Below are 57,671 nucleotides of genomic sequence, written 5' to 3'. Positions count from 1 at the left end.
AGGCTAACAAGCGGTGTCCCCGCTCTAAAATATTTAATGCACCAACAATGTCTGTATTGTTAGCGGCTTCATTTAAGTTCTCTGAGCAATGGTGTCAACAACCCAAACTTTCAGGCTTTCGCTTGGTGTGAACCGACAAATGAGCCGGAATCAAAAACCGCTGGAGACTTACGAATAACCAACTTCTTTCTGATGTCGAACTGCAAGAATAATCGTTTTAATACCATCGTAACGGTACAGCGCGACATAACCGCTCTGGCCAAAATCAATGAGCCACTCTCTAAATTCAATAGGCATATCATCCAGCGGACGGCCAATCTCAGGTTGGTAAGCCAAAATATGGGCGTTCTTACGAATGCTTTTGACGGCCTCGCGAGCCACTATCGGATCGTTATCTCGCAAAAAATCATGTAAACGTTGAACGTCTGCTAAGGCGGCCGGAGACCAGATCACGTGTGACACGTTGGCAGCTCGGCATCATCACCCGATTCAAGTATGGACAACCATTCATCGGTTTCCGTTTGCGTCAAATGCAAGCCATTACGCTGATAATCTTCCCAGGCACGAAGTGCGTCTTGCTTAAAAGCTTCTCGTTTTTCTTCTCGTTCAACATAATCCTGGATCGCCTGACGCATGATCCAATGTGCTGAACGATGACGAACATCTGCCAAATGCTGCACGCGTTTTTTCATATCATCATTCAGTTTTACGGATGTTGCCATTTTTAACCTACCTAAGTATTAAAAGGTAATACCCTCTAATACTATCGCATAAATGTCGTGTTATCCAATGATGCTTACTGAATACCAAATCAGTGTCTTACCGCATAATTAACTATCGGGTTCTACCCAGATTTTACGGACACATCTAAAACCAGGCGTAATATGCCGATAAGGAGTGTTCATGACCAAGGCAAAAAGCTTTTACACATTCGGAAATCTTGCGCTAAACTACTTAAATCGGTTGTTGTGCTTGAGGAAGCAAAAATGAATACGCTCGAAGCGATTTTTATCGGTGCCGCACCATTTGTCTTGGTAGTCGCGGTTGCACTAACACTTTTCGTTTTTCCGGGAAGTCGGAAAAGCAAGGATTAAGACACGCGTTCTTGATGCAGTCGGTTAAGTCGTTTTACTCAGTGCTGCGACTAAACAGCAAACACACTCGATACCACTTCTACTCATTATCAGCAGAACTATTTATCTCAGCTTACGTTATTGTCATCAACAATCGGGCCACTTAACCACTGCTTATCTTTAGAGTTGAGTTTGAAACTGCCAGCCGGGCTTTTTGATAATAACTCGTCAAGGCTGTACTTGTTGACATGTCCCGGCTTATCGTCTTTCGTTTTTTGTTCACTATTTGGGGTCTGACGGTTCATTCGACACTCCTTCTGTTTAAAGAATTGGCTCGGCTAGCTCTTGCGCCTGACTGGTATATTCATTGAGCCCAAGCAAAAGCTCCGACTCTTTGTGTGAAGGCTTTAATTTTTCTGCCGTTGTCTCATTCATTCCCTGCGCCCCTTTTCTAGGCAACGGATTATCGAGCGTTATTTTTTTTAATTACCTCATTAATAGCGAATAGTCATCAGCGATGCTGATATTGACTAGTATGATGCGTCTTTAAATTTTTAGCAAAAATCCTGATTAAGGCGTTATGATTAGAGTTAAATCTTCAGAAAATCTTCTCATCGAGAGACTATTTTTAAAAGGGTTACGTGCTATGACAACTGGACAATTATGGCTACTGTTGATGCTAATTGTTGGATTAATAATCTTTTTTGGTATCGGTATCTGGGGTATCAATCGACTCGGTGCGTCAGAGAATAACTCCCAGACGTGATTCATACGTTAACGCACTTACGGGTAAGCTTCTGACCAAAGGTACGAAAGAAAAGCCCATCAGGCCAGATAGGGGCTCTCAGTCTTCGGAGGGCTTCGTAGACAGTGATGCCCGAAGCCTTTAACCCTCTCAGAGGCAATTATTTTGGCCGGTTGTGTGGTTGGAGTTACTTTCTTACAGATCAATGGCGTTCTATGGACAAATCCTGACGGTATTTGAGCGTAGAAAAACTTTTTTCGAAGAAGTTTGTAACAAAATGTTACTTTCGGAGAGTCAGTCTAAGTAATCATTTAAAAAAGCAATAATTTTAAATAACCCTTATAAAATTAGGGGGAGGTGTTAAAAGTGAGCGCTTACCATCGGTTTTTATAAAAAATATTTTGTTATATACGCTGCACGATACCGTTTTTGAAAGCCGGTACTAGGTCGGCTAATTTAGCCAGACCTACGGACTTCAAAAAGCTCAAAAAAGCGATAAGCTCGTTTCAAATGCAGTTAAAAAAACGGTTGCTATGAGACAAAAACGCTTGAAATTGAGTGAGATAACATTTGACGTACGAAAATTTAATTTAGAAGCGGTCGCGCGCGTTGAGCGCTTTATTGACGAAATAGTTGAGCGTGACTTATTAGAGCGCATTTGTAAGTCACTGCATTGCGTTCGAGTCGCGAGGCTAGGTACAAAATATATTGCGCTCGATGACGTCTTGTTACTTCGCGAGCTCAGCCTGCGTTTTCATGACTTAAAACTGAAATTTGCAGTCATCAACTTTGATGACGAGCACGAATTTAATAAAGTGCTGATTGACAGTACGGTAACGCAACACCTCAGCGTTACAAGTTCATTCGAACTTTATGCTCATCAGAAGTTTGGAGTTAAGCAATTTAAAGTAGCGGCCTTACTCCGTCTTAATCGCTTGTCTTATGTATTTGGAGTAAGTACTGACGCGATAACGACAGCAATTAAAAAGATGCGATTCCAAGGCGGAAAACTGACGGTATCGAAAAATCAGGCGAGGCCGCCGCGAGCAAGTTTAAAAAACGCACTTGAGGCAAACGAAATCTTTGGCAGTGAGTTGTTTGATGATGAGTAATGTCGACGATAGCCTGCTTGAGGAGATGATTGCGCACTTTCACTACCCTGCCGACAGTATCGGCGAGCACGCCGCAAAACTAAGCCTCTTCTGTCGCTATTTTATCGACGTCAATTTAAGTTTAAGCGCATACCAGATGAATCGTTATCGCGTATTTATTGGCCGACTCGATGCAGAGAAACGAACGAGCGCTGTTATGCAAAACATCCGACGCAAAGACTTGCACTCGCAGCTGCAGGAGCATCCGTTTTTCTCGACGATGTCGTTATTGCCTGATGCGTCGGAGCAATACGCTGAGTCACAACGCTCAGAGCTTCTTTATATCTTACTCGCGCATTTATGCAGTGCGCGCGGCTTTAACGACTACGCGGCATGTTTGCAGTTTTATAATGCGTTTTTAAAAGTCGACTCGTCTGAATGCTGTCGTGTTGATGAGTTAAAAGCGCGAGGTATCACGGCACAATTTGCACTCGATAGTACATTGTCCGAACTGCGCCGCGACCTACGTCAAGTTGCGTTGAAAAATGACAATAAAACGTTAGACAAGGTCGCGCGCTATTTTCAGCCGCCACAGCAGCGGCGGATCGATTTAGCCGCGCTTTGTAAGAATAGCATCATCGATACGACGAACAAGCATACCTTCGCAGAGGTCCGCATGGATGAGGCTGATATTGCGTTAATGCAAACGACAAACCAAGCGGGTGAGGAAGTCGGGCGCTTTACTCAAGTGACGCCGCATCTTGAGCGCACGCAATCACAACGAAAGCGGTCTTATCAGACTCAACAGTCGGCTATTAGCAATGCGCTGAGAAAGCATGAATTAGCACTTCCTTTCTCGTTTTCGAGTGCAACCGTGGGCGAGCTGCGCACAGCGCTAGAATACATCAGTCAAAGCTTTATTTGTGGCGAACTAGAAGACGTGAACTTGCGAGAAGCAAGTATTCTTTTGCGCCTCATGCTCAAAATGTTGACGTTATCCGATGTCGATACGTTTTATTTGCAAAACGTCAGTGCGGGAAGCTCGAGTAAAAAACATGCTGATACGCGTGAAATGAAGGTGCTGCGTTACGATCTCGACGGAGCGCGAAAACATGTATTCGCGCAGCTGATATTGCCTGCCAAACTCATTGATACGAGCCCCCCCGCGGATGATTATCTATACGAAGAGAGCTGTAAAAATTTAAAGGTAAAGCTGCCAAACCCTCTTGGTAGCTTATTAAATATCGTGTTGCGAAATAAAAGCAACTCACCCGAGCGTAATGACGCTGAGCTTAGTAACGTACTGTTTGTCGATGAAAAAAGCTATCGCGGTTTCATTAATCATGTACTTAACGAGACCGGACTGAAAAAAAGAGGCGTCACCCGACGCGCATTTGAAACAACATTTTTTCAGTTTGCACGAGAGCAAGCCCCCGAAACGTTTCTTAACTTCTTAAAAAATCAGAGTACGGTGCAAAGTCACTATATCAACGTGACGAACGAGGAGCTCGAGGTAACGCTGTTAAGCGCTTGGGATAATTTTGTCGACAACGTAGGTATACGTATTGATAGCAAGGATACACACGAAAATAAATCTGACTCAGGTTTGTCTGACTTTGCCGATAACGAACGACAAGGCTCCGATCGCTCGATAAAAGATGACGCGTTAACACTTTTATACGAGCAGTTAATTAACACACTGTCACAGCAAATTGATGATAGAGCGACTGTTGACGCATTCAATAATGTCGCGCTTTATTGCTATATGCGAATCGCGACAACTGTGGCGCTAAGACCGGTATCAAAGCCGTTTCCGGCACGCCATCACTTTGACAAAACGAGCGGATTATTAAGCGTTCGAGATAAACGCGTTCATCATAAAGATGAGCGGCGCCTTATTGTGCTCAACGATGTATTGTGTCAGTTACTTTGTGCAACCAGCACATTATGCGACACGCTGTCTGCTCGCCTGGCGATAGAGCGGCCGACGGCTTTAGTAATGTTATTGTCGGTTGACAAGTCAGGCACATGTCGCTGGGAGCATTTATCAAAAACGCGCGTTGATGCACAAATTAAAACGCTTATTGATGATGAGCTATCGGCGCAGGCGTTTCGCCATGTTGCGGCTAATGCGTTTCTTAATTCATCGCTCGATGACTTCTCTCAAACATCGCTGAACGGCTTTATGAATCACTCGCGCGTCGGTGCCGGTTTGTTGTCGAATTACAGTCTATTTGATATCCGCCATATCGCCGCACAGCAAAGGGCGCGTATGCAACCGGCCGGTGAACAAATAGCAGCAAACGATGCATGCGTTCTCGATATGATAAATTGGTTGGGAAGTGCACTATGAGCGATTTTACTCAAACAGATATCGCCCGTGCGCTAATCAGCGCTCATAAGCTTGTGCGCAATGAAGTCGACGTTGTTTTTGCGGTATTAAATAAGCATTGTCGCGACGCGCTTAATGCAGATAAACAGGTTGCAGAAAACTATCTACAACGCCGTGCGCTGAGTGTTTATCAACATGCCACTACCAACGAGTTGCTTGAAGCGCTGTGGCTGAGTATGCGTGCGCTTTATCTCTTTAAAAGCGAACATCAGGCGTTAATTCAGCCCGTTGAATTTCGACCCTTAAAGCAACAAGAAACGCTCATTAATGAGCATAACCCTGTCTTTTTGCTCCAATCGTTACTCGAGCGAAAGCTTGACGACGCAATCGCCTCATTATCGTTTTTTCAATTTAGCGACACGCAGCGCTATTTGTTACACGCCTTATCCATTGCCAAGCGTTCGCATATCACCGATAGCAAAACGTTATTGTCGGTGCTTGAGGCTAAGCAGAGAGATTTATTGTGTTTCAGCGATTTACACAGAGCATCGGTACTGATAGAAACGTCGCGTCGCCAGCGCGTGTGGTTAGACGCGGAAGCTTTGTTGCACCTGCGCCGAGCTCAGGCGATCCAGGCTTCAAAAAAGCAACTTTTAAACAAGGCATTTGAGCAGTGGTGGCAAAAGATAAGAGCGACAGAGCCGGCGATGGCGTCTACCGCGCTGTCGTTTAATGATGCGCTATTGGCACTTAACTTTCAGACAACGCCGATCGCTGAAATATCGCTATCAACTGTTACCACAGTATTGTCTGATGAGTCGCTGATTTTGGCGCTATCAGGTCAAATTAATGAGGAGGAAAGCGAGGCTCAAACGCATCATGTCAGTCGTAAACGACAACGCAAGACAGCGATTGCAGCGTTGACGGGTGACACATACGATAAAAAAACATTTGGTGTTGATTCCGGGCTGAGACTAGCATTTTCGCCTGAGCACCGCGCCGGGAATGTCGATAGGCAGTTGATTGATGCACTGCGTCGCATTTTATCCACGTACGAAGAGCAAGTGTACATACCTGGCAGAAGCGGCAAAGCGCTGAAGAGGGCGCGCTCTGCGATAGAGCAACTGCTTTTCAACACATTGGGTGAAGATGCGGAGCAAGCTCCATCGGTATTAGCGCAATTATTAGCACTTTTTTGCGCTGACTTGTTTCTCTTTGGCAGCGCGAGCAAAAAGCGACTAAAAGCAAGCTCGATACGAAGCTATCTGTCGACACTCAGCGTGTTTTTGGTTGAAACGTTGAGCGATGAGGAATTAGTTGTTGATGCCCAGTCTAATGTTGATGCGCTCTATGAGCTTACGCATCGTTTAGCTGATGCCATTTCTGATCTTGAAGCTACTGATAAGCAGAGCACGGTGCTGCGATTTTTGCAGTATGCTCATGAAATATCAGAGCTTCGATTGTATGACTTTGATGAGCTTGAGCTTGCTGGTGTAACGGTAGAGAGTGTCAGAGCGCACTTCATTCCAGCGCAACTATTCGATTCGACGTGTCATGCGTTTCATGCGATGCGCTCAAGCGCGCGTGAACAAACAGCTTTAATGATGCAACTTTGCTATTACGCTGGATTAAGACGCAACGAAGCGTTACTACTTGCCGTTGATGATATCAATGTCGAGAGCGATGTGCTTTATGTGACAAAGTTTGCTGGTCGAAAAACGGCCAATGCGCCACGTAAAATTTCTCTGGCGTTATTACCGCAGTCGTTTTATCTGTCGCTTTTGAATTACGTTGAGATGCGCTCTAAAACCCATGATCGACTGTTTGATGCGCAAACCGTGCAAGTGCATGAGCGCGAGTTTATGGCGCTTTTGCGTGAGCAAACTCAAATCCCCGATCTGGTTGTTCATTCGCTACGTCACTGCGCGGCTAATAATTTATTGCTTGTTTTAGCGCAAGGTGCGTTTCCGTCCATCCAGGCTGCCATTGGTCGATATTTTTTGACACAACAGAATTCAGGTGAAAGTCTAACCAAAGAGCCGCACGAACTTTTCTCATCTAAGCAGTTAGAGCGTATTCACCAGGCTTTGTCAGCGGAAGGGAGAGCGCTTAATAGTTACTTTCCGATCCTTGACTTTTTAGCGATGATGTTAGGGCACGCGACGCCAGCAACCTCAGCAGCAAGCTACCTCCACTTTTTTGACCTGGTGACATTTGAATTAAGCTCTATGCGCGCCTCACCGCTTAACAAAAGCGTATTGCATAATCTGTTGCCGCAGACGAACGCGCGCTTCGAGACGAGCAAGCGCGTGTTTACGAGTAACCACGCAGAAAAAGCGCTATTCAAAACAGCGGCTTTTGGCTTAGCGGATGCGAGAAAACTCAAGACGCAGGTGCAACCGTCAGCTCAGCCTGTTGATACGGTTATCACGTTCAGTGATTTCATTGATGCGCTTTATGATTACCAGTATCGCCCCTTAAGTCATTTATCCATAAGTAAGCACGTACAACGCTATTTCGAAGGGTTAACTGAGCTTCCCAATGTACAGTTTTTACAGCAATTATCGCCGAGAGCTTTCCCGACCTGGATCCGTTTTCAAGAGCGAATGACAGCGCAGCGTTGGCTGTCGGTTGAGCAAAATGCAATCAGCACGTTGAAAAGGTGTTTAAAAAAAGAGACGGTCAGCAATAAGCGCGATGCTGAGCAGATACTTCGTGCATTTAGAATCTTGGGCTTAGGGGATTGCATCATGGAGCTGAATTGTGATGATGGCTCGTGGAGATCACTTATTGAAAGAGTTGATTATCAAGTCAGGATCAAAGAAACAGAGCAAAAGAAGGAGGCGTCACGAGTTGAAATGCGGATAAAACCGTACCGTTTACGCTGGCCGCTATGGGATAAACTACCGAACCTCTTATGCTCTTTAGAGCTCTATGCGGCGTTTCGACAAGTTGATGAAGAGACGGAGAAATGAAGTTAACGATACACAACGATAACTTAGTGCAATCAATAGAGCTTATGATGAAGCTCTCTGAAAAAACGAGTAACAATATTGATGTCGACCACTCGGCCGTCATGGAAGTCGACCTTTTGCAGAATTGTCTTGTTATCGCTACGCCTCCCGGATTGAAAAAAGGTTTCTCTGAAGTTAAGCGCACCATTCTTTACAAAGAGGAAGCAAAGAGCGCATTACTTAAAATCGATTTGGCAGCCATACAGCGCTTTAGCGCACAGCTAAAGAAGTTACCGTATCTAGAGCTCGAGGTTGACTTAGAAAATGAGCAGCTGGTGCTCTCTGGTGCAACTCATTTGTCAGAAACGCTCATGCAACGGGGGCTTTTTGAAGATGAAACCATGCATAGTGAGCAGGTCGTTTATCGTATGAGCGCTCAGGAGATTGAGCGTAACGTGCGGATGGAAGCAGTCGGGGTGAGAGATGATTATCAGTTCTCTTATCAGATTGATCACAAAGACATTATGTTGTTCGAGCGAACGTTAAAATTAACGCGCAATTCTACCGGCGGAAATTCTGTCGTCGCTAATATATCTTTGTTTCCGCGAGGGATAGCGTTGCTCGTCAAAGGAAAAGAGTTTCAAGTGCTCGCACGCGCATTTGCTGCTGAGTCGCACGACAATGTCAATAAAGAGCCACTCCGGCTCACGGTGACGCGGGATAAACTTGGGCTTCTGAATCATGCGCTGTTGATTGTTGCTCGTCAGAGAAATAGTGGTATCCGCTTCTCTCGCTCGCAGATTGTCGTCTATTCAGACTCAATGGAGTTTAGGATTGATTTGGGGGAGGCAGATAGGAAATTAACACCGCTGAGGCTTTTAAAGCAAGACGGTAAGATCGTGGTAATGGCGAACAAGTTAATTCATGCCTTAAAAGAAATTGATGTTGCTTCTCAAAAGTACCCACTGAATTTGAGGTTAACTGGAGAGCCGGTACTGGAAGTATCGTTAGCAAACAAATCTCGCTATGCAGCTCACCGGGTCGCATTGAAAGTTGATGATGCTGCCGCATTTACTCATAAAACGATAGAGGTCAGTCGCGCGTTGATGTTTCGAGCAACCGAATTATTTGCCGACGAGGATCTGTTAATGACCTTCGAGAAAGAACGAGAGGCGATCACGATAGAGTTTTCATCGAAGCAATCAAAAAGCACTGTGTTGTTAGATGCTCGACTGATCAGCCCTTCTTAATAAGCTTAACTAATAAACAATCTATGTGCTCAATGGTTCAATAAGGCTTTGTTCGAAATTTGACCTTCCCTCAAAACGCTGTATATTTGTACAGTATTGACTGATATATGAAGGAAGCCTGGCCATGATTCACTTGCGCACACGCCATGACAATATTCTCGAATATGATATTTGCTGCTTTGGCACGCGATTTCGAGAGTCATCACGACTGATCGCAACGCCTGCGAATCAGAAAAAGCTGGAAAAGCACGTAAAACAGATGAATGCGGAGTTGGCCTTGGGGGTTTTTGATTATGCAGAGCATTTCCCTGAGTCAAAGAAGTTAGAAAAATATGCCCGGCTGAGACGCGCAAAACAACCCGATCAGGTGGCGCCATTATTTTCTGATTACGCGCAGCAGTGGTTCGAGCGAAAGCGTCACGAGTGGAAAGTCAGTTACTGTGAAAGCTTGGAGTCGACGTTATCCCGCTACCTTTTACCGGAATTCGGTAACACCATTGTCAGTGACATTACGTTAGCTCAGGTACAGCGGTTTAGAAGTAAGTTGTGTGAGCGTATTAATAATGAAGGTGGCCGATGTTTGTCTAATAAACGAATAAATATCATTCTTGTCCCACTGATCAGTTTACTCTACTTGGCATCTGAAGAATGGGACTTCGAGTATCCGCTAAAAAAACTTAAGCCGCTGAGAGAGGAGCCAAGCGATCCGCGGCCAATGACCCAACAACAAGTAAAGTCGTTTCTGAGCGCAGTCCCCCAAAATTGGCACGACTATTTTTTGGTTCGTTTTCATACAGGAATGCGAAGCTGTGAAATCCATGGGTTGCAGCTGGAAAATATCGACTTTGAGCATCATTTGATTCACATTCGGTTCAATTATGTGCGGGGCCGGTTAACTGACGTAAAAACACCAAAGTCCCGCCGAGATATTGTAATGACACCAACGGTTGCCGCGGCACTTAAACGAACAATGAATAGTAGAGCCCCACAAGGAAATTTTGTTTTTAATTCCAAAGGAGGCAAACCAGTAACAATGTATGAAGTGTCCAATAAGGTATGGTACCCGACACTTGAAAAAATAGGCATTGCTCCACGGACGCCCTATGTTACTAGGCATACAGCCGCGGTGTTGCACTTGGCGGCTCATGAAAATCCGCTATTCGTTTCCCGACTGTTAGGACACAGTTCAACTCGCATGCTTTATGATGTCTATGCGCCTTACGTGGTGGATGCGGTACGGAATGATGGGAGTGCCTTTGAGCGGTTAATGCAATGAATATTAAGAGAGTTGTGAAACACAATATGTAACAGAGTTGCGGCTGGTAACTCTATCGTCTCTGGAGGACAAGCTTTAGCGTCTTATTGTAAAAGACTACCGTAGCTTTTTTGTTAGTTAACTTATAAAATGCTGCGATTATTGAAGTGTTTAAAAAACGCATAAAGGGGAAATACTTTGGTCTCGTTGAAATCTTTCTTGTCTGGTTCGGCATTATACTGTGCGGTACTGCTATTGGTTGCTTCAACTTTTGGAGTAATGAATTCGGCTAGCGCGCAGTCTATGCCAAGTCAGAGCCAAATAGAGCAATTTAAAAAGCTCCCCCGGGCCCAGCAAGAAGCTTTGGCACGTCAGTATGGTGTTGACCCTGGCCTGTTGAATGGTTCGACTAATAGTTCATCGAGTTCGTCACAGCAAAGTGAACAAGAGCCGGTAGTCACTCCGCGCCAAAACAGTAACGGTTCAGAAAGTAACGAGGAGCAGGCACGGGAGAGGACTAAAAGAAAAGAGGAACCTAAGCCTTTTGGTTATGATTTGTTCGCCGGGGAGCCTCAAACCTTTGCGCCTACCTCGTATGCACCCGTTCCTTCAAATTATATTATGGGAGTGGGAGATACCGTAAAAGTACAGCTTTTTGGTAAGGAAAGTCGGAGCTATGAGCTAACAATTGATCGTGAAGGGAAAGTATTTTTGCCTGGTGTTGGAGAACTGACATTAAACGGACTGAATTACAGTTTAATGAAGGAATTGATTCAGAGTCAGGTAAAAGAGCGCATGATTGGAATTAATGTTGCCGTCTCGATGGGTAGTTTGCGATCGATTCAGGTGTTCATAGCGGGCGAAGCGTATAAGCCTGGTTCCTATACGGTCAGTTCATTATCGACAATCAGTCAGGCACTTTATGTTGCAGGTGGTGTGTCTGATATTGCTTCATTACGATCTATTCGATTAATGCGAGCGGGTGAAGTGATTGCTGAATTTGATTTATACAATCTCCTTCTAGAGGGTGATGCGTCGGGCGATACTTTGTTACAAAGCGGCGATGTGGTCTTCATTCCACCCCGGGGCGAGATGGTGACGGTGAAAGGGGAAGTAAAGCGGCCAGCTTTATATGAGTTAAAAGGTGACGAAACAATACATGATGCTTTGCGTTTTTCTGGCGGAGCTGGGGAAGATGCGTATTTGTCTGTTGCGCAGTTACAACGAATTACTAATGGTAAACGTCTAATCAAATCGATTGACTTAACCTCTGATAAGCAATTGAGTCAGCCCCTTAAAGGCGGTGATGTGCTGACTTTAAGACAAGTATCGGATTCACTTGATAACAGTTTATTGCTTGTTGGGGCGGTGTCGCGCCCAGGTTATTATGAGTGGGAAGAAGGCTTACGCATAAACGATGTTTTGCGTGATAGTCGCTACGCACTGCTCGACCAGGCTGATTTAGACTACGGTTTAGTGGTGCGAGAAACCGGACCGAAAAGGGACATTAGCCTTTATCAATTTAACGTAGCTGAAGCGATAAGTGGGGATGCAGAAGAAAATCTTGTTCTGCATGAACGCGATCAGATTGTTATTTTTAGCCGCTATCAGACGAAACAAGAGGAAGCACAGCAACTTTCTCGTTTTGCAATGAGCAAACGGGAGAGGGCCATTGAAGAGCAAAAGCTGAAAAGTGCTAATGTAAAAACACCGGATACCGGTGAAGTAAAAGAAGCCACGGCTCTTTTTGGTACGCCCGATAGGGATGACACTAAGATATCAGAAGCGAATTTAGCGGCGTACTCCCGAGAGAAGCTTTTAGAGCCAATTATGCTTCGTCTTCGGCAGCAAAGTTCGACTTCTGCAAGTGCTCCTTTGGTTTATGTCGCCGGAGAAGTGAATTATCCGGGCGTCTATCCGTTAGTTGAGAATGCCAGTGTTAGTCGGCTTTTAGAAGCCGGAGGCGGTGTGAAAGATTCCGCGTATCTGGCTCGTGCCGAGGTGACTCGATTCAGCTTTGGTGATGGCTCGGGTCAAACCGAGTATTTAACGGTAGCGTTGAAAGATGTACTGAATGGTGAAACTGATGTACCAATTCAGGGCCGTGACAGGCTGAACGTATTGAGTATCCCTGAATGGCAAAATACTTATGAGGTGACGTTGCGTGGTGAAGTCCGGTTCCCCGGTACTTACGCCATTAAGCGTGGTGAAACGTTAACGCAGCTAATTGAGCGTGCCGGTGGCTTTACCGAGCATGCCTTTATAGACGGCGCCATTTTTACTCGTCAAGAACTTCGAAAGCGGGAAGAAGAACGCAAGCGTATATTGGCTCAAGAACTACAAAAGGAAGTAGCCGGTAATATGATGACAGGAACCGGTGATAGCCGCGTGTCCTACAGTGAAATGCGAACGCTTTTGTCTGACTTGTTATCGGCAAAGCCGGTTGGCCGGCTGATTATGGACTTGCCCAAGTTACTCAGTAGCAATGGTGCTAATGATGTGCAGTTAAAAGACGGGGATACGCTGCATGTACCCTCTAACACTGATTCGGTTAGCATTATGGGTGAAGTGCAAATGGCAACTTCATATCGTTTCGACCCTGAAGTGAGCGTTGGTGAATACATTGAACGCAGCGGCGGTACGAAAGAAAAAGCCGACGAAGAACGTATTTATATTGTTAAAGCGAACGGTGCCATTGAACCTTATGAGAGCGGTAGCAGCTGGTTTAGCTTTAGTAGTAATAGCCAATTAGGGCCGGGTGACACCATTATTGTGCCCATGGATACAACCTACACTGAGAACTTAGAGTTGTGGTCACAGGTTACTGGCATTGTTTATAATTCGGCTATAGCCATTGCGGCAATAAACGGGCTTTGACTGTAAAGCTATATAAATGCTATTTGCATTTTAAGGTGTAGCGGCATAATATGAAGCTTGCTGTTAACTGGAATGTTTTCAGTCTCAGCGATACATGTATCTATATCTCTGGAGTGAGGTGAATATTATGAAAACTTTAGCATTATCAGTTATTGCTGCGTTAGGTTTAGCGACCGCACCAGCAATGGCACAGCAAGAAGGTTCGACCGGTGCAGCCGGCGCATCTGCTTCAACTGCCGGTATTGGTGGTTTGTCTACTCAGGCATTAGTTTTTGCAGGTGTTGCAGGGGCAGCAACTGTGGCAGCGGTTTCTGACAGCTCTTCTAATTCAATTATTGATGACGAAGATCCTGAAAACCCAGAAGAGCCAGGTACAACAGTAACCGTTACTGGTACTGGTACAAATACTTACACAATTACTGTTCCTGTTCAGTAATTGTTTGCGGTTTAGTGTAAGTTGGTGAAGCGCTTCGCTGAACTTACTGAAAAGAAACTGTGATAAAATACCGCCGTAGGGCGGTATTTTTTTGTCCGGTGAACTTTACTTTTGACTTAAGCTGAATAAGAGACTCGTTCATGTTAATTCGCTATTGCCTGCTCGCTTTGTTTGGGGTTGTTACCTACGGATGCACCGCCGTTACCGACGAGGTTCGCGAAACGGTTGAATACGCTTTTAAAACACAGCAGGACGCTGAGCTTTCTTCTGAAGAAATAGAAAAATTTCCTTATACCTCGCTTTACGCACAGTGGGAAGAAAAGTCACGCACTTTAATAGTGCTGGGTTTTATAGATAAACCGAACGACAGGCACTTTATTACAGCCGAGAAAGAGACGTTAGTTATACGTAACGGACGTATTATTCGAACTCAGAATTTAAACGGTGACTTACTAGCCGCTTCAAATCTAGAGCAAGACCCGTTGCAATGCATTGTAAATCAACCTAATGATTGCAAGAGCCGCTGGCAGCGTAACTACGACTACCAAATGCAGGAACGAACATTTAGCCGTACTGTTGTATCTCAGTTTTCGGTTGTGGAAGAGCAAACTCTGGAAATGCCTTTTGGTAAAGTGAACGCCACTTTAGTGCAAGAGAAAGGCCGCTTTGAGCTTAGCGGTGAAACCTTTACAAATCGTTTTTGGATTGAAAGCGACGGGCATGTGGTAAAAAGTGAGCAACAGCTATTTCCCGGTGAAACTTCTCTTACCTTAACTCAAGTGACCTGGATAGGTCGTGATTATTCTAATAAAGCAGCGAAATGAGTCCGTTCATGAAAAAAACATTGTTACTTCTCCTCCTGTTAGCCGCGTTTTCAATTTCTGCTTTTCCGGCAATCGGCGAAACTCAGAAAATTGCGTTTGACGGACCGGTGCGTCTGCAGCAGGCGTTATCAGCAATGGAAGAGCGGGGGGAGTTAGAAAACATTTATTGGCCAACAGCTCGTTTGGTCAAGGTTGATGAACAAAAAACGGTAGATGAAAAAAAGCGAAAAGTGCTGGCAGAGTTAGCCGAGTTGGAAAACTACTGGCGTAACCGCAGAGAAACGAATAAAGCCGACTCCGCTGCTATAGTGGCTCGTCAGATAAAAGCTTGGCACTTAGGCAAGCAACTGGTAGGCGAAATAAGTATTGAGGGCGCGCGTCAGCAGCTAACTGATAACCCGTTGTTGCCGAAAGGCCGGTACGAGTTGGTAGTAAGCGCTAGGCCAAATTTTGTTTATGCCTATGGTTTGTTTTCTGAGCCGGGACGATATGAGTTTCACTCAGGTAAAACCGTGGCTCATTGGATAAACAGTATTGAAGCAGAAGCTCAATTACTGGCCGCTTATAATAAAACTAAAGCGATAAAAGTGTCGGTTTCGGGTGAAACTGAGAGTAACTGGGGTTACTTTAAACAGGATGATACAGAGCTTTTACCGGGCAATATTTTATGGTTAGGTTTTGAGCAAAATCAGCTGCCGCCCAAGTTTAAGAATTTGAACAGTAATATTAGGGAGCTTTTAAAGCATTTTGTTGCGGATGAGTCTGTCAGAAGTAAAACGAATACGCCTTTATATACACTGAGTGATGCACCGACACCTAAAAACCATTGGTCGCGTATGGATTTATCGCCTAGCTATAATAATTATGGCTCTGTAGGTTTAATGCAAAATCCAACTGCGCGTATGGCGAAAGAGGGTGAGTTAGCGATCACTTATTCTGATATGGACGAGTACCGACGTTACACAGTCAACTTGCAACTCTTACCCTGGCTTGAAGCCACCGCATTCTATACACGATTCCCTAACCGTCTATACAGCCAGGTTCCAGGGTTTAGCGGTGACTCAATATTGACCGACAAAGGCTTTGATGTAAAAGCCCGCTTATGGCAAGAAAGTTACTGGTTACCTGAAGTGAGTGTGGGCTTACGAGACTTAGCGGGCACGGGGCTTTTTGATGCCGAGTATATTGTGGGCAGTAAACGTTTTGGTCCAGTCGATATTAGCTTAGGCGTCGGTTTTGGACGTTTAGGGACGTACGATGATGTGTCTAACCCTTTTTGCGAGATATCTGACGAGTACTGCGATAGAAAAACAGGATTTAGCGGAAAAGGGGGGGAGCTGGAATACGACCAGTGGTTTACCGGGCCCATGGCGTTGTTTGGTGGTGTTGAATACCAAACTCCCTGGGAGCCTTTAACATTAAAAGCTGAGTATGAAGGCAATGACTATAGCCGTGACAATGCCGGTGTGCCTATTGTTGCAGACAGCCGCTGGAACTTTGGAGCGAACTACCAGGTCACGGATTACTTCGACGTACAGCTCAGTTACGAGCGTGGCGATACGCTCATGTTTAACTTTAGTTTGCGCACCAACTTTAATGAGCTAAATCAGGTGAAAACCACTCCGCCTAAAACCCAGCCGCAGAAGCCAAACGCTAATAAGCTGAAGGATGTTGACTGGATAGCTATGCGGAGCGAAATGATTAAACAGGGTGCGTTTAGTGGCGCTCGTTTTGCCGCAACCGATGATGAAGTGACTATGTACGCGTATCATCGTCGTTTCCGGAACAGTGACGAGGCCTTCGACCGTGCTGCGCGTATTATGGCAGCAGAGCTTCCTGAGTCAGTAAAAACTTACAATATGGTTGATCAAGCGCTGTTTAATCCGAGTGTGAATACGCAGGTTAATGCCGAAGAATTTAAACGGCGAATTCGAAACGAAGAGCCGGGTAAGGGCGTTGATGAAACCAAGGAGCTTTTCACGCGCTTGGATCCGGAAGAGCCACCGGTTAAAGACAGTGACGAGTGGAAACTTAACCCTGACTATCGTTTCAGTAACAGTTACGGGCTAAAACCCTTCTTCAAACAAGACTTCGGCAGCCCCGAAAACTTTCAGACGTATCAGTTGGGTGTCTTTGCTTTTGGGCGCCGTTGGTTAGCGGAAAACTTAGAAGTGTTTGGTGAAGTTGGCTTTAACGTGGCAAATAACTACGACGAGTTTAACTTCCTGGGTGGTGGGCCGTCTGAATTACCCGAAGTGCGCACTCAAGTAAGACGTTACATTAAAAATGATATTTGGTTAGACTCTGCGCAGGCTACTTACCATAAACGGCTTGGTGAGGACTGGTTTGCGATGGCTTATGCTGGGTATTTAGAGCGCATGTTTGGTGGCGTTGGGGCTGAGGTTCTATATCGGCCGATAGACAGCCCATGGGCTTTTGGTGCGCATATTAACCGAGTGCGACAACGGAACTATACTGGCGGTAGTGGCTTCTTAGATTACGAGGTAACTACGGGGTTTGTTAGTGCCTATTATCAAATGCCGTGGTTGTCAGATACCTTATTACAACTCGACGTTGGTCAGTTCCTGGCCGGTGACCAAGGCGTTAATGTGACGATGCAGAAGCGCTTTGATAGCGGTGTCATTGCCGGTGCATTTGCCGCCTTTACGGATGTGTCGGCCGAAGAGTATGGCGAAGGAAGCTTTACCAAAGGCTTTTTCATTAGTATTCCGTTTGACCTGATGAGCGTAAGACATACTCGTGAGCGTATTGGCTTTACCTGGGTGCCGCTGTCTCGTAACGGCGGTCAACAGTTGCAACGCAGAGCGCGTTTGTACGATTATACAGACGACAGAGCGCCGTTTTATAACCGTTAAAACAGTCTGAAAAGGATGTAGACATTGAAACTTTTTAAGCTACTAATGCAGCTGCCTCGCAACGTTAAGCGAGGCATTGGCCTAATTATGGATATAGGCTCAATAACTGTGGCTATGGTTTTAGCGTACTTACTAAGCTTTGATGCCATAATGCCATTGCGCTGGTCGCAATGGATTATTCTTGGCGGTGTAATTTTAGGGATTACGCTAATTGCTTTTATTCGTTTTGGTTTGTACCGGGCGGTAGTGCGTTATGTTGGCTTTAAAGTATTAAGCCTGGTGTTTTTTACCGTTATACTCAGTGGCGCACTGCTGGCGGTTGGTGCCTTGTTAATGGGTATTTCTTTGCCCGTGTCTGCTGTTGTGAATTATGTGCTTATTGCCTTTTTACTGACCGGTGGCAGCCGGCTGGTGGTCCGCGAGGGGTATCAGCGGGTAATGAGTCGGCAGAAGGACCGAGTCATAATTTATGGCGCAGGCTCTGCCGGACGGCAGTTGGCGCAAGCGATATCTAATGGCGATGAGTTTCACCCGGTGCTGTTTGTTGATGACGACAGCGGTTTACAGAACACCTCGGTGTTGGGGTTAAAAGTGATACCGCCGGAGAATATTGACAAGGCGATTCACGAACTTGGCGTTCAACGCATTTTACTCGCTTTGCCCAGCACGCTGCGCTCGCGTCGCCGTCAAATTCTGGATGCTCTGGAAGCCCTACCGGTAAAAGTGCAAACCGTGCCGGGCATGGCCGATATGGTGAACGGCGACTTGTCGATTGACCAGTTACAGGACGTTAGGGTAGAAGATTTGCTCGGTCGGGACCCGGTAAGCCCTGAGCCGCAGTTAATGGAAAAACACATTACCGGACAAACCATACTGGTTACCGGGGCGGGTGGCTCTATTGGCTCTGAGCTTTGCAGGCAAATACTTAAGCAGCGACCTAAGGCGTTGGTATTGTATGAGTTGTCTGAATTTGCTTTATACGCTATTGAGCGCGAGTTAACGCAAATTTGCCAGCAACAGGGCATTGGTGCTGAGATCATTCCAGTGATAGGCACAGTACAGCGGCGCAACCGCATTGAAACCGTGCTGAAGGCTTTTACCGTGGACACTGTATACCATGCGGCGGCTTATAAGCATGTGCCTTTAGTTGAGTACAACATGGTTGAAGGCGTGCGCAACAATGTATTTGGTACCTGGCATACGGCGGAAGCAGCTATCTCGGCTGGTGTTAAGCAGTTTGTGTTAATTTCCACCGATAAAGCCGTGCGGCCCACTAATGTCATGGGTACCACCAAGCGCTTGTCAGAATTAGTATTGCAGGGGCTGGCACAACGCCAACGCGAAACGCGCTTTTCTATGGTGCGTTTTGGTAATGTATTGGGCTCGTCGGGCTCCGTGGTGCCGTTGTTTAAAGAGCAAATTGAACACGGCGGGCCGGTCACCGTAACGCACCCCGATATTACCCGCTTTTTTATGACCATACCCGAGGCTGCGCAGCTCGTGATACAGGCTGGCACCATGGGACATTCCGGCTCGGTGTTTGTGCTGGATATGGGTGACTCGGTTAAAATTGTCGATTTAGCTCGTAAAATGATCCGCTTGTCTGGCCTCGAAGAGCGTACCGAGAAGAACCCGCATGGTGACATTGCCATAGAGTTTAGTGGTTTGCGCCCGGGTGAAAAGCTATACGAAGAACTGCTAATTGGCGACAATGTGGAAGCCAGTGACCACTCGCGTATATTGCGTGCCAATGAGCAGTCGCTAAGTTGGGACGAAATGGAGAAACTGCTGGGACTGTTGGATGACGCCTGTCAGCGGTTTGCGATAGACGAGCTGCGTCAATTATTGCTGGACGCCCCAACCGGCTACGCACCAGCTGACAACCAGATTTGTGATGTTATTTGGAATAAACACCGCACCTGTAGTGAAGACGAAACCGATGTTGCCTGACGTATAAAAGGACGAAATAATGATTAAAAACGGACCTTACTTAGCTTTAGATATCAGCTACCAGAAGCTGTCAGTGGACGAACTACTCGAAACCGCGGGCAAACGCTTGCCAGAACACTTCGATCATTATCGTCAGCAATTGTGCCGCGGAGAATACCGCAACGTAAGCGAAGACCGCCCGGTAACTCACGTACTCAGCCGTTCTGTGCATGCGGTGGCTAAACAAAGCAACCGCAAAACCCGCTTTGTGGATACCGTGCAAAAGTTGCGCTCTGGCCGCTGGCTGGGCAGTACCGGAAAACCTATTACCGATGTGGTGAATATTGGTGTGGGCGGATCTGATCTGGGGCCTCAGATGGGCGCGTTTGCCTTGCGTGAATTTGCGGATGACGCTCCAGTGCATGATTTGCAGGTGCATTTCGTGTCTTCAATGGATGGCGGGCAGTTGTATGCCGTATTGCCTATTGTTGACCCCGAAACCACTTTATTTATTATTTCATCGAAGTCATTTGGCACCGTAGATACCTTCGCTAATGTTGATACTGTGCGTAAATGGATTGAACCCCACATAACCCAGGGCCAGTGGTTGGAAAACCACGTGATAGGGGTGTCGGCCAACGTACAGGGAATGGCTGACTACGGTATACCACCGGCGCAGCAGTTTACTTTTGGCGAAGGCGTCGGCGGGCGTTTTTCGTTGTGGTCGGCTTTAGGTTTGAGCATAGCGTTAACCACCGGTATTCGGCCGTTTGAGCGTATGCTGGAAGGCGCAAAAGCCATGGACGAGCATTTTTTAGACGCGCCGTTGGATGAAAACCTACCAGTTTTGTTGGCTTTGTATGGTGTGTATAACCGTGAGCAACTGGGCATTAATAACTTAGCCATTCTGCCCTACGACGGCCGTTTGCGTATGTTGCCGAACTATCTGCAACAGCTGGATATGGAAAGTAATGGTAAGCAGTACACTGCCGATAACAAAGCTATTGATTACCCCACCGGCCCTATTATTTGGGGCGGTTTTGGTCCTAACGGGCAACATGCGTTCTTCCAGCATTTGCATCAGGGTTATGACCAGTTTACGGCGGACTTTGTGACGGTACTGAAACGCGAAGCTCCGGGCTTTTCAGAAGTCACTCGCAATGGTTTGGCCGAGCAACAGCGCCTGGCTGTCGCTAATTGCCTGGCGCACCGCCGCTTAATGCGGGAGGGCAGTGCGAATGCCGATTCCCCTAGTGACCACTATCCGGGCGGACACCCGTCCAACCTACTGATAATGGACGAACTGACCCCCGAGAGTTTCGGTGCCTTAATAGCCGCCTACGAACACAAAGTGTTCACCCAGGGCGTTATTTGGGGCCTGAACAGCTTTGACCAGCCCGGCGTAGAAAAAGGCAAGAAAATTGCCATGGACGTGCTAAGTGTACTGGACGGCGAAAGCGACGAGTCCTTTGACCAAAGCACCGACGCCATTATTCAGCGCATGCGGTGATGAGGTGATTGTTGTTTTTTAATTAAACCTCCGTTAAAAATTGGTTAATTTTTTTATTTACAAAATGTCAACAGTCTCGTTATAGTGTTGTTCCTTCAAGGGGAACAATAATAACGAGGTAAAAATGCCAATTAAACAATTTAAACTAACGGCATTATCAGCTGCTGTTGTCATGGGGTTAGCAGCCTGTGGTGGCAGTGATGATAATTATGCACCAACAGTTTCGGCGGAAGTTGCTGGCGAGGGTATGCAATGGATGGGAGTTCAGGGTCAGGTTAATGCAACTGATCCTAATGGAGATTCACTGACTTATTCTGCTAGTGTTGTAACACCTGAAGGTGAAGATTCACCTCCAGGCACAGTAGAAATTAGCGATGATGGTAGTTTCGTCTATACGCCAATGCGTGCGGAGCCTGCGGTAATCGATATTACTGTAAGTGATGGAGAGCTAGAAACGTCGCAGCAAGTGACTGTTGAAAATGTTAACGGTGATCCTCTTGCTGACCAGCAATGGCATTTACGCAATACTGGACAAACCGCTTTTGCTATGGCCGATTCAGTATTTGAAGCTTGGCGTGAACTGCGTGTTGCTCAGGGCTGGACTGAAGAAGAAGCTGAAGCTGCATTCTTTTTTGATGAAAGTATTCTGGTTCCAGGCGAAGACTTGAACGTTATTGGTGCTTACCAAAAAGGTATTACCGGTGAAGGTTCCATTTCTGTTGTGGTCGATCAAGGGTTAGCAATTGACCATGAAGATCTACAAGAGAATGTTCTACCTGGTCGCTCTATTAACTTGATTCCTGGTGCTCGTGATCGCACTGACCCAACTGTATTGGGCGATGGCGGTGACCACGGAACATCGGTGTCCGGCCTGATTGCAGCAAAAGGCTGGAACGGCTTAGGTGGACGAGGTGTTTCTCCTAATGCCAGCTTAATTGGCATGAACTATCTAGGCGGAAGTGGTACACAGACTGATCGCAACTATATGATGGTTCACGGCATGGCGGGTTCAGGTATTAGCCCTAGCGAGAACATTGTTACGTTTAACCGTAGTTACGGCACGTCGGCACCAGTTCTATTCGCTACTGACGAAATTGACGAAGAAGTGATTAGCTACCCGGCTAAACAATTACGTAACGGTTTGGGGGCACTGAACATTAAATCGGCCGGTAACTCATTTAGCGGCGCTAATAGCTATCCGCAAGCTTCTCAGCTTTGTGCGGCACAGCAGGCCGGAGTGGTTGAAGGTATGGCTCGTGTGCTGAGTTGTTTAGATGGTAACTGGGATGTCGGAAACGCCAGCTTCTATACCATCTCAATTGGCGCAGTAAACACTGATGGTAAGCGCTCCAGCTACTCGACAGCAGGTTCTAACCTATTTGTTGCAGCTCCAGCTGGTGAGTATGGTGATACTGAACCGGCAATGGTAACTTCTGACCAGACAACTTGTACTCGTGGTTATGCTAGCTGGGCTGCTTATGACAGCTTTATGGCAACCAATGGTGCTTTCTTAGCTAATCTGGGCATTGATGCTTTCCACGAGCGCGTCTATCCGTTTAATAACCCAATGGGTGAATACAGTGAGAGTAACTTAAGCTGTAACTATACCAATACTTTCAACGGAACATCTTCTGCAGCACCGAATACTTCAGGTGTTGTTAACCTAATTGCCGAAGCGAATCCAGAATTAAGCTGGCGTGAAATTCGTCATATTCTGGCCGAAACGGCTACTCAGGTTGATCCTGATAATGCTCCAATTGAGCTGACTGTTGGCGATGGCACTTTCGTTGCGCATCAGGGGTGGGTAGAGAACGCCGCAGGCTACAGTTTTAACAACTTATATGGTTTTGGACGCCCTGACGCAGGTGCAGCTGTTGAACTTGCTATGTCAGATTCGGTCGAATTACCAGAGTTGATTGAAACAGAATGGTTAGAAACCGTCTTGACTACACCTGTTGCAGTGCCGGATAACAATGCCGAAGGTGTTTCAATTGAAATTACCGTTGAAGAAGACGTAGCTATTGAAGGCGTTCAATTTGGTTTGTCTGTGCGTAATCAGGCAATGGCTGATGCTTATGATGGTGTAATTTCAGGTACAACTGCTGGTTCAGATATCGCTATTGAAGTGACGTCTCCTGCAGGCACTAAGTCGGTGATTGCAACATCTCGTACTTCTTTAGGAGCGTACTTTGGTATAGGTTCACTTGGTGGTAATTTGGATCACATTTATCATCCTAGTAGCCCATTGCTGACAAACGCATTTTTAGGTGAATCATCTGCCGGAACCTGGACAGTTCGTGTTATTGATACGAATGGTCAAGATCGTGGCACGTACCTGAATAATACGGAAAACAGCCTTGTTGATCAGGTTAATGTCCGTTTGTTTGGTCATTAATAACAAGGCAAAGGAGAAGAAGTTATGAAATTAACAATGATGGCTTTAGCTGCATCAGGTTTATTGATGACAGGCTCTGTTGTCGCTCAGGATCAGGCTGTCGATGATCGTCTGAACAATGATAGCCAGAAGAGTGTAGTAAAAGCAGAGTCACCAAAAGAGGTGTCTGAAACACGTGCGTTTGGTACTTACCGTATGATGAAGTCAGACTTGGGCGGGGCGAAGGACGCTAAGCTTACTGGTGGTGTTCAGGTGTATAACGAAGTGACACGTAACGTTGCTACAATTAGTGGTAACTTGACGGTTTTGGCTGGTGAACAAGGTTTGGCTGCTGTAGCACAAGAATTTGGACTAGCAATTGTTAGTGAAGATTCTCGTGTTGGTATGGGCTTGCTGAAAGCACCTGAAGGAGCCGACTTAACTGCTTTAGTAGAGCAACTACGGGCAAGCGACTTAGTTCGCGCTGCTCGTATTGAGGTGGTTGAACCTCGCAACGAGTTGCACGTTATTAAACGTTAGTTCTTGTTGTAGTGAATAAAAACCGCATTTGGGTTTTGCCTGAATGCGGTTTTTTTGTTTTTGATGTAGCCTGATTTTTACGTCAGGAACACTATCTCACCTGACATAAATGTCAGGCTACAAAAGCCCCTCAAGCGTGCGAATGTTGTCCCTTAGTTCGGTGCGCCCTGGATTGTTGTTGTATATACGTTGCAACAGCTCAAGTGCTTTACGGTAATCTTTTTGGTCGATAGCAATTTGAGCAAGCCCCATATTGGCTTGCTCTTCGACTTCTTCAATAGAGCTTGCCCGTTGGTACAGGAGTTGCGCCTGGGTTAAATGCCCGCTTTCATAGTTGAGGTTTGCCAGCTGAATGAGTCCGGCGCCGTTGGCTGGGTCAACCTGCAGTAATTGTTTAAAGGTTTTTTCTGCTTGTTCAATATTGCCACGGCGTTGATGATATTCTGCGTTAAGGAATAAGACCTCGGCATGCTGGGTTGGCGACAAATTAGACTGATTAATGTTGTTATAAAGCTTTTCAAATAACTGCCATTGTTCGTTAGCGATTAGCTTCTGCGCGACTTTCTGTAATGTGGCAAGGTAGCGACTGTTGATATCGTCGTTATTAAAGTCTTCTGTATTTATTGTCTGCAAGATCTCTGCTGCGCGATGAAGACTGCCCGATTGGGCATGTAACGAGGCAAGTTGCAGTTGTCCTTTTAGATTATTGCTTTGCAGGTGTAGAGCAGACTCCAGGCTACTGATTGCTTTTTGATAGCGCTTTTGTTCCATTGCCAGTTGGGCTCGCTGTAACCATAATACTGCGTCATTAGGCTGTTGCTGCAACAGTTCTTCGACTAGTGCATTGGCGCGTGATGTCGCTCCGGATTGCACCAGTGCGTACAGCAAACCCTGCGACCACTGCTTATTGTCAGGCTCCAGCATCAGGGCTTTTTCATAAGCGCTAATGGCTGACATTGGAAGTGCTGTTTGCAAATTGATATAACCCAGCTGCCCGTACAGCTGAGCTGATATAGCACCCGTTTGTAGGGTTTTCACAAGGTAAGGCCGGGCTTTTTTAAGCTCCTGCTGGCTTAAATAGACCGTGGCTAAGTTCTGTAGCGCAGCCAAATTCTCCGGTTCTAAGGTCAACGAGGCTTTTAAGTCACTTTCCGCTTCCGAAAAGTTTTTTAGAGCCAGGTTAACCTGCCCTCGTAGACCTAACAGTAAAGCACTCTCGGCAATAGTTTCACGGTCAAGTTGATGCAATGCCTGCTGGTACTGCTGTTGCTCAATAACCGGCTGTAATTCAGTTAGTAGTTCACGTTCTTGTGTGGTTAAGGTTTTGCTTTCGCCATCCAACCTTTGCTGCAGAGTCAGTGCCCACTGTGGCGCGTCAATTATCGGGGCTAACTGTTCGGCCTTTACACCATTGTTAACACTTAGTAGAGCCACAAGCAGGAACGAGGCAAAGTAATGATATTTCATATTAAATTTCTACCTCCAGCGGCCAAATGAAGCGCGCTTTTACTGTTTTGCCATTTTTTTTCGGGGGTGTGAATTTCGCTTTTTTCACCATTTGTTCTATTGAAAAGCGCAGCTTTGGATCAGGGCTTTCAACTATGCGTAGTAAGGTCACCTTACCCTGACTGTTAATGGAGACTTCCAGGCGCAGCAATATAGTGTTGCCCAGCCGTCTTTTGAGGTCAGCTGGTACGTCTAATGAAACTGTGCTTAGCAGTTGTGGAACGCCATCCAGTTCGCTCAGGCTAAAACCTTGCCAGTTGATTTCCGGTAACTTAATGGGTTGCCTGCTAATATCTGGGTTGAGGTTATCCGGTGGAGTGAAATTGGCTAATGGCGTGTTCACCTGCGGAGTATATTCCAACGCCGGGCCGCTACCTGAAACATCCAGTTTCAGTTTTGACTGCTGTTCAGCCTGTTGCTGCTGAGCCGGTGGTGGCGGTGGCTCTATGGTGGCGCTGTCAATGGTACGTACTTCATAGCGTGGTGGGGAGTCGCTATTAAATGTGACTGCCACGCCCAATAATATGACCACAGCAGAAGTCAGTAAGACAGCAAGCAGCAGCGCTATGAATTTGTGTTGATGTGTTAAAAAAAATTGTCGCATATTAATTGATTGCGGTAGCAATACTGACACTGTCAGCGCCTGCTAATTTGACCTGATCGATAACATTAACCAGCAATTCAGCGGGCACGGTTTTGTCTGTTTGCAGAACCACCGGGCGGGACTGGTCACGTAGCAGTTGCTCAATGGTTGCGCGTACGCCGCTGACCCCAATGTTGTTGCCGTCGTAGATGATTTGACCACTGCGAGTAATGGCAATAAGAATAGAGGTACGCTCCAGTTCTTTTGCGGTGACTGATTCGGGCTTGTCGACATTGACGCCTGACTCGCGCACAAACACGGTAGAGACAATAAAGAAGATCAATAGAATAAAGACCACATCGAGCAGTGGAGACAGGTCGATACCGTTAATGGGCTCTTCGTTTTGTGTTTTAAGCTTGGTTAACAAACTCACCTAAGGACTCCATAGTTTTGCGCTCTATTTTTGCTTTTGTTGACCAAAGCAATAGCCAGCCGGGAATAGCCAGAGCAATGCCTAATAGCGTGGTCATGAGTGCCTGGCTGACACCATTGGTTACCGTGTAAGCTGTGGATGAAGAGTTTACTAAGGCTGAGAAACTGGTCTGCATGCCCATAATAGTGCCCAGTAAACCGATAAGTGGCAGTGCGGTGACAACAATAGCCGGCACAGTAGTGATTTTTGGCCGTTGCGTAAGTTGTTTAGATGGCGCTGAGAGACGGATATAAATGAGCCGCGCGTAACTGCTGAAGGCCAGTCCCAGCAGTAACCAGGATAACGGGTGAGCCAGTAGGTGTGAGTAAAATGAACCTGGCATGAGCTTAGGCACCTGCCTGCTGTTTTTTGTGTTGCTCCAGCGCCTCTACCGCGTATTGCTGAAGCTTTTCACTGTCGTTTTTCGCTTTGCGGGTGAGTACCGCACTTAATATAAGCGATGGAATAGCGACCACTAAACCAAGCTCGGTTGTGATAAGCGCCTGACCTATGCCTCCTGAAACCACTTGTGGCTCGCTGGTGCCGTAAGTGGCCATCATATTAAAGGTCGTGATCATTCCGGACACCGTGCCTAATAGCCCAAGTAACGGAGCAATGGTGGCGATGACCGTAACGACCGTTAACCCTTTATGAAGCCTAAAGCGCATCCACTGTATTTGCGCAACCAGTTTGTCTTCTTTTGCATCGAGCTCTAAATGACTTTCTATGATGCGCTCAAGTTGCTGTTGCATAGGATGCCTAACACGATTATCTATGGCAGGTACGCGATACAGCTGAACGGCTTTAGTAACAGCCATAATGAGCGAAACAAGTGCTGCTATGACAATGGGAATGATCCATAGACCCCCGTCGTTTAAATATTGCCACGGAGTTTTATCCGCCGACTGATTTTGCTGTGCTTTGCCTAAGGTCGGGTCAAAGGTAATTTGAGCGGAGCCTGAGTGACGGAGTTTCTGCAACTCTTTTGATTCACTCTCGCTGTAAGCGTACTCCAGTTCAACACCGTTTTCAGACGCAGAGCCCAGACCGGTAACAGCTTTGTCTGTTTTATCTGCGGCAATTAAACGAACAGGGCCTAACGCCAGAACCGGGCGCTCAAGCTGGCGGCCGTCGGGCATTATCGCCTTGCTTTCATGCCAATTGGGTTCTGCCGCTTCAAACAGTTTATTGACTTGCTGTTGCAGTAAATTAAGCTTGTCGCTCTGCGAAAGGTCACTAATTTCCTGATAACTTAATCCACTTTGTTGCAGCAATCGAGTAATGGCATTTTGTTGGTGATCCTGCTGTTGCTGCCACTGCTCAAGACGCTGCTCTAATGTTTGCAAAGACAATGTTTGTTCATCTTTAGAGCGCCTGGCGGTCGCTGTTTTTGAGCGTAAGTGAGAGACTTGTTGTTCAAGCTCGGTAATCTGAGTTGCCAGTTTTGAGCGTTTTTCTGTGATACGTTCTTGTGTCTGTTCAAGCCGCTGTTTTGCCTGTTCGATTTTTTTCAGTAAATACTCTTCGTTCAATTCTCCGCTTTGGCTGGCCGACGCTTGGGCACTGCTTAGTAATACCAACGCCACTATAAATAAGCTGCTGATGGCGTTGAAAAGACACGCTGAATAAGAATGTTTTATCACAGGCGTCATTGTGAGCCTCCTTGAGCGGATAACTCAACTGGCAGAGAAATATACTGAGGCAGCGCCTGGTTATTCAGAATTTTCAGAGCTTGCCGAACACTTTCGCCGTTCAGGTTAGGGTCGGCCTGCCATTGCCACTGACCGTTAACGACACGGCCGTAGCCAGCTGTTTGGTTATCTTTGCTGACAAACCAGGCGTAACTGAGCCCCAGGTACAGTTGATCGACCATTAGGGATTGCTGGTTTAGCTCAATAACTCCCTGGTGTTGGCCGACTCGTTGGTTAAATTGCTGCAGTTGTTCAATGCGTGAGAGCACGTATTGAAGTTTTGCGGTGTTAGAGGTTATGTCGTTACCAGAGGTATTCGTGCCTTGTTCGTTAGCCGCTATTGCTGGCGCGATTCTCGTTTGATGATGGTTCAATTGTGCAGCTAAACGGTTAATAGTGGTTTCTGTCTGCTTCTGTTGTTGCTCTAGTTGGTTTTGCTGTTGCAGGAGTTGTGAGCGTTTTTCGTCAACGGAATTTGTGCGCGTTTTTGTTTGTTTAAGAAACTCAGATAATTGATTTATTTCGGCATTCAACAAGCGGATGCGTTGCTCCAGTATTGGTCTGTCTGCTTGCCACCCTGCCTGCAAGGCGCGAGTCTGGTCTTCTACGGCCAACCACTGCGCTGTCAGTTTATCGGTTGTTTCAACCGTTTGCGCCTGGTTATTTGCGCTAAAAACGACGGCGATGAAGAGCAGTACGACACTGAAAAGTCTTAGCAGCAACATGAATACCTTTATCTACTGAGTTTACTGGCGGGTAGTTTAAGGGGAATAAGGTTTGATGTAAATGCGAATAATTAGCGTTTATTGACTGTTTGGGGTTTTCGTGGCAACCTTAAATGAGAATTATTCCAAAAACGTTTTTCAAGCCAGAGAGTTTCAAGATGCAATTACCTATGTCTTTTTTGCGTAACCCGGTTGCTGCTGCGGTAAGCCTATCCATTTTCACCACCTTGTCCTTTTCTACTTATGCGCAGGAAGATCCGGTACAAGAGTTAGCGACCACCAAGGTAGAAAGTGAAAATTCAGAGGTGGAAGTAAAAACTCTTGGACCGCTCGATTTGCGGACTTCTACGCGTTCGGATTTAAGCGAGGCGTTATCTATAATCCCATCTTTACGCATTGATAATACGGCAAGCTCCAGTACCCGGCAGGGCGATATTAAGCCAGCGGAATTTTCGATTCGGGGCGCGGCACCGTATCAGAATAACATTCAACTGGATAACAGTAGCATCGATAGTCTGCTTGACCCGGCTAAAGTATTACGCCCGGGAGAATCGCCTGGCTACTCTCAAGTGTCGGGACACTCTCAATCAATTTTCATTGACCCTGAGTTTTTGTCATCAATTGAAGTGATTGACAGCAATGCTTCGGCAAAAGAGGGTGGTTTTACCGGTGGCGTGATAAAGGCAAAGACACGTGGGTATCAAGGAGAGAACACGTTTTCGGTGAGTCATCGCATGACCAAAGACAGTTGGACCGAGTTTCATATTGATAAGGCGCAGTTGGCTAATTTTGAAGAAGGTGCGGCGCAACTTCCGACGGGGACACCTGGCAAGTTCCAGCCCAATTTTGATAAGTCGGAAACCTCGCTGTCAGGTACCTTTAGGGCTGGTGATATCGGCTTCTTTGTGGGATATAGCGAAAAGCGCTCGGAGATTACCCAAAAACGGACCTCTGAATTGGCTACTATGTCTGACTTTGAATACTTCTTAGAGACAGGCAATGTTTTTAAGCGTGGAGATGAGGACAAACTCGACAGCGAATCTCGTTATTTTACAGTGCGTGCTGATGCGCTGAATGTGCCTTACGATTTGTACGCTACGTTTTCTTACAGTGACTTTTCTGAGGACAGTTTTTTAGTTAATTTTTTCAATTCTGATTTTGCCAGTGAAGTGAGAGGCTACAACTTTAGCGTAAATTATGGCGACGATTTTGGTGCAACGCGTGTTGACTCGACGGTGGCGCTGAATTTAAGTGACAACAGCCGTGATGCTCAAATAAACACTTTCGATAAATACATTGGCCGGAGCATTTATACCGAGAACGCGTATATTGGCAATTTCGGCGACCTGGAAAATGAGCAGGAGCGCTTGTCGGCATCGCTCGATTTTGATACTGAACTTAATGGCAATCATAACCTTCTGTATGGGTTAGAAATTGACCATGTGCGTTTGCGGCAGAGTCGATCTGAAGATTACGTTTACACAGAATACGCCCCGACAGATCGGACATTAATATCTGGCGTACCTTACGCTGAGCATCATGTTTATCGTGAAGCTGTGTACGGAGCTGGTGATATTGGCTTTAATGAAACTAATTTTAGTGCATACGGTGAAATAAAAGGTGAAAGCGAATCGTTGTTTTATTCGGGCGGGCTACGAGCCAGTCGTGATGCCTGGCTTGGAAACACGAATTTGGCGCCGCGATTGAGCGGGGGAATGTACCTTGCTGACGACGAAAGCCTGTCTGTAGAAGTTGGGGCTAACCGATATTATGGCAAATCGTTTTTATCGTACCGCTTAAGAGATGAAGAAAAGAAATTTGTGACCGTTCGCGAGCGCGAAGAAACTTATAATCCAGATTCACCTTTTAATGAGTTTTCAGGAGAGGACAAGTGGCTGCCGAGTGACCTGAATACGCCTTACGATGATGAGTACAGTATTGGGCTTAGTAGTTCGCAATTTTCCGGAATAGCAAAAATTGAGTTTGTTGTTCGTAAGGGGCGTGATCAAATTCGTACAGACTACAATAGCGAAGATGATACGTACCAGTATGTTAATAGCGGCGAAAGCGATACCAGGCAAATAGACGTGTCCTGGCGATCGCCGACTTACAACTGGTTATCCTCTGACTGGCGAGTCAATGCTGGTGTTTCATGGATGGATACTGAAACCGATGCACAATATCTTGACGGAGGTTATGGCAAAGCCACGAATCCGGATGAAGAGATTATCTTTGACGGTAAACGTATGATGAGAGTAGACCTTCCTGCGGATGATTACGCAAGCCCGATTTCGGCCAATATTGATGTGATTATGCAGGCCTTTGATAACCGCTTGTCGATGACTAACTCGTTTGGATACACCAACGGTTACCAGTACTTGAGCTCTGCTGGCACTGACGAAGCTACCGGGCTCAAAAATTACGAGACGGTTGATCAGGGAACGACATTTAACTGGAACCTTGGGGTTGAGTATCAGCTTTTCGCAGGCAATAACTCGCCGTATGTCAGCCTGGATGTTATTAACCTGACGGACAAGTCAAACGTATTGCGATATGAGCAAGGGACTCAATTATTTAGCCTGGGGCGTCAGTTCTGGGTTGAAGTGGGTTATCGGTTTTAAGCGCTATGCAATTAGGACGTTTTTTACTAGTTGTTATAGGTAGTTGTCTGCTTATGTTCGGTTCAGTCTGTGAGGCAGAGCCGCAGGACTCTTTAGTTGATGTTTATCGAGGTCCTCAGCAGCAATGGCCCGCAGCAACTATTGATGACGGAGTAGATTTTAAGCCGTTAGCACCACTTGAGAATAAACCGCCTTTTCCTGAGAGTAACCCCTATTCGAAAGAAAAATGGGAGCTGGGTAAGCAGCTGTTTTTTGAACGTCGATTATCTAAGTCAAGGCAAGTGGCCTGCGCCAGTTGTCATGATCCTGATTTAGGCTGGGCGGATGGACGGCGCAAGGCTATTGGGCATAATCGTATACAACATGACTTAAATTCTCCCTCTATTGTAAACAGTGCCTGGATTGAGGAGGTGTTTTGGGACGGGCGCGCAGACTCTCTGGAAGAACAAGTACTTGGAAGTTGGCAAAACCCAATAGAAATGGCGGCGAATTTGCCAGACGCTGTGGCTCGTATTCGGAGTATTGAAGGCTATTCACCTCTTTTTGAACAAGCCTTTGGTTCCAGCGAGGTGTCCGCGATGCGGATCAGCCAGGCGATTGCAACCTTCATGCGGAAGATAACGCTGACAAACACACGCTTTGACAAGTTTATGCGAGGTGAGCGTGACGTTTTAACTGAGAACGAGATTAAAGGACTGCATTTGTTCCGTACAAAAGCTCGTTGCGCCAACTGCCATAACGGTGCCTTGTTGAGCGATGGTGAGTACCACCATTTGGGGTCGTCTTTTCATAACGTTGGAGAGTTTCAGGGGCGTTATCGCATAACTGGCAAAGCTGAGGATGTGGGAGCATTCAGAACGCCTGGGTTGCGTGGCATTGGGGAAACGGCTCCTTATCAGCATAATGGCTTTGCTAAAAATTTGGATATATTACTGAACCTATACAATATGGGCTGGTGGCAAAATGCTGAATTGGCGGAAAAAGGTAACGATATCCCTACTGCTCAGTTATCGAGCCACATTCAGGAGCTGAAGTTAAACAAGGAGGAGTTAAGTCACCTTAAGGCTTTTTTGGGCACTCTCGATGGAGACATGCCCTGGTATGAAATGCCAGAAGAACTTGAATAGCTGTGTTTTTGCCCATGTAATCTAGCGTTTACGTCAGGTTCTATATTCCATCTAGCATGAATGTCAGGCTACGAAGAGATAAGCCCGCAAAACATTTGACAAACTTGCGGCTGCAAACTAAATTGATTTATAAGTAACTCATTAAGTGGCTTAAGGGTTTATATATAAATCAATTGTATGCCAAAATCTATAGTACGTACCTACTCACAATACACCAAAGAAGCCCTGACTCTACTGTCTGGGCTTATTCGTGCTGCGCGCATTGAGCGCAAGCTTAGTACTCAGGAAGTCGCAGAGCGCGCAGGTATTTCAAGAAGTATGCTTCAGCGTATTGAAAAGGCTGATCCTAAGTGTGAAATAGGTGCCGTATTCGAGGTGGCCAGTATTGTCGGTGTGCCGCTATTCAACGCAGAACTGTCTTCTCCAAAATTAGCGAATAACATTAAGCGTACCGAGGAGAAACTTGCTTTGCTGCCGCAAAGAGCGCGTAAACCGCAAAAGGCCGTTGATGATGACTTCTGAGTCTATTTATAAAGAAGCCTATGTCTGGATCTGGCTACCGGGAGAGACAACTCCGGTAGTGGCTGGAAAACTCGAAGCCGATGGCGAGAACCTGCTTTTTAACTACGGTAAGAATTATTTAGCGCGTGTTAATGAAAAGCCTTCCGCGATACCAATCTACGAGCCTGAGCTACCATTAAAGCAGGGAGTAATACCCAATTTACAAGGCTTAAGCATGCCTGGGTGTATTCGCGATGCGGCACTGGATGCATGGGGACGTCGAGTTGTTATTAATAAGCTGCAGGGTAATAGGGGAGACAATGTCGATACGGCGGAGCTTGATGAACTGACTTACTTGTTGGAGTCTGGCTCAGACAGAATTGGGGCTCTCGACTTTCAGTTATCACCAACTGAATATGTGCCTCGCTCAGCAAGAAACGCCACGATGGAAGAGTTAATAGAGTCGGCTGAGCGTGTTGAAAAAGGTATTCCGCTAACGCCGGAGTTAGATCAGGCTCTTTATCATGGTAGTTCAATTGGAGGGGCTCGTCCGAAAGCACTTATTGAACAAGAGGGTATAAAGTACATTGCAAAATTTTCAGCTTCTAATGATCTTTATAGCGTTGTAAAAGCAGAGTTTATTGCTATGCGTTTAGCTTCGCTGGCTGGGTTAAATGTGGCTCCGGTACAAATGGCTAAGGCGGCGGGTAAAGATGTTATTCTAATTGAACGTTTTGACCGTAAGCAGAATAAAAGTGGCTGGATGCGTAAGCCAATGGTATCTGCTTTAACGCTCTTTGAGCTTGACGACATGATGGCGCGTTACGCGAGTTACGAAACCCTCGCTGAAATTATTCGGCGTCGTTTCAGCAAGCCACAGGAGACGCTTAAAGAACTGTTTTCCCGCTTAGTATTCAATATTTTATGCGGTAACACGGATGATCACGCAAGAAACCATGCGGCTTTTTGGGATGGCAATAGCTTAAATCTTACCCCTGCTTATGATATTTGCCCACAGGGGCGTACGAGAAATGAGCAGGGGCAGGCAATGCTTATAGTCGGTAACAATAATGCCAGTCAAATGAGTAGTTGTTTGAAAGCTGCCCCCAACTTTTTGTTGAAACAGGACGAAGCTCTGGCTATTTTTGAGAATCAAAAGTCAGTTATAGAGCAAAATTGGCAGAATGTGTGTGATGAGGCAGAATTGAGCGAAGTTGACCGGAAGCTATTCTGGGGTCGCCAATTTCTCAACCCGTTTTCATTACAGACGTGACTTAACGGAATGATTCATGCTTAAAGAAGTAAAAGACATAGCCCGGGATGCAGGCGCTGCCATTATGGATATTTACCAAAGCGATGACTTTGATGTGCAGAAAAAGGCCGACGACAGCCCGCTGACAAAAGCGGACTTAGCCGCTCATGATATTATTTGTGACGGTTTGCGTGCACTGGATATTCAGTACCCGGTTATTTCGGAAGAGTCGTCGGATATTAGCTGGGCGCAGCGCAAACATTGGTGCCGCTATTGGCTGGTTGACCCGCTGGATGGCACCAAAGAGTTTATTAAGCGCAATGACGAATTTACCGTGAACATTGCTCTGATAGAAAAGGGCGTGCCCATTCTAGGTGTGGTGTATGCTCCGGCGTTAGACGCGATGTATACTGGCGAGCGTGATCGCGGCGCGTTTTTGAACGATAAAGCGGTTTCGGTGGCTATGAAAGAGCCTGAAACCTTGCGCGTAGTACGCTCGCGCTCACACCCCTCTCAGGAAACGACCGACTGGTTAGATGCTTTAGGCAAACCTTACGAAATGGTGCCTATGGGCAGTTCGCTGAAATTTTGCCTGGTAGCAGAAGGCAAAGCTGACATTTATCCGCGCTTAGGCACCACAAGTGAGTGGGATACTGCTGCGGCGCATGCCGTTTTAAGTGCTGCGGGCGGGGACGTACTGACCCTTAACGGCGAACCGCTGCTTTATAACCAAAAAGAAGACTACCTCAACCCACATTTTATAGCCCGATGATTGGTGTTGTAGCCTGACGTTTACGTCAGGAACGATATCTCACCTGACGTGAACGTCAGGCTACGTGGGGTCGAATCCGGTATTACGTGGGGTCGGATCCGATATCTCACCTGACATGAATGTCAGGCTACGTACGGGATCAGGCTACGTACGGGTCAGGTTACCGGTGCTACGGAGTCGCGTTCTACAATGAGTGGTTCAAACACGGTCTGGATGTCGTCGATTTTCTGCTGGTAGACGTTTTTTAGCACCCACCGGGCGGCCATCATGCCCATGTTACCTATGGGATAATCTACGGTGGTGAGCTTTGGCAACATGTAGTGTGAAAAATTAACGTTATCGAAACCGACTATGGATAAGTCTTTTGGCAGTGAGAGACCGGCTTCGCGGGCTGAGGTCATGGCGCCGGCTGCCATCTCATCGTTAGCACAGACTACGGCTGTGAGAGTGGGATCTGCATCTAGTAATGCGTGTAAGCCTTTAGCGCCGCCAACCTCATGGTAGTCGCCTTCGTAAAACAACATATCCTGAGCGTTAATATTGTCTTGCGCCAGGGCTCGTAAATGACCTAAATAACGTTGCTCGGCGTCGTGCTTCCACATGGGGCCGGAAATATACCCGATACGCTTGTGCCCGCGGCTGAGCAGATAATTGGTGGCGAGGTAGCCGCCGTGCTGGTTATTCAGTGTGACACAGCGCTCTGATAACCCATCAACAAATCGGTTAAGCAAAACGAACGCAACCTCTTTAGCGGCCAGTTCGTTTAAGAACTCATCTGAGACCGCTTCCACGTGCAGTATCAGGGCATCGCAATTACGGCTTTGCAAAAACTCGATACTTTCCTTTTCTAACTTCTCATCGCTGTGGCCGGCAGCAATAATAACGTGCTTACCGGCACGACGAAAAGCGGCTTCAATATCGCTTAACAAGGTACCGAAAAAGGGGCCGTTCAGCTCAGAAACCACAATGCCAATACTGTTCGACCGTTTAGACGCTAAAGACTGGGCAACGGAATTCGGGTGATAACCCAGTTTATCCATGGCTTCCATGACTTTTAGACGCGTGGCCTCGCGCACAGGAGTATTGTTATTAAGTACTCGGGATACGGTTGCTAAAGATACTCCGGCGAGTTTCGAAACTTCATAAATTGTGGCCATTTAATTGAACTGCTCCAGTGCCTTCGATATTTGTTGTACGCGCTTTTGTTTTAGAGTGTAGCGGTGCATAACCGCCGCGACAAGCAATGAAGCCAATGCGGGCAGTAAAGTGAATGCGATGAGTATTCCCTGTTGTGCTTCCGCTGTTTGAGGCTGGCCGGGGGTATAATTGTAAAACGCCAGCCACCAACCGCCGATGGCACCACCCAGAGCCAAACCAAATTTTATGAAGAAGACCACCGAAGAATAGACTAATCCGGTTGCTCTAATGCCGGTTTTCCAGTAACCATAGTCAACCACATCGGCCATTTTCGCCCACAGCATGGGGGTGCCCATTTGCAGGAAAAAGCCCCAGAAAAAGTAAAGAACAAAGGCCAGTATAAGTTGCTCGGGCGCTACCCAGTAGGCGGCAATGCAAACGCCTGCTGATATGATCTGAACAGCGATATAAGCGTTCACTTTATCAATATAGCGGCAAATCCACTGCGCTAAGCCACAGCCGATGATATTACCCACCATACCGACGCTCACAAACAGCGTAATCAGTTCCTCTTGCATCAAGTAGTATTTGACGTAATAGACAGCCAGCGTATTTTTTAATGCAATGCCGGTTAACACCAGTGCGGCGGCAACGGAAAGGCGCCGCCATTGTTCGTTTTGCCATAATGTTCCGGCTGCTTGTTTTAACGTTAGGTGTTGTTGCTTAGGTGGGTGCAGACGCTCTTTGGTACCGTAAAAGCAAACCACGAATAACGCCATGCCCAGAACACTTAAAGCGGCAATGGTTAACTGATAACCCAGCACGTTATCGCCGTTGCCGAAGGCATTAACTAAAGGGAGTGTACAGGTGGTCACCAAAAGGCCACCCAACATACCCAGAACAAACCGGTAAGATTGCACCGACACGCGCTCGCCGGGAACGTCGGTCAGCACGCCACCTAATGCCGAGTAGGGGATATTAATGGCGGTATAGGCCAGCATCAGCAAGGCATAAGTGGCATACGCATAAATGAGTTTACCCGAGGCGGAAAAGTCAGGTGTGGTGAAGGCTAAGACGCTGAATATTGCGAAGGGTAGTGCCATCCATAGTAAGTAGGGGCGGAACTGGCCGTGCCGGGAACGCGTTTTATCGGTTATGAGCCCCATCATGGGGTCGGTAACGGCATCGAGTAGCCTGACCGCTAAGAACATGGTGCCAACGGCGGCTGCGGAGAGACCAAAAATATCGGTATAAAAAAAAGCCAGGAACAACATGACCGTCTGGAAAATGAGGTTACTGGCGGTGTCGCCTAAGCCATAGGCAATTTTTTCGGTACGGCTTAGCATAGATCCTCCACAGCGTGATGCTGTGATTGTCTATTTAAGAACAACTGCTGTAAAGCTTTTGCACTGTCTTTTAGTGTTCGCTTTTGTGTTTCATAATCAACGTGCACGATACCAAAGCGCTGCGTGTAACCTTCGGCCCATTCAAAGTTATCCATTAGACTCCAGGCAAAATAGCCGCGAATGGCAATGCCGGCTTCAATCGAATTGTGAACGGCGAGTAAATGCTGCTGAAAGTAGTCGACCCGGAGTGCATCGGTGATTTCCCCGTCGGTAACGTGGTCATCCTCGGCCATGCCATTTTCTGTAATATAAATGGGTGGCAAATTCGGGAACTGCTTTTTTAACTCTACCAGTATTTCGGTCAGCCCTTCCGGGCAAATGACCCAGCCCATGGTGGTGAGGTTATCACCGCTTGCCGGAACGTCGCTAAACCAGCCATTATCGGTGGCCCGAAACACGGTTTTGGTGTAGTAGTTGACGCCCAGAAAGTCGATGGGCTGTGCGATAATGGTCATATCATCGGCTTCAATTTGGGGGCGTTCATCGTGGTTAAGCTCATCCATCAGTGATGGATAGTCACCATTCAACAAAGGCTGCAGATACCAAAGGTTATGATATTGGTGAGCACGCTCAGCTGCTGCGATATCGCTACTTGAATCCGATGCCGGGTGGCAGGGACTAAAGTTCAGTACAATGCCGTGCTCGGCAGTGGGGGCGGCGCGGCGCAGTTTAGGCAACGCCAAACCATGAGCCAATAACAAGTGGTGTGCGGCCTGACGCCCTTGCTTACGGCGGGACGACCCTTGTTGCGGCCCGGGTGCGTGAATTCCGGCTTCATACGCCAGATACGCGCTGCAAAACGGTTCATTAATGGTGGCGTAGCTACTGACCTTGTCACCCAGCGCGCGAGCCACAATGCCGGCATACTCAGCGAAGCGATAGGCGGTGTCACGGTTGAGCCAGCCGCCATTGTCTTCCAGGTATTGAGGCAAGTCCCAATGGTACAGAGTAACGTGCGATTCAATTTGTTTTTCAGCTAGTGCCTCAACCAGATCCACATAGAATTGAAGTCCACCTGCATTGACGCTGCCGTCGGCATTAATGACTCGTCCCCAGGCAATTGAAAAGCGATAAGCATCAACATTCAACGACGCGATGAGCTCAACATCTTGTTGCCAGCGGTTTATATGATCACAGGCGACATCGCCATTGCTGCCATCTTTAATGGTTCCGGGCCGGCGGCAGAACGTATCCCAGATACAGGGCTCTCTGCCTTGCATACCACCTTCAATTTGGAAGGATGATGTGGCCACGCCAAAAATGAAATTAGGTGACTTTAAAAACGACGGTTCGGGTAAAGTAATTGTTGTCATAAGTATCCGCTGTATCGGCAGGTTTTCATTGCCATTCAATTAAATTATGCTATACATGAAAGCGCTTACATAATATTAGATGGTGTTAATGCCATCGTCAAAAAAAAATAAAGCAAGAGGGAATTATGACGACACCACAGACTTCAGCGCTGCACGGCAGTGGCGGCGAGCCAGATTATCGGTTCGCACTGACTGCTCTGACATCGCTATTTTTTATTTGGGGCTTTATAACGTGCCTCAACGATATTTTGATTCCATACCTTCGGCTGCTATTTGACTTGAACTATGCCCAGTCGATGTTGATTCAATTCTGCTTCTTCGGAGCCTACTTCATTATCTCTGTTCCGGCGGGGCTAATGGTTGGTAAGATTGGCTATAAATCCGGTATTGTCACCGGTTTGATGATTGCCGGAGCCGGTTGTTTGTTGTTTTACCCGGCAGCCCAGCTAGAGGTTTACGCTTTATTTCTGCTGGCCTTGTTTATTCTGGCGTCGGGCGTGACCATTTTGCAGGTTGCTGCAAACCCTTACGTTAGCCGGCTGGGTCCGGAGGAAACGTCCTCCAGCCGTTTAACAATGACCCAGGCGTTCAACTCATTAGGTACCACCGTGGCGCCTTTTTTTGGTGCCTGGCTTATATTTGGTGGTGTTGCCGACCCGGAAGCCTCTGGCGTATCAAAAGATACGGTAACGTTGCCTTACTTTATTCTGGCGGCCACGCTGGTGGTGATGGCGTTTGTTTTTCTGAAGCTAAAACTGCCCGATATGGGGAAAGTTGATCAGTCGGCCCCGTTACCTACACAAGGCGGCGCCTGGGGACAAAAACACTTAGTGCTGGGTGCGTTGGGTATTTTTGTTTACGTTGGTGCTGAAGTCGGTATTGGCAGCTTTTTGGCTATTTATCTGTCGATGCCGGAGGTCAGTGATATGAGCACGTCGCAAGCATCGCACTATATTTCCTGGTACTTCGGTGGCGCGATGGTCGGGCGCTTTATTGGTGCGGCCGTAATGCAAAAATTTGCCGGCAATAAGGTGCTAATGTTTAACGCAAGCCTTGCGGTTATTCTGGTTGCCACAACTATGCTGACTTCCGGTGCTTTGGCTATGTGGTCGATATTGTTTGTCGGTTTGTGCAATTCTATTATGTTCCCCACCATATTTAGCCTGGCGCTGCGAGGACTCAAAGAAAGTACCGGGCAGGGCTCGGGCATTTTATGCCTGGCGATTGTCGGTGGTGCTTTCATTCCATTGTTGCAGGGCGTTCTGGCTGACTCTATTGGCGTTCAGGCAGCCTTTATCTTACCCCTGCTTTGTTATGTTTATATTGGCTATTATGGCTTTAGCGGCTACCGTCCACGGGCGTTTAAAAGAGCCGTAGCAACCTCGGAGGCATCATCACAATGAGATTAGCAACATGGTTAACAGCAGCGCTTCCGGTTGTGGTTATTGCCGCGTGTTCAAGCCCTGAACCCAAAACGGAACAACAAACCGTCTGGCCGAAACTGGACTTACCGGTGGCGCAAGAGCCGGGCATGGAAGCCAAAATTGATGCGTTAATAGAAAAAATGACGCTGGAACAAAAAGTGGCGCAAATGATTCAGCCGGAAATTCGTGATATTACGGTTGAAGATATGCGCCGCTACGGCTTTGGTTCGTACTTAAATGGTGGCGGGGCATTTCCGAATAACGATAAATACGCGACACCAGAGGACTGGATTGAGCTGGCAGAATCAATGTATCAGGCATCGGTGGATGACAGTGTCGATGGGATTGATATACCCACGATGTGGGGAACGGATGCCGTACATGGCCACAACAATGTGCTTGGTGCCACTATTTTCCCGCACAACATTGGTCTTGGTGCGGCAAATAACCCCGCGTTGATTGAAGATATCGCCGACATTACCGCCACCGAAGTGATGGTGACCGGTATTGACTGGGTTTTTGCGCCGACGGTAGCCGTGGCCCGGGATGTGCGTTGGGGAAGAACCTACGAGAGTTACTCCGAAGACCCGGCCATTGTGAGGGACTATTCGGCGGCGATTGTGCGTGGCTTACAAGGTGAAGTCGGTGAGCGCTTTCTGTCTGAACGCAACGTTATTAGTACGGTAAAACATTTTATTGGTGACGGTGCCACAACTGACGGTATTGATCAGGGGGATGCCGACATATCGGAACAAGAGTTGTTCGATATTCATGCCCAGGGTTATGTTGGTGGTTTGCAGGCAGGTGCACAAACCGTTATGGCCAGTTTTAACCGCTGGAATGGCGAGAAAATTCATGGCAGCCGATACTTGTTAACCGAAGTACTCAAAGAAAAAATGGGCTTTGACGGTTTTGTGGTGGGTGACTGGAACGGCCACGGGCAAATTGAGGGATGCACCAACGCCAATTGCCCGCAGGCAGCCAATGCCGGGTTGGATGTTTTTATGGTGCCGACCGATGCCTGGAAGCCTTTGTATAAGAACCTCATTGCACAAGTCAAAGACGGGACAATTTCTCAACAACGAATAGACGATGCGGTACGGCGTATTCTGCGAGTAAAAATGCGTGCGGGGTTATTTGAGAAACCGTCTCCGGCGAATCGGCCACTATCGGGAAAAACCGCGTTAATTGGCGCAGAGGATCATAGAGAAGTGGCCCGTCAGGCGGTGCGCGAGTCGTTGGTACTGCTGAAGAATAATAACCAGACGTTGCCGCTTGATCCCAACCAGCGGGTGTTGGTTGCCGGACCGGCGGCGGATAATATTGGTCAGCAGTCGGGTGGCTGGACCATTAGCTGGCAGGGTACGGGGAACAGCAATGACGATTTTCCGGGTGGCCGTTCCATTTATGCCGGTATTGCTGACGCGGTAACCGCAGCCGGCGGCGAGGTAGAGCTGGCTGTCGATGGGGAATACGATAGCAAGCCAGACGTGGCGGTGGTTGTGTATGGCGAAACACCTTATGCCGAAGGTAACGGCGATATTGATAACGTCGATTATCAGCGCGGTAATGCGACGGATCTTGCCTTGCTTGAGAAACTGAAGGAGCAGGGCATACCGGTGGTTTCTGTCTTTATCAGTGGCCGCCCTATGTACGTAAACCCCGAATTGAATGCGTCTGATGCGTTTGTGGCCGCCTGGCTTCCGGGCAGCGAAGGTCATGGAGTGGCGGATGTTATTGTTGCCGACGAGAATGGCGAGCCTCGTTATGAGATAACGGGTAAACTGCCATTTTCATGGCCGGCGACGCCTCAACAAGGGCGTCTGAACAGTGATCAGCAACCTTATCAGCCATTGTTTGAGCTCGGCTATGGCTTAAGTTTTGGTGAGCAGGGGGAGCTGCCTGATGACTTACCGACCGACTATGCGGCGGCTGAGGGTGTCAGTGATGTGGTTATTTTTGAACGTGCTCCGCAGTCACCGTGGAAGCTGCAAATTGGCAATCAGAATAAAGCGGTTGAGGTAACCAGCAGCATTCAGTCTATTGAGTCACTGGTGACAGAAACCTTTGATGATCAGGTACAGGAAGATGCCCGCTTGTTTAAGTTTAGTGGTGATGAACCCGCGTATTTTACCTTTGTCAGCCCATTCCCGCGTGACCTCAGAGCGTTTGCTAATGAGCAGGGCGTGCTATCACTAACCCTTAAGCGTGATGCTGGTTCAGAGGGCGGTATTAACCTGGCAATGAATTGTGCAGAACAAAGCTGTCAGGTGAATGAAGATATCAGCACACACATTGAGGCGGGAGCGGAGCAGTGGACCACCTTGAACTTTTCGGTGCAGTGCTTACAGGATGCCGGGCTTGAGCTTGCGAAGGTCGGTGAGGTGTTGCGCATGAGCAGGGCGGCTCCGGCAACGCTGCGCATCCGCGATGCGCGCTTAAGCTTAACGGAAGATGCGGAAAATGTTATTTGCCTGAAGTAATAGACAAATAAGCCATAAAAAAGGCCAGCGTTGAAGAACGCTGGCCTTTTTCTTTGCTTTGGCAGCCCAGCTCCAGGGGGTACTGGAACTGCCATCTTGCCTTGCTCCTAGAAGCTGTAACGAGCACCTAATGCGTAGCGTGGGCCGTATTGGCGAGCATACAGGAACTGCTCTTCGTAACGACCGTAGCCTTCTTCGGTTTCGTTGTTCAGGTTAATGCCTTCAAAGAACACCGTCAGCTTTTCAGTCACGTCGTAGTTCACACTGAGGTCCCACTGGCCGAAGGAACGCGCGTATTGTGGCGGTGCATCAGACGTTCCCTGAGACTGGCCTACGCCAATAAGGTAATTGTCACGCCATGCGTACGTAGCACGTACCGACCAGCCGTGTTTTTCATAAAACAACTGCAAGTTCGCTGAGTCGCTCAGACCGACCAGCGGGGACTGTTGCTCCAGGCTTTCGGTATCAAAGCTGACATCGCCGTCAACAACCGTTGCGTTTGCAGCAACACCGAAGCCGGACTCGCCAAACAGGTGCTGAACCGCAACCTCAAAACCATCAACGGATTTCTCGTCGCTGTTGCTTGGTTGGCTTATGTCCCAGGCAATCAACGGGTCATCAGCATTTGGTTCGATGGCACCGTTTTCATTGCCGTGACCGTTTGCCAGCATTTGCTCGAAGATAGCGGTTGAAGTGGCCTGTTCGCCACGCGCTTCAATATCAGCAACCGCTTGCTGATAACGAGGACCCTGGTAAATATCATGGAGCCCTTCAATGGTGGTTTCGGTAATGGTGTTCTGAATGAAGTTATCAACCTTCTTACTGAAGTAGCCTACCGACGCGTAACTGCCGTCACCATAGTAGTACTCCAGTGACAGGTCGATGTTCATTGATTCAAACGGCAACAGGTTTGGGTTACCGCTACTGCCGCTGCGGGCTCCCGGTTTAGGGCTGCCGCTTAAACTACGACCGCCAGCCAGACTGCCTAACGGCGCGCGGGCAATGGTTTTACCGGTAGAGAAGCGACCGATCAGATCTTCAGTCAGATCCACTTTGACATCCAGCATTGGCAGAAAGACGTCGTGTTCACCGGTCTGGTTAAGGAGGCTTTGACCTTCGCCTTCATACTGCATGATCCACTCAGACGCACTGGTCCAGTTAACCTGCTGTTCGACACGCTGGCGCACCACACTGGTGACATCGGTTTGCTCGTAGCGAACCCCGAAGTTTACCTGCGTAAAGAAGCCTGCCAGGTCAAATGCCCACTCCGACTGAATAAAGACGGCATCGGTGGTTTCGTTTAATCCCGTTTGCCCGTCCAGTGAACCTGGCGGTAATCCGACAATATAGGCATTATCACCGTCGGTAAGGTAGTTAGCCTGGCGGGCCAGCGCTTCTTCAATGTCGTAGGTGTAATAGTAGTTCTGAGCCAGGTCAGTACCGCCGCCGGCAAACTCATCCAGAAAGCCATCGGTGGTGTGGTAGTTAAACATGCCGTCCGGCAAAATGTGCGTGTAGCTTGGGTTGAAGCCTTCGCCGCCGACCAGGCCACTCCAGTAACTGAGGCCTTCCATGTCTTGGTCGGTGCGGCTTAACCCACCTTTAATCGACACCAGCGGAATACTCCAGGCTGAGTTGTACCAGGTTGCCTGCATTTGATACTGCTTGATGTTGGTTTCGCCCGGATTGCGTAAAAACTGACTGAAGTTAGAGTCAATTTCGCCCGGTGCCAGCACATTGGTGCCGTTATTCCACAAAATGCTCGCTTGTGGAATTTCACCATTGCGATAGTCGTAGATCTTGGTCTGCAATTGGTCCGAACCCAGGATGATCTGACCGGTCGAATTAATACCTTGGTCGGCACCGTTATCAATCTTGTTGCTGGAATCGTGCACGTCGACCCACAGGTTTAAATCGGGCGTGAGATCCCAGTTTAAGTTAAGGCCAATCGAGTCGGCTTCAATTTCGGTGGTATCCCAGTTTGCTGTAAACGACGAGTCGTTACCGGCGATGTCTGCGTACACAGCGGTTCCGTTTTCATCCAGAATATACGAGTTAATGTTGCCACCGAACTCATTCCAGATACCCCAGCCATAACCAACACGACCGGATGTGCGGCGCGAACCGGTGTAGTCAGCGGTAAATGTCATGGTATCGGTTGGCGCAAACTGCAGTGTTAACTGACCGTTGGTGCGCTCGTTCTGAACGTCGGTAAAGCCGTAGTTCATATCCTTAGGGAAGAAGTTATTACCGATGCGCTCACCGTCTTCGCCGATAGCGCGTGGATCGGTGAATTCGCCTTCTGCCAGGTCGGGCAGGTCAACGTTTGCATGCCAACCCTGGATGTTGGCGTACTGCTGTTGAAAGTCACGACGGTGTTGTGAAATCGATAAGGCGACTCCAAACGTGTCATCGGCAAAGGAATCACTGTAGATGGCCGCAATTTCAGGAGTAACCGAGTCGCCGGTATCGACCGAGCTGTCGTGCATGGCTTTACCCATGACCACAAATTGCCCTTCCGATTGCTGGAAAGGTCGCGTAGTGACAATATTTACCGTGGCACCCAAACCGCCGCTCGGCATCGCTGCGCGAGACGTCTTATAAACTTCCAGAGCGGTGACGTTTTCGGATGATAACGCTTCCATATTGTACGAACGGGTATAGCCCGTGGACGGCATCTGACGTCCGTTCAGGGTAACCAGGTTAAACTCGGGGCCAAAACCGCGCACGGTAATTTGGCTGCCTTCGCCGTCGTTACGGCTGATAGAAACACCGGTGATACGCTGTAGCGACTCAGCCAGGTTGGTGTCCGGGAATTTGCCCATTTCTTCGGCTGAAATCCCGTCTACAACGCCAGACGACTGGCGTTTGAATGCGGTAGAACGTGACAGACTGCCGCGAATACCTTGAACCTGGATGACTTCCATTGCGTTTTCGTCACGCTCTTGAAGTTGCTGTTCAGTTTGTGTGCCTTCTGTGGGCTCTGCTGTTTGCTCTTGTGCGTAAGTCGAAAAAACAAGACCGGCACTCAGTACGACTGAGACTGCTGCCGCTACAGGGCTTTTGCTAAACATCATTGGTTTGTTCATATTCTTATCCATTTCTGTTTGGTCGTACTGTTAGAAGTTTTCAATGCTCAGGTTGTCTACCTGGTAGACAGCACCGGATGATTGACCCCAGGTAGGGAAGATCATGATGACTTTGATGTCACTGATATCCAGACCCGCATCGAATAACGACTGCAGAGTAAAATGGTAACGCTGCCACTCGCCGGCTACCGGTTGTTCGTCGTAATTACCACTGGCCAGAGGTACTTCCGCATACACCGAAGCATCACTTGATTCGACTTTGACCAGCCATTGTGCATCGGCGCCCTGGGGTTGATCGATGACTCGCATATCAAAGCCGATAGCACCATTAGCAAGCAGGGCAGAGGCGTCGAAGGATACATCTTCGTTGGCCTGGAAGCCAAGCACGGTTTCGGGAGAGCCTAAAATTTCGAACTGAGCAACGTTGCCATAGGGTTCGTCGACTGCTACGACTTGTGGTTCTGAACCAGCGCAGCAATCCATTAGTGACCAGTCTGCGTTTACGTCATCCGCAAAAATGGTAATTTCTTCCGCGCCGGCACTTGGATCATAAATACGTGCTTCATCAACACGGAATACCGCGCCGTCGCCTGTACCCCAGGCCGGATACACCATCACGACATCAATGGCAGACAGGTCCAGGCCCGCATCCATTAAGTTTTGTAAGCTGAAAGCGTAGGTCTGCCATTCACCAACAACTGGTTCCTGACCGCCGGTCGACAAATCAACTTCAACCTCGGTTTCTGCGCCATTAGCTTCTACTTTGAACTTCCAGACCGAATCGGGATCATTCGGGTTAGAAACCACTTTCATATCAAACTGGACAACGCCTTCAACCATGAGTGCCGATGCGTCAAATTGGATACCCGAGTCCTCTGCCGGTTTAAAACCGACAACCGTCGGCGTTGCGCCAATTTCAAATTCGCCGACCACACCGCGCTCTTCATCAACCACTTCCTGCGGTGTGGTGCCGCCACAACAGTCCCATAATGGCCAGTCTGGGTTTTGCTCATCGCCGAATAAGACCAACTCTGGTGCTTCAGCATCGGGTGAGGTGACTTCGACGTTAGTGAGTAAATACTCCGCGCCGGCACCAAGCCCCCAGGCAGGGAATACCATGAAAGCATCCAGAGCGGATGGTTCCAGCTGGGCATCAACCAGTTGTTGGAGTGGGTAGGTATAGGTTTGCCATTCACCAACAGTTGGTGAAACACCTTCTGTACTGTCGGTTAATGGTAATTCCGCATAGGTTGCGTTGTTGTCACTTTCAAACTTGAAGAGCCAGGTTGCAGAAGAATCGCTGGGAGGCGAGACTAACTTCATGTCAAAGCTGACACTGCCGTTCTCAATCATTCCGGTTGCATCAAAAGGTTGCGGTTCACCTTCTCCATCGGTGATAAACTCTTCGCGTGAGACAAAGCCGTTAACGGTGGGTTCATCATTCACTACGAATTTATAGACCTGTCCCTTTTCCTCGTCGTCAATGAGTTCAGGTGTTGAACCGCCACAGCAATCCCATGCGGGCCAGTTCGGGTTGGGTGTGCCATCAAAAATGGTCAGATTCTCAACAGTTGTGGATGGTGGCGTGGGGATAGGCGCTTCACCTGTCACCAGGGTTTCTTCGTCATCGTAACCTGCTCTGACGGTCTCACAACCTTTACCCGTATCAGGGTTTTGGTTGCATTGATAGACTTTGATGTAATCAACCTCAAGTGTTTGTCCTTCAGCGAAAGCGCTGTCATCTATACCCAGGTTATTGGTATTTTCAGGCCAGTCACCGCCCACTGCTAAGTTCATGATTAAGTAAAAACTTTGATCATAGGGTGCTGGCCCATAGTCCAGTGTAAGCTCGCCAGTAGGTTGGTCGTAATACTCGGTGAACCAACCCTGATGATTTAAGCCAATGGCTTCGCCCTTGCTATTATAACGCAGCTGCGAGTCACGTTGAGTCTGGTATAAATAGCCATCGACATACCAGCGAATTTCGCCTTCTTGCCACTCCATAGCATAGGTATGGAAGTCGTCGGCAGGGTTGGCGTCGCCAGGTAGCTGGTAGGCTTTACCCGAAGAGGAATTGTTTGGCCAGTCTCGCCCATAATGAAGGGTCCCGTGAACGTTACTTTCAACATTACCTTCGGCATCAGTAGTTTTCAGGTTAACGGCTTCAACAATATCGATTTCGCCTGACTTCGGCCAGCCGCCATACACGGCATCGGTTGGCATCATCCAAACGGCAGGCCAGGACCCTTGTCCCTCTGGCAGTTTGGCACGAACTTCAACACGACCGTATGTGAAGTCACCTTTGTTTTTGCTGTTTAGGAGTGCAGAGGTATACGGCAGACTGCCGGTGTCATCTTCGCCCGCGGGCATAGCGACAATTTTCAGTGTTCCGTCAGAAACAAAGGCGTTATCGGCGGAGTCGGTGTAACACTGCTGTTCATTATTGCCGCCACCCTCGCAGTTGATCTCAAAATTCCATTTGCCTTCATCGATATCACTACCGTCAAACTCATCTTGCCAGACGAGTTCCCAGTCGGTAACCGGTTCGGTTGTATCTACCTGGCTGTAATCGGTGTCGGTTTCAACGCTATCACCACCACAACCGGCTAACCCAAGCGCAATAAATGCTGCTGCGAGCGGGCGTATTTTTATTGTTGTAAGGTTCATAATTGGTTTCCTGGTTTATCGTTCTTGTTGTTCTGCTGCTTTTTTTATAAATGTAAGCGCTTTCACAAAATAGAACAAGAAATTAACATCGTCAATATGACTCTGCAATATCTTGTTCATTTTTTGTTACAACTTCTTTCCCGGAAGCGTTCATTAGAGCAACGGTATTATCCAGCATTCGGTTGCTGAAGCCCCATTCGTTGTCGTACCAAGCCATCACTTTGACCAATCGGCCATTAACCCGGGTTTGTCGTGCATCAAAAATACTTGAGTGCGAGTTGTGGTTGTAGTCACTTGAGACCAATGGCAGTTCATTTACCGTCAGTACGCCCTGAAAATGGGGCAAAGAAGCGGCATCCTGAATAATTTGGTTGATTTCATTAACGGATGTGTCGCGTTCGGCAATAAAATTCAGGTCAACTAGCGAGACATTGGGTGTGGGAACGCGCACCGCTAAACCATCAAAACGTCCTTGCAGTTCCGGTATGACCAAACCGACGGCAGCCGCGGCTCCGGTTTTTGACGGGATCATGGATTGCGCAGCGGCGCGAGCCCGTTGTAAGTCGCTGTGATAGGAGTCGGTAAGGCGTTGGTCATTGGTATACGCATGCACGGTGGTCATTAACCCAGATTCAATACCAAGCGCCTCGTGCAATGGTTTGGCGATGGGCGCGAGACAATTGGTGGTACAGGAGGCATTGGAAATAACGCGCATGTCTGAGGTTAGGGTGTGATGATTCACGCCGTACACCACCGTGGCGTCAACGCCTTTCCCCGGCGCCGAGATAATGACTTTTCGGGCGCCGGCCGTTAGGTGTTTTTCCGCCTCTTCACGTTGAGTAAACAACCCGGTGCACTCTAAGACCACATCGATACCGAGCTGACCCCACGGAAGTTGGGTTGGGTCGCGCTCGGAATAAACCTGAATGGTGTCGTTGCCGACCTGAATGGCGGATTCGCTGCTACTGACGTCTTTGGCGAAGCGGCCGTGAACCGTGTCAAATTGCAATAAGTGAGCGAGTACCTCAGGTTGACCCAGGTCATTGATGGCGACCACTTCTAACTCTTGATTTAACGACCGCTCGTACAATGCTCTGACAATATTTTTACCAATACGGCCAAAGCCGTTTATCGCTATTCTAATTGGCATGATGACTCCTTTATGATGATGAATCCGGGGACTTTTGAAAACGTGACCCCTTTAAGCCCTCTTTGACCCGGGCCAGCTTATCCCGGAACTGAGGGCCTCGTTTTAATGTGTAACCAGCAATAATGGCGTCGATTAATACCAGTTGTGCAATACGGGACGCCATGGGCATATACTGATCGGTATCTTCGGGAACATTTGAACTGACAATAATTTGGCAAAAGTCTGATAAGGGGCTGTCTGACGCGGTAACGCCAATAACGCAGGCACCGTTTTCATGGGCAATTTCTGCAATTTCGCACAGGGCTTTGGTGCGCCCGGTATGGCTGATACAAAACAACACATCGTTCGGCTCGCTGTTAATTGCCCACATTCTTTGCACCAACAGGTCATCGGAAAACGAAGAGGGGGTGTCGAAGCGGGCGAATTTATTCTGTGCATCGTGGGCGACAGAAGCCGATGCACCAAAGCCGAAAAAGGCGATCTTCCGGGCGTTAGCTAATGCATCCACCGCGTTGGCGATAGGTCGGCTATCAAGCGACTGCCTCGCAATATTCAGTGCACTGAGGGTTGAGTCGAATATTTTTTGTGTGAGCTCGTTAACGTTATCGCTTTCTTCAATATGGCGGTTCACAAAGGGCGTGCCCTTGGCTAAGTTCTGTGCCAACTGCAGTTTAAAATCAGGATAGCCTTTGCAGCCTAAGCGGCGACAAAACCGATTAACGGTCGGTTCGCTGACATTGGCGAGTGACGCCAGGCTGGCAATACTTCGGTGTATGGCCGTTTCGGGGTCGTGTAACACCAGCTCCGCCACCTTGCGTTCGGATTTACTAAATTGTTGCAGTTCCGCTGAAATTCTTTGTATCAGATCCATCGATTGACCAACTCACAGAGTTTTGTAATTTAATTACATTTAAAATGTTATATTGACAAAGCTTTTGCAATTAAACTAGCCTAAATGTAGTAAAGTTACAGAATCAAGTGTTATTTTTATCGAGGCAGCTATGACTGAGCGTCCAAAAAATTGTGATTTCGTGTTGTTTGGTGTGTTAGGGGATCTCTCGCGCCGCAAATTACTGCCTGCGTTATATCAGCTTGATAGAAGCGGCTTGTTAAGCAGTGGCACACGGATAATCGGTACGGCACGAAATGATTTAACCGCCGATGAGGCGCTGAAACGGGTTGAGAAAACATTGCGTGAATTTGTCGCTAAAGGCGATTTCGACAATGATTTATTGGTTCATTTTTGTAAGCGCTTTCATTATGTTCAGATGGATTTTAGTGAAGAGTCTGATTACACCAACTTAAAAGACACTCTCCAGGCTGAACATACGGCCATTTTTTATCTTGCGACACCACCGGCAATGTACGCCACTATTTGTGCAGGGCTGGAGCAACAGGGGCTGGCGAAACAGCCGGCACGGGTTATTCTGGAAAAGCCAATAGGACACAACTTAGATTCTTCACAGGAAATCAACCAGGCGGTTGCCCGGTATTTTGAAGAAAACCAGGTTTACCGTATTGATCACTACCTTGGTAAAGAAACGGTACTGAACCTACTGGCGCTGCGGTTTGCCAATGCGTTGTTTTCCTCAAACTGGGACAACAATGCGATAGACCATATACAGATAACGGCCGCAGAACAGGTGGGGGTTGAGGGGCGTTGGGGTTATTACGATGACGCCGGGCAGTTGCGCGACATGGTACAGAATCACTTGTTGCAGGTGCTGTCGTTGATAGCAATGGAGCCTCCTTCGCGCCTGGATGCAGAAAGCATTCGCGAGGAAAAATTAAAAGTATTAAAAGCGTTGCGTCCTATTGATGAATCTAACTGTCAGGAAGTGACGGTACGGGGGCAATACCAATCCGGCTTTGTGGCTGACCAGCGGGTTCCTGGTTATTTAGAAGAAGACGGAGCGAGGAATAACAGTCAGACCGAAACCTTCGTTGCGCTTAAAGTCAATATTGATAACTGGCGCTGGTCCGGTGTGCCATTTTATTTGCGTACCGGCAAACGCATGCCCGAAAAGTGCAGTGAAGTGGTTATTACGTTTAAAAAACAGCTACATAATATTTTTAATGACACGGCAATGGAGCTACCCCCGAACAAACTGGTAATTCGATTGCAGCCCGACGAGGGTGTCGAAGTGCAGATATTGAATAAGATTCCCGGGCTGGGTAAGCGAATGCATTTAAAAGCGACCAACCTGGATCTCAGTTTTAACGAAACCTTTGAGAAAAAGCGGATTGCCGACGCCTATGAGCGGCTGTTGCTCGAAGCAATGCAGGGTAATCAGTATCTTTTCGTTCATCGGGACGAGGTGGAGTACGCCTGGCGCTGGATTGACGGCATTGTTGCGGCATGGGAGAGCAATGAGCAACCACCTAAAGCGTATCAGGCCGGTACCTGGGGCCCTGTTGCTTCAGTCTCGTTGTTGGCGCATGACGGCAGACAGTGGGACGAATAAATGAAGGAAGTTAATGTGAATAAATTCGATAATAACCAGCAGCTCACTGACGTTTTGTGTGAGCGGGTGGCCACCATTTTAACCGATGCGGTGGCAGAGCGAGGCGAGGCAACCTTAGTGGTTTCTGGTGGACGGACGCCAAAGCCTTTATTTGAAAAGCTGTCGCGAACCTCGCTGCCCTGGTCAAAGGTCACCATTCTTTTGGCCGACGAACGCTGGGTGTTACCCGATTCTGATGACAGTAACGATAAGTTTATTAAAACCACGTTACTTAAAAATAAAGCGGCACAGGCCCGTTACGTGGGTTTGTTTACGGCGCACCAGAGCGCCAAAAGTGCGGAGCTGTCGCAATCACAATTGATTGGTACATTACCCACCTTTGATGCCGTTATTTTAGGCATGGGAGCGGACGGTCATACAGCTTCTTTATTCCCCTGTTGTGATGAACTGGACGTGGGGATGACGGGAACACAGGCGGTTGTGGCGACGCAACCTCAATCAGCGCCGTATGAACGGTTAAGCCTGACCCGACAGCGCTTGCTTGACAGTCGTCATGTCTTCTTCCATATCACTGGAGACGACAAATGGACGGTGTTGGATGCGGCAATGACCCATCATGATCCAAAACGCTACCCAGTCAGCGATTTTGTCCATGACTCGCCAGTTCCGACTGAAGTTTTTTACGCCGCAGCTTAAGAGGTGTTTATGAATCCCGTAGTACAACGTGTCACTGACAGAATAGAAGCCCGGAGTGAAAAGACTCGCGCCGACTATTTACAACGTATGGCCCAGGCGAGAGCGCAGGGACCTCATCGGGGGGCGTTGTCCTGTGGTAATTTAGCCCATGGCTTTGCGGCCTGTGGCAAGGAAGATAAGTCTGAACTGCGTAGCCTGACCAAAGCCAATATCGGCATTGTAACCGCCTATAACGACATGTTGTCGGCGCATCAGCCGTACCACGACTACCCGGAAAAACTGAAACAAGCGATACGCGACGTGGGCAGTGTTGCCCAGGTTGCGGGCGGCGTGCCGGCTATGTGCGATGGGGTGACTCAGGGTCAGCCAGGCATGGAGCTCAGTCTTATAAGCCGCGATGTGATAGCTATGGCGACAGCCGTGAGCTTGTCACACAATATGTTCGACGGTGGCTTGATGCTGGGCATTTGCGACAAAATTGTTCCCGGGTTGCTAATTGCGGCGCTCAGTTTCGGTCATTTGCCTTTTATTTTTGTGCCCGCCGGGCCTATGCCTTCGGGCATTTCTAATAAAGAAAAAGCCCGTATCCGCGAGCTTTATGCTGAAGGCAAGGTGGATAAAGAACGGCTGTTAGAAGCCGAGGCTGCCTCGTATCACACTGCAGGAACCTGTACGTTTTATGGTACCGCCAACTCGAATCAACTGGTGGTTGAAATGATGGGGCTCCATTTGCCCGGCGCGTCTTTTGTTAACCCCACTAGCGAGGTGCGCGATCACTTGACTCGCGTGGCGGCTCAGCATGTGACCCGGATAACCGACTTGGGTGCTGATCATCGTCCAATTTCAAAGATTGTTGACGCAAAAAGTATCGTTAATGGCATTATCGGTTTGTTAGCGACGGGCGGTTCAACCAACCACACCATGCACTTAGTTGCCGTGGCGAAGGCTGCGGGTTATCAGGTGGACTGGAATGATTTTGCTGAATTGTCGTCGGTGACGCCATTATTAGCACGGATATACCCGAACGGGCAGGCTGATATCAATCATTTTCAGCGCGCTGGTGGTATGCCCTTTTTAATTCGTGAGCTGCGCCGCGGCGGAATTTTACACGAAGACGTTAACACCATTGTTGGGGAAGGGCTGGATAAATATCAGCAGCGACCGACGTTGACGGACGAAGGCAAACTCACCTGGGTTGATATTGAAGAAGATTCTCTGGATGAGGACGTACTGCGACCGATTAGCCGTCCATTCAGTACACACGGTGGTCTGGAAGTGCTGAACGGGAATCTGGGCAGGGCGGTTATTAAGACATCGTCATTGCCGGAAGACACTCAGCCAGTGGAGGCTCCCGCCGTTGTTTTCACCAGTCAGCATCAGCTTGATGCGGCATTTAAAGCCGGTGAGCTGAACAAAGACTGCGTGGTGGTGGTGCGCTTTCAGGGGCCTAAAGCTAATGGCATGCCAGAGCTGCATAAACTGACCCCACCGTTGGGTGTTTTGCAAAAACGGGGTTATAAAGTGGCGTTGGTTACCGATGGGCGCATGTCCGGAGCATCGGGCAAGATACCCGCTGCAATACACGTAACCCCCGAGGCGGTTAATGGTGGCCTGATAGGTAAGGTTCATGACGGTGATATGATCAAGCTGGATTTTGAGCAGGGCGTGTTAGAGTTGCTGGTTGATGAAAACGAGCTGGCGCAACGAACCATGGCACCAGCTGATTTGACCGATAACCAGTTTGGCATGGGGCGTGAGCTGTTTGCTAATTTCAGAGATAATCTCAGTGGCGCGGAGTATGGCGCCTCTGTGTTGTTCAAGGAAGACTAGTCGATGGTAACGGATCCTCAATTAAACGGTCACCACAAATTCGCTGTTGTTGCTGATATTGGTGGTACCAATGCGCGCTTTGGCCGAATTAACTTAAAGACCTTTGAACTTGATCGCATTCAGGTTTTTGCTTGCGCCAATTACTTAAATTTAACCGATGCCCTGATTGCTTACCGCGAACAGCAGCAGGTTGAACTGATTCATGTTGCTATAGCGATAGCTTGTCCGGCAGAAGGTGATTCGATTCAGATGACCAATCACCATTGGCAGTTTTCTGTAAAAGGTACCCGTGATGCTCTGGGCTTAACCAGCTTTATTGTGCTTAACGACTTTGCGGCCGCCGCTATGAGTCTGGTGACGTTGAATAAAAGTGAAACCAAGAAAATTGGCGGGGGCAAAAAAATAGAGAATGCACCGTGCGCCGTATTGGGTGCCGGCACGGGGCTGGGAGTGGGCCATTTAATTTGTTTACCCAACGGTGACATGATGCCGCTGCCCGGCGAGGGCGGCCATGCCGATTGGGCTCCGTTAAACGAAAAAGAGTGGGCGATACATGAATTTTTAGCGCGCCGCTTTGAGGGGCGTGTCTCAGCAGAACGCTTATTGTCAGGCCCAGGTCTGGAAAACCTTTACCAGGCTATTGCCTATTATCATGACAGAGCGGTGCCGCCGTTACCGGCCAAGACAATTGGTGCCCGCGCGGTAACGGGGTGTGATGCTATTGCAACAGAGACCGTGAATCAGTTTTTTGCCAGTCTGGGCAGCTTTGCCGGTAATTTGGCCTTAACCCTCAATACCCGGGGTGGTGTCTACATTGCCGGTGGCGTTGTGCCGAAATTGTTGCCATTAATGGCAGGTTCCGAATTTCGTACGCGTTTTGAGCAAAAGGGGCGTTTTTGCAATCTGGCTGAGTCGATCCCCTGTTACGTGATAACCGCTGAGTACGCGGGTATGCGCGGTGTGGCTCAATACTTAAAACAAACCCTTCGGCATACGGCCGCTGACGAAACAATAGGAACCGAACAATTATGAATTACAGTGCCAGCGATATTTTTTCTGCCTCTACAATTATACCGGTGATTGTGGTTGACGACATTAGCCAGGCGGTGCCTTTGGGCAAGGTGTTGTGTGAGCAAGGGTTTAAAGTACTGGAAGTGACGTTGCGCACGTCGGTGGCATTAGAAGCCATAAAAAAAATGCGTGAGGAAATTCCTGAAGCCCTTATTGGGGCGGGCACGGTAACCAATCCGACAGAATTGAAGCAGGTGCAAATGGCAGGCGCGCAGTTCGCTATTAGTCCCGGAGCTACGCCTGCTTTACTGGAAGCCGGAAAGCAGGCCGACATTCCCCTGATACCGGGCGTGGCTACGGTATCGGAGTTGATGCAGGGTATTGAGCTGGGTTACCAGCACTTTAAGCTATTTCCGGCCGAAGCTGTGGGTGGCCTTAAATTGTTGAAGTCGATTGCGGGGCCGTTTCCGGATATTCGCTTCTGCCCAACGGGCGGTATCAACGAAAGTAATTACCGAGATTATCTGGCGTTAGACAATGTCAGTTGTGTTGGCGGCTCGTGGATCATTCCTAAATGAGGAGACTGACGTTTATGCCAGGAACGGTATCTCACCTGACATGAATGTCAGGCTACGTGCAGTTAAATGTGAGTAAATGTCGATTTTTCCAAATGGATGCTAGACTCTTTAGTTAAGAAAGCAGACCACATAGGTGAAACAGATGAAACTACTTTTAGCTTTTGCAACGACGGCGCTATTGGCGGGTTGCAGTACAGCTCAGTCAGCAACAGATACTCCGGTCACTATGGCCGATATTAACGAACTGATTGGTAAGCCAGAGGCGCAAAGTATAGATAGCTGTAAAGTACTGCCTGTGGGCAAAAGAGCCTGCGGTGGCCCTGCGGGTTATGTGGTTTACAGTAGCGAAACCATTACCGATGAGAGAGAACTGCTGGATGCTGTGCATCGCTACAATGAGAAGGCCGAAAAAGATGCTCAAACAGGCTATTCGACCTGCCAGTTTATTCCAGAGCCCGAACCCCAGTTAAAAGCTGGCGTGTGCTGGATACCCTAGTGGACAAATACTAATCACTTAATTAGACTAACTAGTATCAATATTTAAGAGTAGGCGGAGGCTTGATGGACAAAATTGATCGTGCTTATTATCCAGAGCTCGATAAGCTTCTGTGGGATACCAATACGAAATACTTAACGCCTAAAGAAGCATTGGATATATATGAAACTCGCTGGCGTTTTGTCGAAGAAAGGCAATTGCTTAAGCGCGAGCGTCAGCTAATTGATAAATTGGCAAAAGATGCAGGCGGTTTTCTCCCAAGTGCAGCGTAAAAATTGATGAGCACTTACCAGCGTAAACACCACCAGTTAATTCAGCGTTGCCTGGATAATTTTAATAGCCACTACTTAACGGAACACGCAATTCTTTTTGGTGGCGGCACTCGCATAGCTCTGGAGCTTAGCGAGTATCGTGAATCAGTTGACATCGATTTTCTTTGTAGAGATAAAAAATCATTTCGAGCGGTAAGAGAACAGGTAACGAATAGAACGCTAGGTGAGCTGGTAAAAGAGGATTTTATTTATTCTCGCGATATTTCGTTTGATAGATATGGTGTGCGCACTTTTCTGGATGTTGATGGTGTGAGAATTAAGCTTGAGTTTGTAGCTTT

Annotated in this window: 44 protein-coding genes (1 of these 44 cut by a window edge); 28 read left to right on the top strand and 16 right to left on the bottom strand. The window is 47.8% G+C overall.

Going from position 1 to position 57,671, the window contains the following annotated elements:
- Positions 1 to 168: 168 nt before the first annotated feature.
- The 3 genes from DET62_RS09740 to DET62_RS14460 form a co-directional block, all read right to left on the bottom strand.
- Positions 169 to 453, bottom strand: a complete 285-nt coding sequence (locus DET62_RS09740) for a type II toxin-antitoxin system RelE/ParE family toxin (protein WP_235598890.1) — start codon at positions 451 to 453, stop codon at positions 169 to 171.
- Positions 450 to 722, bottom strand: a complete 273-nt coding sequence (locus DET62_RS09735; protein ID WP_034818393.1) for a CopG family ribbon-helix-helix protein — start codon at positions 720 to 722, stop codon at positions 450 to 452. Before DET62_RS09735 ends, DET62_RS09740 begins: the two co-directional genes overlap by 4 nt.
- Positions 723 to 1,201: 479 nt before the next feature.
- Entirely contained in the window at positions 1,202 to 1,378 is a 177-nt protein-coding gene (locus tag DET62_RS14460) for a hypothetical protein (RefSeq protein WP_158511968.1), read from the bottom strand.
- Between the two features lie 994 nt (positions 1,379 to 2,372).
- Here DET62_RS14460 and DET62_RS09725 point away from each other — a divergent pair.
- The 13 genes from DET62_RS09725 (at position 2,373) to DET62_RS09665 (ending at position 24,066) form a co-directional block, all read left to right on the top strand.
- Positions 2,373 to 2,930, top strand: a complete 558-nt coding sequence (locus DET62_RS09725) for a hypothetical protein (protein WP_133660291.1) — start codon at positions 2,373 to 2,375, stop codon at positions 2,928 to 2,930.
- Complete coding sequence (locus tag DET62_RS09720) at positions 2,920 to 5,262, top strand: hypothetical protein (RefSeq protein WP_110013757.1); 2,343 nt, start codon at positions 2,920 to 2,922, stop codon at positions 5,260 to 5,262. Before DET62_RS09725 ends, DET62_RS09720 begins: the two co-directional genes overlap by 11 nt.
- The gene (locus tag DET62_RS09715) at positions 5,259 to 8,216 is read left to right on the top strand and encodes a tyrosine-type recombinase/integrase (RefSeq protein WP_166635831.1); all 2,958 of its coding nucleotides are present in this window, start codon (positions 5,259 to 5,261) and stop codon (positions 8,214 to 8,216) included. The genes DET62_RS09720 and DET62_RS09715 overlap by 4 nt, the downstream gene beginning before the upstream one ends.
- Entirely contained in the window at positions 8,213 to 9,445 is a 1,233-nt protein-coding gene (locus DET62_RS09710) for a hypothetical protein (RefSeq protein ID WP_110013755.1), read from the top strand. Before DET62_RS09715 ends, DET62_RS09710 begins: the two co-directional genes overlap by 4 nt.
- A 124-nt stretch (positions 9,446 to 9,569) precedes the next feature.
- The gene (locus DET62_RS09705) at positions 9,570 to 10,721 is read left to right on the top strand and encodes a site-specific integrase (RefSeq protein WP_110013754.1); all 1,152 of its coding nucleotides are present in this window, start codon (positions 9,570 to 9,572) and stop codon (positions 10,719 to 10,721) included.
- Positions 10,722 to 10,979: 258 nt separating this feature from the next.
- Positions 10,980 to 13,577 (top strand): SLBB domain-containing protein, encoded by a 2,598-nt coding sequence (locus DET62_RS09700; protein WP_243734985.1) that lies wholly within the window; start codon positions 10,980 to 10,982, stop codon positions 13,575 to 13,577.
- Positions 13,578 to 13,704: 127 nt separating this feature from the next.
- Positions 13,705 to 14,013 carry a hypothetical protein gene (locus DET62_RS09695; RefSeq protein WP_110013753.1) on the top strand — a complete coding sequence of 103 codons (309 nt, stop codon included), beginning with the start codon at positions 13,705 to 13,707 and terminating at the stop codon, positions 14,011 to 14,013.
- A 140-nt stretch (positions 14,014 to 14,153) separates the two neighbouring features.
- Complete coding sequence (locus DET62_RS09690) at positions 14,154 to 14,837, top strand: YjbF family lipoprotein (protein ID WP_110013752.1); 684 nt, start codon at positions 14,154 to 14,156, stop codon at positions 14,835 to 14,837.
- 8 nt (positions 14,838 to 14,845) lie between these two features.
- The gene (locus tag DET62_RS09685; RefSeq protein ID WP_110013787.1) at positions 14,846 to 17,713 is read left to right on the top strand and encodes a YjbH domain-containing protein; all 2,868 of its coding nucleotides are present in this window, start codon (positions 14,846 to 14,848) and stop codon (positions 17,711 to 17,713) included.
- A gap of 45 nt (positions 17,714 to 17,758) precedes the next feature.
- The gene (locus DET62_RS09680; RefSeq protein ID WP_110013751.1) at positions 17,759 to 19,663 is read left to right on the top strand and encodes a nucleoside-diphosphate sugar epimerase/dehydratase; all 1,905 of its coding nucleotides are present in this window, start codon (positions 17,759 to 17,761) and stop codon (positions 19,661 to 19,663) included.
- A 19-nt stretch (positions 19,664 to 19,682) separates the two neighbouring features.
- Positions 19,683 to 21,152: a glucose-6-phosphate isomerase gene (gene pgi / locus DET62_RS09675; protein ID WP_110013750.1), complete on the top strand. Its 1,470-nt coding sequence runs from the start codon at positions 19,683 to 19,685 to the stop codon at positions 21,150 to 21,152.
- A 124-nt stretch (positions 21,153 to 21,276) separates the two neighbouring features.
- Complete coding sequence (locus DET62_RS09670; RefSeq protein WP_110013749.1) at positions 21,277 to 23,547, top strand: S8 family serine peptidase; 2,271 nt, start codon at positions 21,277 to 21,279, stop codon at positions 23,545 to 23,547.
- A gap of 24 nt (positions 23,548 to 23,571) precedes the next feature.
- Complete coding sequence (locus tag DET62_RS09665; protein WP_110013748.1) at positions 23,572 to 24,066, top strand: hypothetical protein; 495 nt, start codon at positions 23,572 to 23,574, stop codon at positions 24,064 to 24,066.
- 117 nt (positions 24,067 to 24,183) lie between these two features.
- Here the strand turns inward: DET62_RS09665 and DET62_RS09660 are convergent, their stop codons facing one another.
- The 6 genes from DET62_RS09660 to DET62_RS09635 are packed head-to-tail and all read right to left on the bottom strand — an operon-like array spanning position 24,184 to position 29,043.
- Positions 24,184 to 25,533, bottom strand: coding sequence for a tetratricopeptide repeat protein (locus DET62_RS09660; protein WP_110013747.1), 1,350 nt, complete (start codon positions 25,531 to 25,533; stop codon positions 24,184 to 24,186).
- A gap of 1 nt (position 25,534) precedes the next feature.
- Entirely contained in the window at positions 25,535 to 26,176 is a 642-nt protein-coding gene (locus tag DET62_RS09655) for an energy transducer TonB (RefSeq protein WP_110013746.1), read from the bottom strand.
- A gap of 1 nt (position 26,177) precedes the next feature.
- On the bottom strand, positions 26,178 to 26,582 hold the full coding sequence (locus DET62_RS09650) for a biopolymer transporter ExbD (protein WP_110013786.1): 405 nt from the start codon (positions 26,580 to 26,582) through the stop codon (positions 26,178 to 26,180).
- The gene (locus DET62_RS09645) at positions 26,566 to 26,970 is read right to left on the bottom strand and encodes a MotA/TolQ/ExbB proton channel family protein (RefSeq protein ID WP_110013745.1); all 405 of its coding nucleotides are present in this window, start codon (positions 26,968 to 26,970) and stop codon (positions 26,566 to 26,568) included. Before DET62_RS09645 ends, DET62_RS09650 begins: the two co-directional genes overlap by 17 nt.
- 4 nt (positions 26,971 to 26,974) lie before the next feature.
- Positions 26,975 to 28,279, bottom strand: coding sequence for a MotA/TolQ/ExbB proton channel family protein (locus DET62_RS09640; RefSeq protein ID WP_110013744.1), 1,305 nt, complete (start codon positions 28,277 to 28,279; stop codon positions 26,975 to 26,977).
- Positions 28,276 to 29,043 carry a DUF3450 family protein gene (locus DET62_RS09635; RefSeq protein ID WP_110013743.1) on the bottom strand — a complete coding sequence of 256 codons (768 nt, stop codon included), beginning with the start codon at positions 29,041 to 29,043 and terminating at the stop codon, positions 28,276 to 28,278. Before DET62_RS09635 ends, DET62_RS09640 begins: the two co-directional genes overlap by 4 nt.
- A gap of 158 nt (positions 29,044 to 29,201) precedes the next feature.
- Between DET62_RS09635 and DET62_RS09630 the strand changes: the two genes are divergently transcribed.
- From DET62_RS09630 to cysQ, 5 genes are all read left to right on the top strand, one after another.
- Positions 29,202 to 31,664 carry a TonB-dependent receptor plug domain-containing protein gene (locus DET62_RS09630; protein WP_166635830.1) on the top strand — a complete coding sequence of 821 codons (2,463 nt, stop codon included), beginning with the start codon at positions 29,202 to 29,204 and terminating at the stop codon, positions 31,662 to 31,664.
- Between the two features lie 53 nt (positions 31,665 to 31,717).
- Entirely contained in the window at positions 31,718 to 32,791 is a 1,074-nt protein-coding gene (locus DET62_RS09625) for a cytochrome c peroxidase (RefSeq protein WP_110013741.1), read from the top strand.
- A gap of 177 nt (positions 32,792 to 32,968) precedes the next feature.
- Positions 32,969 to 33,313, top strand: a complete 345-nt coding sequence (locus tag DET62_RS09620; RefSeq protein WP_034818377.1) for a helix-turn-helix transcriptional regulator — start codon at positions 32,969 to 32,971, stop codon at positions 33,311 to 33,313.
- Positions 33,300 to 34,565 (top strand): HipA domain-containing protein, encoded by a 1,266-nt coding sequence (locus tag DET62_RS09615; protein ID WP_243734976.1) that lies wholly within the window; start codon positions 33,300 to 33,302, stop codon positions 34,563 to 34,565. The genes DET62_RS09620 and DET62_RS09615 overlap by 14 nt, the downstream gene beginning before the upstream one ends.
- Before the next feature lie 16 nt (positions 34,566 to 34,581).
- Positions 34,582 to 35,316 carry a 3'(2'),5'-bisphosphate nucleotidase CysQ gene (cysQ, locus tag DET62_RS09610; RefSeq protein ID WP_110013740.1) on the top strand — a complete coding sequence of 245 codons (735 nt, stop codon included), beginning with the start codon at positions 34,582 to 34,584 and terminating at the stop codon, positions 35,314 to 35,316.
- A 155-nt stretch (positions 35,317 to 35,471) separates the two neighbouring features.
- Here the strand turns inward: cysQ and DET62_RS09605 are convergent, their stop codons facing one another.
- Genes DET62_RS09605 through DET62_RS09595 form a run of 3 tightly spaced genes read right to left on the bottom strand, consistent with a single transcriptional unit; the run spans position 35,472 to position 39,172 of the window.
- Positions 35,472 to 36,473: a LacI family DNA-binding transcriptional regulator gene (locus DET62_RS09605; protein WP_110013739.1), complete on the bottom strand. Its 1,002-nt coding sequence runs from the start codon at positions 36,471 to 36,473 to the stop codon at positions 35,472 to 35,474.
- Entirely contained in the window at positions 36,474 to 37,799 is a 1,326-nt protein-coding gene (locus tag DET62_RS09600) for an MFS transporter (protein WP_110013738.1), read from the bottom strand. It lies immediately after the preceding gene.
- Positions 37,793 to 39,172 (bottom strand): GH1 family beta-glucosidase, encoded by a 1,380-nt coding sequence (locus tag DET62_RS09595; protein WP_110013737.1) that lies wholly within the window; start codon positions 39,170 to 39,172, stop codon positions 37,793 to 37,795. Before DET62_RS09595 ends, DET62_RS09600 begins: the two co-directional genes overlap by 7 nt.
- 125 nt (positions 39,173 to 39,297) lie before the next feature.
- On the opposite strand from DET62_RS09595, the gene DET62_RS09590 reads away from it, so the two are divergent.
- Both DET62_RS09590 and DET62_RS09585 read left to right on the top strand, forming a co-directional pair.
- Entirely contained in the window at positions 39,298 to 40,575 is a 1,278-nt protein-coding gene (locus DET62_RS09590; RefSeq protein ID WP_110013736.1) for a sugar MFS transporter, read from the top strand.
- A complete protein-coding gene (locus DET62_RS09585) occupies positions 40,572 to 43,079 on the top strand; it encodes a glycoside hydrolase family 3 protein (RefSeq protein WP_110013735.1) in 2,508 nt (835 codons plus the stop codon). Before DET62_RS09590 ends, DET62_RS09585 begins: the two co-directional genes overlap by 4 nt.
- Before the next feature lie 107 nt (positions 43,080 to 43,186).
- Here the strand turns inward: DET62_RS09585 and DET62_RS09580 are convergent, their stop codons facing one another.
- The 4 genes from DET62_RS09580 to hexR form a co-directional block, all read right to left on the bottom strand.
- Positions 43,187 to 46,168: a TonB-dependent receptor gene (locus DET62_RS09580; protein ID WP_110013734.1), complete on the bottom strand. Its 2,982-nt coding sequence runs from the start codon at positions 46,166 to 46,168 to the stop codon at positions 43,187 to 43,189.
- A 30-nt stretch (positions 46,169 to 46,198) separates the two neighbouring features.
- Complete coding sequence (locus tag DET62_RS09575; protein WP_110013733.1) at positions 46,199 to 48,835, bottom strand: glycoside hydrolase family 16 protein; 2,637 nt, start codon at positions 48,833 to 48,835, stop codon at positions 46,199 to 46,201.
- Between the two features lie 91 nt (positions 48,836 to 48,926).
- The gene (gene gap, locus DET62_RS09570; RefSeq protein WP_110013732.1) at positions 48,927 to 49,985 is read right to left on the bottom strand and encodes a type I glyceraldehyde-3-phosphate dehydrogenase; all 1,059 of its coding nucleotides are present in this window, start codon (positions 49,983 to 49,985) and stop codon (positions 48,927 to 48,929) included.
- A 10-nt stretch (positions 49,986 to 49,995) separates the two neighbouring features.
- Positions 49,996 to 50,856 carry a transcriptional regulator HexR gene (hexR, locus tag DET62_RS09565; RefSeq protein WP_110013731.1) on the bottom strand — a complete coding sequence of 287 codons (861 nt, stop codon included), beginning with the start codon at positions 50,854 to 50,856 and terminating at the stop codon, positions 49,996 to 49,998.
- A gap of 130 nt (positions 50,857 to 50,986) precedes the next feature.
- On the opposite strand from hexR, the gene zwf reads away from it, so the two are divergent.
- The 8 genes from zwf to DET62_RS09525 form a co-directional block, all read left to right on the top strand.
- The gene (gene zwf, locus DET62_RS09560; protein ID WP_110013730.1) at positions 50,987 to 52,450 is read left to right on the top strand and encodes a glucose-6-phosphate dehydrogenase; all 1,464 of its coding nucleotides are present in this window, start codon (positions 50,987 to 50,989) and stop codon (positions 52,448 to 52,450) included.
- A 15-nt stretch (positions 52,451 to 52,465) separates the two neighbouring features.
- Positions 52,466 to 53,146, top strand: coding sequence for a 6-phosphogluconolactonase (gene pgl / locus DET62_RS09555; RefSeq protein ID WP_208107585.1), 681 nt, complete (start codon positions 52,466 to 52,468; stop codon positions 53,144 to 53,146).
- A 9-nt stretch (positions 53,147 to 53,155) separates the two neighbouring features.
- Positions 53,156 to 54,976 (top strand): phosphogluconate dehydratase, encoded by a 1,821-nt coding sequence (gene edd, locus DET62_RS09550; RefSeq protein ID WP_110013728.1) that lies wholly within the window; start codon positions 53,156 to 53,158, stop codon positions 54,974 to 54,976.
- A 3-nt stretch (positions 54,977 to 54,979) separates the two neighbouring features.
- A complete protein-coding gene (gene glk / locus DET62_RS09545; protein WP_110013727.1) occupies positions 54,980 to 56,008 on the top strand; it encodes a glucokinase in 1,029 nt (342 codons plus the stop codon).
- Positions 56,005 to 56,565, top strand: coding sequence for a bifunctional 4-hydroxy-2-oxoglutarate aldolase/2-dehydro-3-deoxy-phosphogluconate aldolase (locus tag DET62_RS09540; protein WP_110013726.1), 561 nt, complete (start codon positions 56,005 to 56,007; stop codon positions 56,563 to 56,565). The genes glk and DET62_RS09540 overlap by 4 nt, the downstream gene beginning before the upstream one ends.
- A gap of 142 nt (positions 56,566 to 56,707) precedes the next feature.
- On the top strand, positions 56,708 to 57,061 hold the full coding sequence (locus DET62_RS09535) for a hypothetical protein (RefSeq protein WP_110013725.1): 354 nt from the start codon (positions 56,708 to 56,710) through the stop codon (positions 57,059 to 57,061).
- Between the two features lie 65 nt (positions 57,062 to 57,126).
- Positions 57,127 to 57,333, top strand: coding sequence for a hypothetical protein (locus DET62_RS09530; RefSeq protein ID WP_011233833.1), 207 nt, complete (start codon positions 57,127 to 57,129; stop codon positions 57,331 to 57,333).
- A gap of 6 nt (positions 57,334 to 57,339) precedes the next feature.
- Positions 57,340 to 57,671: the beginning of a nucleotidyl transferase AbiEii/AbiGii toxin family protein gene (locus DET62_RS09525; protein WP_110013724.1), read on the top strand. 376 nt of this gene lie beyond the right edge of the window; only the first 332 of its 708 coding nucleotides appear in the window; it begins with the start codon at positions 57,340 to 57,342; the stop codon falls past the right edge of the window.

It is taken from the genome of Idiomarina sp. H2, from assembly GCF_004364275.1.
GTDB classification, from domain to species: domain Bacteria; phylum Pseudomonadota; class Gammaproteobacteria; order Enterobacterales; family Alteromonadaceae; genus Idiomarina; species Idiomarina loihiensis.
This window is presented reverse-complemented; position numbering and strand designations above follow the sequence as displayed.

Coding starts and splice junctions, on each gene's coding strand:
- DET62_RS09685 (WP_110013787.1), top strand. CDS start 14,846: ATGAAAAAAACATTGTTACTTCTCCTCCTGTTAGCCGCGTTTTCAATT.
- DET62_RS09720 (WP_110013757.1), top strand. CDS start 2,920: ATGATGAGTAATGTCGACGATAGCCTGCTTGAGGAGATGATTGCGCAC.
- DET62_RS09575 (WP_110013733.1), bottom strand. CDS start 48,835: ATGAACCTTACAACAATAAAAATACGCCCGCTCGCAGCAGCATTTATT.
- DET62_RS09660 (WP_110013747.1), bottom strand. CDS start 25,533: ATGAAATATCATTACTTTGCCTCGTTCCTGCTTGTGGCTCTACTAAGT.
- DET62_RS09585 (WP_110013735.1), top strand. CDS start 40,572: ATGAGATTAGCAACATGGTTAACAGCAGCGCTTCCGGTTGTGGTTATT.
- gap (WP_110013732.1), bottom strand. CDS start 49,985: ATGCCAATTAGAATAGCGATAAACGGCTTTGGCCGTATTGGTAAAAAT.
- DET62_RS09635 (WP_110013743.1), bottom strand. CDS start 29,043: ATGTTGCTGCTAAGACTTTTCAGTGTCGTACTGCTCTTCATCGCCGTC.
- DET62_RS09540 (WP_110013726.1), top strand. CDS start 56,005: ATGAATTACAGTGCCAGCGATATTTTTTCTGCCTCTACAATTATACCG.
- DET62_RS09580 (WP_110013734.1), bottom strand. CDS start 46,168: ATGAACAAACCAATGATGTTTAGCAAAAGCCCTGTAGCGGCAGCAGTC.
- DET62_RS09630 (WP_166635830.1), top strand. CDS start 29,202: ATGCAATTACCTATGTCTTTTTTGCGTAACCCGGTTGCTGCTGCGGTA.
- cysQ (WP_110013740.1), top strand. CDS start 34,582: ATGCTTAAAGAAGTAAAAGACATAGCCCGGGATGCAGGCGCTGCCATT.
- DET62_RS09620 (WP_034818377.1), top strand. CDS start 32,969: ATGCCAAAATCTATAGTACGTACCTACTCACAATACACCAAAGAAGCC.
- DET62_RS09595 (WP_110013737.1), bottom strand. CDS start 39,172: ATGACAACAATTACTTTACCCGAACCGTCGTTTTTAAAGTCACCTAAT.
- DET62_RS09670 (WP_110013749.1), top strand. CDS start 21,277: ATGCCAATTAAACAATTTAAACTAACGGCATTATCAGCTGCTGTTGTC.
- DET62_RS14460 (WP_158511968.1), bottom strand. CDS start 1,378: ATGAACCGTCAGACCCCAAATAGTGAACAAAAAACGAAAGACGATAAG.
- DET62_RS09655 (WP_110013746.1), bottom strand. CDS start 26,176: ATGCGACAATTTTTTTTAACACATCAACACAAATTCATAGCGCTGCTG.
- DET62_RS09600 (WP_110013738.1), bottom strand. CDS start 37,799: ATGCTAAGCCGTACCGAAAAAATTGCCTATGGCTTAGGCGACACCGCC.
- DET62_RS09680 (WP_110013751.1), top strand. CDS start 17,759: ATGCAGCTGCCTCGCAACGTTAAGCGAGGCATTGGCCTAATTATGGAT.
- DET62_RS09590 (WP_110013736.1), top strand. CDS start 39,298: ATGACGACACCACAGACTTCAGCGCTGCACGGCAGTGGCGGCGAGCCA.
- DET62_RS09640 (WP_110013744.1), bottom strand. CDS start 28,279: ATGACGCCTGTGATAAAACATTCTTATTCAGCGTGTCTTTTCAACGCC.
- pgi (WP_110013750.1), top strand. CDS start 19,683: ATGATTAAAAACGGACCTTACTTAGCTTTAGATATCAGCTACCAGAAG.
- hexR (WP_110013731.1), bottom strand. CDS start 50,856: ATGGATCTGATACAAAGAATTTCAGCGGAACTGCAACAATTTAGTAAA.
- DET62_RS09625 (WP_110013741.1), top strand. CDS start 31,718: ATGTTCGGTTCAGTCTGTGAGGCAGAGCCGCAGGACTCTTTAGTTGAT.
- DET62_RS09735 (WP_034818393.1), bottom strand. CDS start 722: ATGGCAACATCCGTAAAACTGAATGATGATATGAAAAAACGCGTGCAG.
- DET62_RS09710 (WP_110013755.1), top strand. CDS start 8,213: ATGAAGTTAACGATACACAACGATAACTTAGTGCAATCAATAGAGCTT.
- DET62_RS09705 (WP_110013754.1), top strand. CDS start 9,570: ATGATTCACTTGCGCACACGCCATGACAATATTCTCGAATATGATATT.
- DET62_RS09695 (WP_110013753.1), top strand. CDS start 13,705: ATGAAAACTTTAGCATTATCAGTTATTGCTGCGTTAGGTTTAGCGACC.
- glk (WP_110013727.1), top strand. CDS start 54,980: ATGGTAACGGATCCTCAATTAAACGGTCACCACAAATTCGCTGTTGTT.
- DET62_RS09605 (WP_110013739.1), bottom strand. CDS start 36,473: ATGGCCACAATTTATGAAGTTTCGAAACTCGCCGGAGTATCTTTAGCA.
- DET62_RS09530 (WP_011233833.1), top strand. CDS start 57,127: ATGGACAAAATTGATCGTGCTTATTATCCAGAGCTCGATAAGCTTCTG.
- DET62_RS09690 (WP_110013752.1), top strand. CDS start 14,154: ATGTTAATTCGCTATTGCCTGCTCGCTTTGTTTGGGGTTGTTACCTAC.
- DET62_RS09615 (WP_243734976.1), top strand. CDS start 33,300: ATGATGACTTCTGAGTCTATTTATAAAGAAGCCTATGTCTGGATCTGG.
- edd (WP_110013728.1), top strand. CDS start 53,156: ATGAATCCCGTAGTACAACGTGTCACTGACAGAATAGAAGCCCGGAGT.
- DET62_RS09645 (WP_110013745.1), bottom strand. CDS start 26,970: ATGCCAGGTTCATTTTACTCACACCTACTGGCTCACCCGTTATCCTGG.
- zwf (WP_110013730.1), top strand. CDS start 50,987: ATGACTGAGCGTCCAAAAAATTGTGATTTCGTGTTGTTTGGTGTGTTA.
- DET62_RS09535 (WP_110013725.1), top strand. CDS start 56,708: ATGAAACTACTTTTAGCTTTTGCAACGACGGCGCTATTGGCGGGTTGC.
- DET62_RS09665 (WP_110013748.1), top strand. CDS start 23,572: ATGAAATTAACAATGATGGCTTTAGCTGCATCAGGTTTATTGATGACA.
- DET62_RS09700 (WP_243734985.1), top strand. CDS start 10,980: ATGAATTCGGCTAGCGCGCAGTCTATGCCAAGTCAGAGCCAAATAGAG.
- DET62_RS09715 (WP_166635831.1), top strand. CDS start 5,259: ATGAGCGATTTTACTCAAACAGATATCGCCCGTGCGCTAATCAGCGCT.